Origin of the sequence: Collinsella aerofaciens, assembly GCF_015546965.1 — a bacterium.
GTDB lineage: Bacteria > Actinomycetota > Coriobacteriia > Coriobacteriales > Coriobacteriaceae > Collinsella > Collinsella aerofaciens_X.
The window spans coordinates 62,597-119,727 of record NZ_JADMUF010000006.1; the positions used below are offsets into that span (position 1 = coordinate 62,597).

37 protein-coding genes are annotated in these 57,131 nt (G+C 61.7%); 24 read left to right on the top strand and 13 right to left on the bottom strand.

The window, feature by feature from the left end; genetic code table 11:
- Window positions 1–81: 81 nt before the first annotated feature.
- Window positions 82–1,122 carry an LPXTG cell wall anchor domain-containing protein gene (locus tag I1M21_RS05530; protein WP_195192761.1) on the bottom strand — a complete coding sequence of 347 codons (1,041 nt, stop codon included), beginning with the start codon at window positions 1,120–1,122 and terminating at the stop codon, window positions 82–84.
- Window positions 1,123–1,298: 176 nt separating this feature from the next.
- On the opposite strand from I1M21_RS05530, the gene I1M21_RS05535 reads away from it, so the two are divergent.
- The 5 genes from I1M21_RS05535 to I1M21_RS05555 all read left to right on the top strand — a co-directional run bounded on the left by I1M21_RS05535 (window position 1,299) and on the right by I1M21_RS05555 (window position 12,415).
- The gene (locus I1M21_RS05535; protein ID WP_195192762.1) at window positions 1,299–3,152 is read left to right on the top strand and encodes an ABC transporter ATP-binding protein; all 1,854 of its coding nucleotides are present in this window, start codon (window positions 1,299–1,301) and stop codon (window positions 3,150–3,152) included.
- On the top strand, window positions 3,153–5,012 hold the full coding sequence (locus tag I1M21_RS05540) for an ABC transporter ATP-binding protein (protein WP_195192763.1): 1,860 nt from the start codon (window positions 3,153–3,155) through the stop codon (window positions 5,010–5,012). It abuts the gene before it with no gap.
- Between the two features lie 493 nt (window positions 5,013–5,505).
- Window positions 5,506–6,699: an ATP-binding protein gene (locus I1M21_RS05545; RefSeq protein WP_195192764.1), complete on the top strand. Its 1,194-nt coding sequence runs from the start codon at window positions 5,506–5,508 to the stop codon at window positions 6,697–6,699.
- Window positions 6,700–7,151: 452 nt separating this feature from the next.
- Window positions 7,152–7,703, top strand: a complete 552-nt coding sequence (gene bilS / locus I1M21_RS05550) for a flavodoxin family protein BilS (protein WP_195192765.1) — start codon at window positions 7,152–7,154, stop codon at window positions 7,701–7,703.
- 614 nt (window positions 7,704–8,317) lie between these two features.
- Window positions 8,318–12,415 (top strand): fibronectin type III domain-containing protein, encoded by a 4,098-nt coding sequence (locus I1M21_RS05555; protein WP_195192766.1) that lies wholly within the window; start codon window positions 8,318–8,320, stop codon window positions 12,413–12,415.
- 378 nt (window positions 12,416–12,793) lie between these two features.
- On the opposite strand, the gene I1M21_RS05560 is transcribed toward I1M21_RS05555, so the two are convergent.
- The gene (locus tag I1M21_RS05560) at window positions 12,794–15,094 is read right to left on the bottom strand and encodes an LTA synthase family protein (RefSeq protein WP_195192767.1); all 2,301 of its coding nucleotides are present in this window, start codon (window positions 15,092–15,094) and stop codon (window positions 12,794–12,796) included.
- A gap of 213 nt (window positions 15,095–15,307) precedes the next feature.
- Between I1M21_RS05560 and I1M21_RS05565 the strand changes: the two genes are divergently transcribed.
- The 5 genes from I1M21_RS05565 to I1M21_RS05585 all read left to right on the top strand — a co-directional run bounded on the left by I1M21_RS05565 (window position 15,308) and on the right by I1M21_RS05585 (window position 21,053).
- Window positions 15,308–16,156: a nitroreductase family protein gene (locus tag I1M21_RS05565; protein WP_229025631.1), complete on the top strand. Its 849-nt coding sequence runs from the start codon at window positions 15,308–15,310 to the stop codon at window positions 16,154–16,156.
- Window positions 16,157–16,314: 158 nt separating this feature from the next.
- Window positions 16,315–18,342, top strand: coding sequence for a KUP/HAK/KT family potassium transporter (locus tag I1M21_RS05570; RefSeq protein WP_195192768.1), 2,028 nt, complete (start codon window positions 16,315–16,317; stop codon window positions 18,340–18,342).
- Between the two features lie 61 nt (window positions 18,343–18,403).
- On the top strand, window positions 18,404–18,598 hold the full coding sequence (locus I1M21_RS05575) for a hypothetical protein (protein WP_195192769.1): 195 nt from the start codon (window positions 18,404–18,406) through the stop codon (window positions 18,596–18,598).
- Between the two features lie 111 nt (window positions 18,599–18,709).
- A complete protein-coding gene (locus I1M21_RS05580) occupies window positions 18,710–20,335 on the top strand; it encodes a sensor histidine kinase (RefSeq protein ID WP_195192770.1) in 1,626 nt (541 codons plus the stop codon).
- A gap of 4 nt (window positions 20,336–20,339) precedes the next feature.
- Complete coding sequence (locus tag I1M21_RS05585; RefSeq protein ID WP_195192771.1) at window positions 20,340–21,053, top strand: response regulator; 714 nt, start codon at window positions 20,340–20,342, stop codon at window positions 21,051–21,053.
- A gap of 94 nt (window positions 21,054–21,147) precedes the next feature.
- On the opposite strand, the gene rlmKL is transcribed toward I1M21_RS05585, so the two are convergent.
- The gene (rlmKL, locus tag I1M21_RS05590) at window positions 21,148–23,706 is read right to left on the bottom strand and encodes a bifunctional 23S rRNA (guanine(2069)-N(7))-methyltransferase RlmK/23S rRNA (guanine(2445)-N(2))-methyltransferase RlmL (protein WP_195192772.1); all 2,559 of its coding nucleotides are present in this window, start codon (window positions 23,704–23,706) and stop codon (window positions 21,148–21,150) included.
- A 75-nt stretch (window positions 23,707–23,781) separates the two neighbouring features.
- Between rlmKL and I1M21_RS05595 the strand changes: the two genes are divergently transcribed.
- Together I1M21_RS05595 and I1M21_RS05600 are read left to right on the top strand one after the other, a co-directional pair.
- On the top strand, window positions 23,782–24,609 hold the full coding sequence (locus I1M21_RS05595; protein WP_195192773.1) for an HAD-IIB family hydrolase: 828 nt from the start codon (window positions 23,782–23,784) through the stop codon (window positions 24,607–24,609).
- Between the two features lie 193 nt (window positions 24,610–24,802).
- Window positions 24,803–25,507, top strand: coding sequence for a transaldolase (locus I1M21_RS05600; protein WP_229025632.1), 705 nt, complete (start codon window positions 24,803–24,805; stop codon window positions 25,505–25,507).
- A 224-nt stretch (window positions 25,508–25,731) separates the two neighbouring features.
- Here I1M21_RS05600 and I1M21_RS05605 read toward each other — a convergent pair whose 3' ends face one another.
- A complete protein-coding gene (locus tag I1M21_RS05605; protein ID WP_195192775.1) occupies window positions 25,732–27,879 on the bottom strand; it encodes a Tex family protein in 2,148 nt (715 codons plus the stop codon).
- A gap of 474 nt (window positions 27,880–28,353) precedes the next feature.
- On the opposite strand from I1M21_RS05605, the gene I1M21_RS05610 reads away from it, so the two are divergent.
- Window positions 28,354–29,592, top strand: a complete 1,239-nt coding sequence (locus I1M21_RS05610) for an IS110 family RNA-guided transposase (protein WP_195192776.1) — start codon at window positions 28,354–28,356, stop codon at window positions 29,590–29,592.
- Window positions 29,593–29,850: 258 nt separating this feature from the next.
- Here I1M21_RS05610 and I1M21_RS05615 read toward each other — a convergent pair whose 3' ends face one another.
- From I1M21_RS05615 to I1M21_RS05625, 3 genes are all read right to left on the bottom strand, one after another.
- Window positions 29,851–30,891, bottom strand: coding sequence for a Gfo/Idh/MocA family protein (locus I1M21_RS05615; RefSeq protein WP_195192777.1), 1,041 nt, complete (start codon window positions 30,889–30,891; stop codon window positions 29,851–29,853).
- Window positions 30,892–30,960: 69 nt separating this feature from the next.
- Complete coding sequence (locus I1M21_RS05620; RefSeq protein ID WP_117646283.1) at window positions 30,961–32,217, bottom strand: MFS transporter; 1,257 nt, start codon at window positions 32,215–32,217, stop codon at window positions 30,961–30,963.
- A gap of 66 nt (window positions 32,218–32,283) precedes the next feature.
- Entirely contained in the window at window positions 32,284–33,165 is an 882-nt protein-coding gene (locus I1M21_RS05625) for an SDR family NAD(P)-dependent oxidoreductase (protein WP_195192778.1), read from the bottom strand.
- A 233-nt stretch (window positions 33,166–33,398) separates the two neighbouring features.
- On the opposite strand from I1M21_RS05625, the gene I1M21_RS05630 reads away from it, so the two are divergent.
- Window positions 33,399–34,286, top strand: coding sequence for a LysR family transcriptional regulator (locus tag I1M21_RS05630; protein WP_271762966.1), 888 nt, complete (start codon window positions 33,399–33,401; stop codon window positions 34,284–34,286).
- A 223-nt stretch (window positions 34,287–34,509) separates the two neighbouring features.
- On the opposite strand, the gene I1M21_RS05635 is transcribed toward I1M21_RS05630, so the two are convergent.
- From I1M21_RS05635 to I1M21_RS05645, 3 genes are read right to left on the bottom strand one after another with little or no spacing between them, the layout of a single operon-like run.
- A complete protein-coding gene (locus I1M21_RS05635) occupies window positions 34,510–36,429 on the bottom strand; it encodes an ABC transporter ATP-binding protein (RefSeq protein WP_195192780.1) in 1,920 nt (639 codons plus the stop codon).
- Window positions 36,422–38,245 carry an ABC transporter ATP-binding protein gene (locus I1M21_RS05640; RefSeq protein WP_229025633.1) on the bottom strand — a complete coding sequence of 608 codons (1,824 nt, stop codon included), beginning with the start codon at window positions 38,243–38,245 and terminating at the stop codon, window positions 36,422–36,424. The genes I1M21_RS05635 and I1M21_RS05640 overlap by 8 nt, the downstream gene beginning before the upstream one ends.
- Window positions 38,238–38,744, bottom strand: coding sequence for a MarR family winged helix-turn-helix transcriptional regulator (locus I1M21_RS05645; RefSeq protein ID WP_195192781.1), 507 nt, complete (start codon window positions 38,742–38,744; stop codon window positions 38,238–38,240). Before I1M21_RS05645 ends, I1M21_RS05640 begins: the two co-directional genes overlap by 8 nt.
- 267 nt (window positions 38,745–39,011) lie before the next feature.
- Here I1M21_RS05645 and I1M21_RS05650 point away from each other — a divergent pair, with 267 nt between their 5' ends.
- Both I1M21_RS05650 and I1M21_RS05655 read left to right on the top strand, forming a co-directional pair.
- Window positions 39,012–39,836, top strand: a complete 825-nt coding sequence (locus I1M21_RS05650) for a PfkB family carbohydrate kinase (RefSeq protein WP_195192782.1) — start codon at window positions 39,012–39,014, stop codon at window positions 39,834–39,836.
- The gene (locus tag I1M21_RS05655) at window positions 39,829–40,155 is read left to right on the top strand and encodes a TIGR04076 family protein (protein WP_229025634.1); all 327 of its coding nucleotides are present in this window, start codon (window positions 39,829–39,831) and stop codon (window positions 40,153–40,155) included. Before I1M21_RS05650 ends, I1M21_RS05655 begins: the two co-directional genes overlap by 8 nt.
- Before the next feature lie 140 nt (window positions 40,156–40,295).
- Here I1M21_RS05655 and I1M21_RS05660 read toward each other — a convergent pair whose 3' ends face one another.
- The 3 genes from I1M21_RS05660 to I1M21_RS05670 form a co-directional block, all read right to left on the bottom strand.
- On the bottom strand, window positions 40,296–40,742 hold the full coding sequence (locus tag I1M21_RS05660) for a low molecular weight protein-tyrosine-phosphatase (protein ID WP_195192783.1): 447 nt from the start codon (window positions 40,740–40,742) through the stop codon (window positions 40,296–40,298).
- A 33-nt stretch (window positions 40,743–40,775) separates the two neighbouring features.
- Entirely contained in the window at window positions 40,776–42,146 is a 1,371-nt protein-coding gene (locus tag I1M21_RS05665; RefSeq protein ID WP_195192784.1) for an ATP-binding protein, read from the bottom strand.
- A gap of 194 nt (window positions 42,147–42,340) precedes the next feature.
- Window positions 42,341–43,591, bottom strand: a complete 1,251-nt coding sequence (locus I1M21_RS05670) for an MFS transporter (RefSeq protein ID WP_229025635.1) — start codon at window positions 43,589–43,591, stop codon at window positions 42,341–42,343.
- 161 nt (window positions 43,592–43,752) lie between these two features.
- Here I1M21_RS05670 and I1M21_RS05675 point away from each other — a divergent pair, with 161 nt between their 5' ends.
- From I1M21_RS05675 to I1M21_RS05710, 8 genes are all read left to right on the top strand, one after another.
- Entirely contained in the window at window positions 43,753–44,700 is a 948-nt protein-coding gene (locus I1M21_RS05675; RefSeq protein ID WP_229025636.1) for an isopentenyl-diphosphate Delta-isomerase, read from the top strand.
- A 263-nt stretch (window positions 44,701–44,963) separates the two neighbouring features.
- The gene (locus tag I1M21_RS05680) at window positions 44,964–46,421 is read left to right on the top strand and encodes an SLC13 family permease (RefSeq protein ID WP_229025637.1); all 1,458 of its coding nucleotides are present in this window, start codon (window positions 44,964–44,966) and stop codon (window positions 46,419–46,421) included.
- Window positions 46,422–46,570: 149 nt separating this feature from the next.
- Complete coding sequence (locus tag I1M21_RS05685) at window positions 46,571–48,058, top strand: UbiD family decarboxylase (RefSeq protein WP_195192786.1); 1,488 nt, start codon at window positions 46,571–46,573, stop codon at window positions 48,056–48,058.
- A 33-nt stretch (window positions 48,059–48,091) separates the two neighbouring features.
- Window positions 48,092–48,670 carry a UbiX family flavin prenyltransferase gene (locus I1M21_RS05690; RefSeq protein ID WP_195192787.1) on the top strand — a complete coding sequence of 193 codons (579 nt, stop codon included), beginning with the start codon at window positions 48,092–48,094 and terminating at the stop codon, window positions 48,668–48,670.
- Window positions 48,671–48,750: 80 nt separating this feature from the next.
- The gene (locus tag I1M21_RS05695; RefSeq protein WP_195192788.1) at window positions 48,751–49,620 is read left to right on the top strand and encodes a MerR family transcriptional regulator; all 870 of its coding nucleotides are present in this window, start codon (window positions 48,751–48,753) and stop codon (window positions 49,618–49,620) included.
- Window positions 49,621–49,815: 195 nt separating this feature from the next.
- Window positions 49,816–50,682: a hypothetical protein gene (locus tag I1M21_RS05700; RefSeq protein WP_195192789.1), complete on the top strand. Its 867-nt coding sequence runs from the start codon at window positions 49,816–49,818 to the stop codon at window positions 50,680–50,682.
- 78 nt (window positions 50,683–50,760) lie between these two features.
- On the top strand, window positions 50,761–51,654 hold the full coding sequence (locus tag I1M21_RS05705) for an aldose 1-epimerase family protein (protein WP_195192790.1): 894 nt from the start codon (window positions 50,761–50,763) through the stop codon (window positions 51,652–51,654).
- Window positions 51,655–52,453: 799 nt separating this feature from the next.
- Window positions 52,454–57,131: Spy0128 family protein (locus tag I1M21_RS05710; RefSeq protein WP_195192791.1), on the top strand; the 4,678-nt coding region annotated here is incomplete at its 3' end.

A 57,131-nucleotide genomic window follows, 5' to 3' on the forward strand; every position in this document is an offset into this window, starting at 1 on the left:
AGGGCGATGCCCATGGTTGCTCGTCTTGCTCTTCTTGCGAGAATGTCGTTCATCTCGGCACCTCATTTCAAGGGTCGGCGGCTATTTTGAGTTCTTGATGCGGCGGGTGGCTGCGGCGGTTATTCCGAGGCCTGCGGCGGCGATTCCTGCTAGGGCGATTGCGCTTGGCGTTGTGTCGCCTGTGTTTGCGAGCTTGCCGGCGGTCGTATTCGCTTGTTTGCCGTTGCCCGTGTTCGCCTGCTTGGAGGAGATCGGTGCGGTGTCTTTGCCGGTCGCGGGCGAGCTGGCGGGCTGTGTCGTCTCGGCCGGTTGCGTCGAGCCGGAGGGAGGCGTCGTCTCGGTGGGTTGCGTTATCTCGGGCGAGGTGGCCTTGTCTGCTGCGGCCTTTGCCTCTTCGTATGCCTTGCAGGCGTCGTCATAGGCCGCTTGCGCCTTTTTCAAATTGTCGAGGAGCGCATCTCGCCAGGCTATGAACTGGTCGATGTTGGCTTTATATTTCTCTGCAGAACTTTCACAGTCATTAACTCGTCTTTCCTGACTTTTGAGGCGGCGCTGGAACTCGTCAAGCTCCGTTTCACAATGATCTACATACGCTTTTGCCCCTACGATCTCATTTTGCAACTGCCTTATTTGCTGTTTAACAGTTTTGACAAGCTCCTCGTCGCCGAGTGCTTCGAGTGCCTTAAGCACCTCAAGTTTGTTGTCTAATTTTGCCTGGAGCTCGCTTACCCGGTTGCCAGCCTCGTCGTATTTGGCTTGGGCTGCATCGATGTCCGCTTGCATGGCAGGAAGGGATTCTTTCGATTCGGCGGCTTGCGCCAACATCTCGTCGCGGTACTTTTGAAAACGGGCAATGTCATTATTAAAGCGCGCAATTTTCTCGGAACTCGCGGCCTTTTTTGCGGCTTCGAGGTTTTTGAGCGCTTCCTGCATGGCTGCATACGCTTTTTCTTTTTCGGTGGCCGCGTCTTCCGTCTGCAAGGCAACTGCACCGATGGGGGAGCTGGTTTCTGCCGCGATCGCCGTTACGGGGGCGATTCCCGCGGCAAGTGCCACGGAAAGGGCGATGCCCATAGTTGCTCGTCTTGCTCTTCTTGCTCTTCTTGCGAGAATGTCGTTCATCTCGGCACCTCATTTCAAGGGTTGGCGACTCACTTGGTAGCACTAATGTAAGTATATCAGGCGATTAACCCGCTCTTGAATCTCGCCAGAAATGACGAGTTGTTTACGCTTCTTTTGGGCTCACCGTACTATCATGATTCGAATTGAGTGTGAATGATGATAGGGAGCGCCTATACATGATTGAGCTGCTCAGGCGTTTTGGTGGTAAGTTTCGCCGATATATGGTGATCGGCCCTGCGTGCAAGCTGATCGAAGTGATCTTTGACCTGCTTACGCCGCTGGTGATTGCCCAGATGATCGATAAGGGCATCGGGGCGCACGACGTGAACGCCGTTATCCACTACGGTATGCTGCTTGCCGCCATGGCTGTGATCGGCATCTCGTTTACGCTCGTCTGCCAAAAGATGGCGGCGCTGACCTCGCAGGGCATGGGCACCGACATTCGCGGCGCGCTCTACGAGCACATCAACAAGCTGAGCTATGCCGAACTCGACCGCTTTGGCACGCCGTCGCTTATCACGCGCATCACCAACGATGTCAACCAGGTGCAGCTTGCCGTGGCGCTGGGCGTGCGCATGCTCATCCGCTGGCCCTTCCTGGCGGTGGGCTCCATGTGCGCGGCCCTTGCCATCGACCTTAAGCTCGGCATTATCTTTTTAATCTGCACGCCCGCCATCGGCCTGGTGTTTTGGTTTGTCATGGCGCGCTGCATTCCGTACTACAAGCAGCTGCAGGCAAAGCTCGACCGCATTGCGCTCATTTGCCGCGAGGGGCTTTCGGGCGCTCGTGTGGTCCGCGCGTTTGTGCGCGAGGATCACGAGCGCGAGCGTTTTGCCCAGGCTGCCGATGACCAGGCACATGTCGCCATCGCGGTGGGCAAGCTCTCCTCGATTCTCAACCCCGTCACGTTTTTGGTGATGAACCTGGGCGTGTGCACCATCTTGTGGGTGGGCGGCATCCAGGTCAACGTGGGCGAACTCACGCAGGGCCAGGTTATGGCGTTCGTCAACTACATGACGCAGACCCTCACCTCCATTGTCTATGTCGCCAACCTGGTCGTGGTCTTTACCAAGGCGAGCGCCAGCGCGTCGCGTATCAACGAGGTGCTCAACTGCGTGCCGAGCATTACCGACGAGGGCAACCAGCCGGTCGCGCTGCCCGAGCCGAGCGAACTGGCGGGTGGTGCTGCTCCGGTCCCCGCGCTGAGCTTTGACCATGCGAGCTTTTCGTTTGGCGCGGGCGCGGCAAATGCCGTGAGCGATGTGACCCTGGCGCTCCCGCTGGGCAAGACGCTTGGCATTATCGGCGGCACGGGCAGCGGCAAGTCCACGCTCGTCTCGCTTATTCCGCGCCTATACGATGCGAGTGCCGGCAGCGTGAGCGTGATGGGCGCCGACGTGCGCACCTGGCCGCTCGACCAGTTGCGCCGTGTGGTCGCGACTGTTCCGCAGCGCGCGTCGCTGGTGAGCGGCACCATCCGCAGCAACCTGACCTGGCGCGACGAGTCGGCAACCGATGAAGAGCTGTGGACGGCGCTCGATATGGCGCAGGCCAGCGAGTTCGTGCGCAACAAGCCGCAGGGGCTCGACGCCCCGGTCGAGGCGGGCGGCAAGAACTTCAGCGGCGGTCAGCGCCAGCGCCTGACCATTGCGCGTGCTCTGGTGGGCTCGCCGCAGATCCTGATTATGGATGATTCCGCCTCGGCGCTCGACTTTAAGACCGACACGGCGCTTCGCCACGCCATTCGCGAGCGCAGCGTGCGCGGCGCCGCCGAGGGCGGGTTGCCGCTGACGACTGTCATCGTGAGCCAGCGCGTCTCGACCGTGCGCGATGCCGACATGATCTGTGTGCTCGATCACGGTTCGGTTGCGGGCCTGGGTACGCACGACGAGCTGTACGCAAGCTGCCAGCTCTACCGCGAGATTTGCCAGTCGCAGCTCCGCCGTGAGGAGCTCGAGGGCCAGCAGGGGAGTGCGACGCCCGCTTCGGACTCCGCCCCTGCATCCACCCGCGCAAAGGAGGGCTGCTAAATGAATCCGTATACTTCTTCCGGTTCGGTCGCCACGATGACGGCCAATGTGTCCGGCAACGATAACCTCAACGACCTGGGCGACGGCCCGCGCCAGCCCGGCGATCCCGAGCGCTATCCCGTGGGCGCGGTGACCCGTCGCCTGATGGGCTATGTCCGCCCGCATTGCATTTCGTTTGCGGCGTCGTTTGTGAGCGCCGCCATCTCGGTGATCTTGCAGCTCTACACGCCCATCCTCATCGGCGAGGGCATCGACCTCATCGTTGCCGCCGGACGGGTGGACTTTGACGCGCTGTTGCCGCTCGTCACCAGGCTCGCGATCGTCGTGGTTGGTGCCGCGGCCTTCCAGTGGCTGCAGGGCTATTGCGTCAACCGCCTGTCCTACGAGACGGTGCGCGACATGCGCGTGGAGGCGAGCGACAAGCTCAGTCGCATGCCGCTCAGCTTTATCGACAGTCATGCCCACGGCGACCTTATGAGCCGCGTGGTCAACGACGTCGACCAGGTGGGCGACGGCCTGCTGCAGGGCTTCACCCAGCTCTTTACCGGCGTCATCACTATCGTGGGCACGCTCGCGTTTATGCTCTCCATCAACCTGACCATGACGCTCGTGGTGGTGCTCGTCACGCCGCTTTCCATCTTTGCGGCCGGCGCCATCGCCAAGCTCTCCAACAAGAGCTTTACGGCTCAGCAGCGCATTCAGGGCCAGCTTGGCGGCCATATCGAGGAGTATGTGGGCGAGCAAAAACTCGTGGACGCGTTTGCCTATGGCTCGCGCGCTCAGCAGCGCTTCGATGCCTTCAACGCCGAGCTCTATACGGCGGGCGAGCGTGCGCAGTTTATGGGTTCGCTCTCCAATCCTGGCACACGCTTTATCAACAATATCATCTACGCCGTGGTGGCCGTGATCGGCTGCGTGGGCGTGATCACGGGCGTGCCCGCGGCACTCACGGTGGGCGGCGTGCAGATCTTCCTGTCCTACGCCAACCAGTACACCAAGCCGTTCAACGAGGTCACCAACGTCATTACGCAGATCCAGACGGCCTATGCCTCGGCGCGCCGTATGTTTGCGCTGCTCGATGCGCGCGAGCAAGAGCCCGATGCAGCGGATGCCGTTGAGCTCGCAGCTCCGAAAGGCGAGGTCGCCTTTGAGCATGTGGACTTTAGCTATGTGCCCGACCGCAAACTGCTACAGGACATCTGCATCGATGCTAAGCCCGGCATGCGCTTTGCCCTGGTCGGTCCCACGGGCTGCGGCAAGACGACGCTCATCAACCTGCTGCTGCGCTTTTACGATATCGATGCGGGGCGCATCGTGGTCGACGGGCATTCCTCGCGCGACTACACGCGTGAGAGCCTGCGCCGCGCCTTTGGCATGGTGCTGCAGGACACCTGGCTGTTCGAGGGCACGGTGGCCCAGAACATTGCCTACGGTTGCCCCGATGCCACGCGCGAGCAGATTGTCGAGGCCGCCAAGCGCGCGCACGCGCACAAGTTTATCGTGCAGCTGCCAGGCGGCTACGATACGGTGATCGGCGAGGACGGCGGCACGTTTAGCCAGGGTCAAAAGCAGCTGCTGTGCATCGCGCGCGTCATGCTCACCGATCCGGCGATTCTGCTGCTGGACGAGGCAACGTCGAGCATCGATACACGTACCGAGCTGCAGGTGCAGGCGGCATTCGACGAGCTCATGGCCGGTCGCACGAGCTTTGTCGTGGCGCACCGCCTATCGACGATCCGTAACGCCGATTGCATCCTAGTCATGCGCGACGGGCAGATTATCGAGCGTGGCACGCACGACGAGCTGCTAGCGGCAGGCGGCTTCTACGCCGAGCTCTACCGCAGCCAATTCGCCCAGTGAGCAAGCCCGCGGGACAAATTAATCAGAAGTGTTTGTCCCAAGATTATGCATTCTATCTGCGGCGTGGTGACGATTGACGAAATAATGTGGTGACGATTGATCTCGATTGGGGGCGCTGGGAAACTTAACTGTTTCAAAGCGTATACCTTTTGAGACGTCGTGGCCTTGAATATGAACAATAAGATGCGTATCAGCTCTCGATTTGTCGCGAATCTCCGCGAAAGCTTGCGAACCATCGCGAAATCCTGTGGCCCATTCGCGATGGTTCGATGATGGGACCGGCTATACCGGTTTTTCGATATGGCTATGGCAGTTTTTATATATCGAGTGAGCACGAAGGGCCAGAAACTCGACTCGCGGAGGGGGCGGCGGCAACCCGCTGGTGAAGGGAGTTAAGTTGGCGGGTTCGATCTCCCGGTTCTAAAAATACTCAGTATACTGAGTGATTTTACTCAGTATACTGAGTATTTAAGAAACAAGGAGGTAGATTGACATGTTTGAGCGCCATCAAGTTGCCGTGATAGCCCAGAGGATGCGGGAAACGAATAATCCGTTGATGCAATTTATAATCGGGCCCCGCCAAACGGGAAAGTCGACCATGTTCGTGCAGGCGTTGCACCATGCAGACATGCCCTGTCACGTGGCCAATGCGGACGATGTTGTGAATCCCGATGCCAGCTGGCTGCAAATCGAGTGGCAACAGGCAAGAAACCTCACGTCTGGAGGTAAGGTCCCGGCCGTCTTCGTTGTTGATGAGATTCAAAAGGTGCAGAGTTGGTCCACGGTCGTCAAGGGATTGTACGACCGGGATCGCCGGGAGGGGACGCCGCTCAAGGTCATTTTGACCGGATCGTCGTCGCTGCTGCTGCATAAGGGCTTGGAAGAATCCCTTATGGGCCGTTACGAGCTCATTCGGTCGCCGCATTGGTCCTATCGCGAGTGCAGCGAGGCCTTTGGCTTTTCTTTTGAAGACTATCTCTATCACGGTGGATATCCGGGTGCGGCGCCGCTGGTTTCCGATGACGCCCGTTGGCGAAACTATATCCGAGATGCGATCGTCGAGCCGGCGATCTCGCGCGATGTTCTCTCGTTGGAGAATATCCGCAAACCGGCGCTGATGCGCGCGCTCTTTTGGCTCGCGGCAAGCTATTCGGGGCAGGAGCTTTCGTATTCAAAAATGGTAGGCCAGCTGCAGGATGCCGGTAACACGGTCACGGTCGCCGGGTATTTGGACCTGCTGGGCAAGGCCGGTTTGGTTACGGCGATTCCCAAGTTCAGTGACAAGGAGCTCGCAAAGCGCCGAAGCACCCCGCGGCTCATGGTTTATGACACGGCGTTTATGACGGCGCTCGGCGATAAGGGCCGAGCAGAATGGCTGGAGGATTCGGCGCGGCGGGGTCATTTGGTGGAATCGGCAGTGGGTGCACGACTGCTTGCGCGCGCGCCGGAAGAGGGTTTTGAGGTCATGTGGTGGCGTGAAGGCGTCAAAGAGGTCGACTTTGTGCTGCGAAGGGATGATGCGCTGAGCGCCATCGAGGTCAAAAGCGGTGGAGAGTCCGGCCAGAGTGGCATGTCGACGCTCCTAAAAAAGTATCCGCGAGCCAAGCGGATCGTCGTGGGAGGGGCGGCGGCCGGGGCGTGCGCCGTGGAGGATTTTCTGCTCGATAAGGTGACGCTGTTTAACTAGCCTGAGCAAATTGAGAAAATACTCAGTACACTGAGTGAAATTACTCAGTGTACTGAGTATTTTGACTTGGGCGTTGGATGGGTGCTCGGCCGCCGCGTGCGATGGCGAAAACCGGGCCAGGCCTTACCAGCGGATATGCATGCAGGAGGGGCTCCAATTTTCATGTCCCACTCGTATCGTCTGTCAGAAACCTGACGAATGACCTGTCTCCCTGTCATGCCCTTGTCACAAATCTATTAACGGGACCGTCAAATTTCCTCCTGAATTTTCTGACGGTACCGCGGTTCCCGCATGATTTTAGGGACTTGCGCTTCAGGCGGCTTTATCCATTGATGTCAGCTGTGCCGTCAATCAGCAGAAGTTGGTTTACATCTGTGGTTTTAGTACTAAGATATGCTTCTAATAAATTGCATTAGTGGCTTTAGTTTTGGGGGAAACGAGGCAACGTGACTATGACGTGCTCTTTGGTGGTTAACAGCAAGAGCGGTAATACCAGGATGGTTTCGGGCGCGATCAAGCGCGCTCTGCAGGCTGCGGGCGTTGAGTTTGTCCACGCCGCGGCGTTGAGTGACGATGCGGACGCAGATCAGGTTGCGCGCGAGGCGCAGGGCGCCTGCGCGGCCGACACGGTGCTCGTCGGTTTTTGGTGCGACAAGGGCGCATGCACGCCTTCGGTCGCGGCGTTGCTCTCCGCTCTGCACGGCAAGCGCGTTTTCCTCTTTGGTACCTGCGGCTTTGGCGCTAGCGAGGATTACTTTAGGCAGATTATCGACCGCGTGACGTCCAATTTGGCCGGAGATGCCGAGCTTGTGGGCTGGGCCATGTGCCAGGGCAAGATGGGCCCCGCGGTCAAGCAGCGCTACGAGGCCATGCTCGAGCAAGATCCCGACAATACCCGCTTTAAGATGCTGCTCGACAACTGGGTTGCCGCAAAGGATCACCCCACCAAGGAGGATCTGGACAACATGGCTGCAGCCGCCAAAAAGGCCGTGCTGGGGGAGTAACTCCGGCGCTGACGGCGGTCGGTCCATCTTTCTAAATGTAACGTCCTCCCGGGCGTCGGGGCACGAAGTTCCCTGCTCTGCAGTCCTGCGCAAGACGAAGGCCACATTAAGTGGCCTTCTTTGCGTGCGGAACTCGCGATGAACTTCGTGCCCCGCCGTCCGGGAGGACGCCTCTTTATTGATGGGAGGCCTGATAGGTCGATGGTTCCGTGCCCGGATGCGTCCAAAGTGAGACGGGCTTTCCGGATGGGCAGGCTTTCGGAAAATGCGTCCCGGAATTTGCCTTTGGAATGGGACGCCGTTTCCCAATGAGGCTCAAGCGGAAAATGCGTCCCGGAATTTGCGCTCAAAGTGGGATGCGGTTTCCGGTTGAGGGTCTAAGGGGAAAGTGCGTCCCAGAATCGACGCTTGAAATGGGATGCAGTTTCCCGATGAGGCACTCGACGGAAAATACATCCCAGAAATGGCCTTTGAGCTGGGATAAGATTTCCGCGGCATCTCGGATTCTCAAAAATGAGACACGCCGTTGGCGAAAATGAGACACGTGATATCGGGCGTCGGACGTATCATTTGCAAAAATGAGCAGACTCCACTCGAGTAAAGCGAGGTCCCCCATGCACGTTCCACACCCCCACATTCGCCGGTTGTCGAAAATCCCGCTTGTTGGGACGGCGGCGCTTGCTGCGCTGATCGCCACGAGCGTCGCCTGTTTCACGGCGGCTCCCAACGTCGCCCAGGCGGCAGACACGCCTGAGATCACCGATATGACCGAGCAGGACTATAGCGACCTGGGCCTGGGCACGAGCGAGGACATTCCGGCCGATACCGTTGGCCCCTATTCCACCGATACCCCCACGACGTTTGCCACGCGCAGCGAGGTCTATATGGCAGCTAACGGTAGCCATGGCAATCGCTACACTCTGCGCGACAAGCTCGAGAACGTCGAGCGCGGCGATATTGGCGGCAGCAGCAAACTCACCGATGGCTATGGAAGTGTGTGGGGCGCCGCAAAGTTCTGGCAAAACGTCAACAATTTCGATACGAACAGCGACCTCTACAAGCATAGCGACTACGGTGGCGGCACCTGGTCGTATCTGAGCAACAATGAGTCCTCGACGGTACTTGCCAACGACAACAACGGCTTCTCGGGCATTCACGCCACAAGCGTTGAGTTCTGCGGCGATGCCAGTACAGGCAAAAAGAGCCGCGTTGCCGAGCTTCGTGCCTACGGCGACAGTTCTTCCACGACGATCGACGGCAAGTCGTACGCCGGAAAGGTTGAGCTGGTCCTCTATTCGTTTAGCAACGGGCGCACGCGCAGCCTTGATACGCGCCTGCCGGTGACGGTCAACACCAATATGATGGACGGAGGCCGTTTTAAGTATCTGAACGCCGGCTACCTGCAAGAGCACGACGCCGTCTTTGATGTCGAGGCGGGCGATGTCGATGGTGACGGCGTGGACGAGCTTTTTGTCTATGCGGGCTGCTATGTCGACGAGAGCGGCGTGCGTAAGGCTGTAGTCGATATGTACGACCTGGAGGGCGGCAACTGGAGGCAGAGTGTCGTCAAAATCGACGCCGGTAACGCCGCGGACTACACCACGCACAACGAGGGCGGGAACGACTCTTGGACGCAGCTGCAGTCAGCTCCTGTCGTTTCGCTGGCTGCCGGAGACCTCGACCGCGATTTTTGCGATGACCTCGCCATCGTGGTCTCGGCACCCTACGGCAAAAAGAATATCGCCAAGTCGACGCATTGCGAGCTGTTCTCGTGGGATGCATCCAAGGGTGCACTCGTCCATGTCGATGCTCTGGGTGACGCGGGCGCAATCTCCCTCTCCTCGAACGGCAAGACCATGGTCGCTGCGAATGCGACGTTCGGCACGTTTGCCGCCTACGATGAAGAAGGAAAGAAGACGGGTGAAACCGTCACGGGCCTTATTCTTGCGGGCTATGACTGGCAACGCAGTGCTTTTGATTACGACGCCTATGACGGCAGCAAGGGGCTGTACGGCGCGCTGTACCGCTATGCGTATTTTGACTCGGAGTCTGGCGAGTTCAAACTATCCGATTGCAAGGAATACAGAGACGGGCTCCTTGCCTCCTATGGACTGATGCATGTGCCCAGCAGCGCATGGAAGGATAGTGCTCAGGATAAGCGTTATCCGTGCACCTTGGCGCCTATTGCCCTTGCCACTGCCAACCTTGACGGTCTGTCTGAGCAGCCGGCGGTCGACGAGGTGCTCGTGGGCGGCGATGTGTTCCGCGACTTTGCCTGCAACACGGCGCAGAGCGGGGCCCAGGGCTTGGGTTCCATGGTCGGAACCATGAGCATGAGCGGCCAGCAATACAACAGTAGCAACAAGCATGACCACAAGGGTATCGAGCAGGTGTGGATCAGCGACGTTAAGGCGGGCAGCGTCTCGGGTTCGGACCGCTATAACGAGAGCTTTATCGCCGTGGTGGGCAAGCACCGCGACGAGGACCTGCGCAAGAACGATGACTACTATTGGATGACCGCCTCGCATTTTTCGCTCGACGAGAACGGAAAGGTGCGCCGCGGCGAGGAGCAGGTGATCAGCGAGAGCAACCGTCGCGGCACTACCTACGGCACGTTTATCTCGCTCGCGCTGCCCGATGTCGACAACGACAGCGTCAAGATTACGTACAAGGACCGCTACAAGGTCTATACCAACCCGCGCGTGCTCGCCGTGCTGCAGGATGCTCCCTATGTTGAGGATCTGGAGCAGGCATACGGCTATCTGGTGTTGGGCGGTACGGAATATGGCGAGGGCACGAGCACAGGGCAGATTCACGGCGGCACTATTGGCGCCGAGTTGGGCGTTGCCGTCGAGGTGCAGACCGGTCCGCCCCTGGTCGCGATGAATGCTTCAGTCGATTTTGCCGCCGAGGGATGCTATGACTACCGGAGCGAGCGCACGGTCAGCGCAAGCGTAAGCTATGAGTCGCATGCCGGCGAGGGTGACAAGGCCGTGCTCTACACGATTCCGATGGTCTATTACGAGTATGAGATCGAAAATGAGGAAACTGGTGGCAAGGGCGTGATGGCGGCGCCCGTGTCGCTCGGCGCGCAGACCTCGGTCGTTAATGTCGAGGCCTATGACCGCATTGCCAAACAGCACAATATGACGCCGCTCAGCTACTTTTTGACCAACCGGTCGGGAGAACCCGGAACCTATCAAACGACGCTCAACGGCGAGACTCCCGTTGGGGATTCCTTTGGCCTGGGCAAGCCTGGCGTAACGCGCGCCTACACGCACGATGGGTTTAACGGCGCCGCCGCGCAGTCGGGGGCGAGCATTGAGCAGACCATCGAAGTCGAGGAGGGCAAGGAGCAGGAGCTCGAGCTCGGCTTGACGCTGAACGGCAGCGTTGTCATGGGCGCGAAGCTCGCAAAGCACGAGTTGTTTGGCGGCCTGTGCTTTGGTGCCAACGCCGGCTTTACTACGGGTAACTCCTCGAGTGAATCGACCGAATACGGCGGCACCGTCGACAACCTGCCCGAGGCCGCGCAGGGCAAGTACGGTTTTGTGTGGCGTCTGGGCGTCAACGCGGTGGATGTTGACAAGTTCGAGGCAGACTCGGGCGACAAGCTCGGCACCAAGGATACCGACCAGTTCTGGATCGTGGGCTATGACGTTAAGGACGTCGAGATGCCCGACGCGCCGGCCGTGACGGGCTTTACGGCAAACGCCGTCGATTCGACCAGCGTTACGTTTAGCTGGGACGATGTACTCGCAAACAAGAGTGGCTTTAGCTACGGCGTGGGCATGCTGCAGAGCAATGCGGCGGATGCGGTCGTCAATAGTTGGAAGATTGCCGACAACACGCAGACCTCGCTCAAGTGGGATGGGCTGCAGCCCAATACGGAGTATCGATTCGCCATCGCCGCCGTTAAGAATGGATCCACGACCGAAACAGGTATTCGCTCGGCAATCATCACGGTCAAGACCATGCCCGATGGCATGACGATGACCGTGAGCGGACCTGCGGCGGAGGGGTCGAGCAAAGAATACGATTCCTCGGTCGAGCGCGCGGCGGGAAACCACCTGACGCTCTCGGCGATCGGCCATGTGAAGCAACTCGGTGCCGACGATAGCGAAACAGGGCTGGCACCGACCTATATGTGGTACCGCAAGGGCCGCGGCGAGACAGAGTTTAAGCTCGTGGGTGCCGATGGCAACCTCGCGGCTGGAACGGCCTCAAAGCTCGAGATTGACCTGACCGCAGACGATGACGGTGCGCAGTATTACTGCCACGTGGGATACAACGACGTGGGCCTCGACACCGGCACGACGCTCGTGAATATCGAGGCCGAGGAGACGGCGCCCACAACGGTGAACGCCACCCCGATCCGCACGCGCCGCCTGTTCTCGCAGGCGAGCGAGGGAGCCAAGAAGTTCCTGGACCATACGCTGGTGAACACCGCCGGCCCAACCGATTCCGAAGGCTCAAAGGACCCCGAGACTCCGACGACTCCGGAGACGCCTGAGACCCCGACGAACCAGGACAAGCCCAAGTCCGACAACGGAGCTAAGACCGACACCAAGGTCAAGACTACGACCACAGCGAAGAACCTCGCAAACACCGGCGACCAAACATTCGCCATGGTCGCCACCGCAGCAGCAGCGGGTGTAACGCTCGTAGTAATAGCCCTCATCATGCTGATCAAACGCCGCAAGACCCACTAGTAGCCAGTCGAACATATCGACAACCCAAAAACCCGGGTAGCCAAAAACAGGCCACCCGGGTTTTCTGTTGAGTGGAGACTCCGCAAGCGGAAACTGCATCCCATTCCAGACAAGAATTCCGGGACACACTTTCCGCAAACAAAGAAGGCCACAAGACGTGGCCTTCGACTTATATATGTTCAGCGGATACCCCTATGACAAGCTGCGCTCCAACAACAGGGCGTCTGTCCGGGCGGAGGCATATAAGGTTCATCGCGAGTTCCGCACGCAAAGGGGGCCACTTAATGTGGCCCCCGTCTTGCGCAGGACTGTCCGAGCAGGGAACCTTATATGCTTCCGCCTGGACAGACGTTTCAGTTGTGGCTCAGCAGCGACCCGCTACTTGATCTTGGTCGTACCCGGTGCCAGGTTGGGGTCGGTCTCGTTGGCCTCGGTCTGGAAGTGCTCGGTGTAGACGTTCTTGCCGTCGCGGAACATCTCGTAGTACTGCATCTTGGCGTAATCCTCGCGCGCCTTGGTGGCGGCTGCTGCTGCGGCGTCGTCACCGGTGACGTTGGAGGAGAGCGCCCAGCGCAGGCTGGCGTCCTCGTAGCCGACGGAGTTAATGGCGGGCAGCGACTCGCGCAGCGTCATGTGCGCCTTCTGGTAGTCGGTCAGCGGTGCGCCGATCAGTTGCATCAGCTGGGCCGACAGGTAGTTGGTGGACAGGTCGTCGACCTCGCTCGTCTGGTCGCAGCCGGCAACGTCGTAGTTGGCCCAGATGATGTAGTCGGTCTGCCACAGGCGCTCCTGGTGCGTAGCGTCGTCCTCGTCGGTAAACCACTTGTCGTTGAACTTGGACGGGAAGAACGGCTGGTGGTCGCCCCAGAACACCACGACCACCTTACGGTCGAGCTTACTCAGGGCGTTGAGGAAGTAGCGAAGCGCCTGGTCGGACTGCTCGATGCACGAGACATACTCGTCGACATCGGAGAGCGTGCCGTCCTCGACGGTCTTGGTGTCCAGGTCGGTCGTGTCGATGTTCAGGTGCATCTGCTTGTCGACCGGCAGCAGGCCCGTATCGTAGCCCGAGTGGTTCTGCATGGTCACGTCGAAGATAAACTGCGGATCGGCGTTCTGGTCGAGCAGCTCAAGAATCTTGTCGTAGGTAGCCTGGTCGGTCACCATGCCGCGCAGGGTGTCGGCTCCCTGGAAATCGTTGATGGACAGGAACTGGTCAAAGCCAAAGTCCTTGTAGACGTTCTCGCGGTTCCAGTTGGTGGCGTGGTTGGGGTGCATGGCCGTGGTGGAGTATCCGAGCGACTTGAACTGCTCTGCCAGGTTCCCGGTCGTTTCCATGTTGTAGATGGTGTAGGGGTACACGCCCGAGCCCAGGTTGGCCATGGAGTTGCCGGTCATAAACTCAAACTCGGTATTGGCGGTGCCGCCGCCGTAGGCGCTCACGTAGAGCTTGCCGCGGCTGAGGCAGTTGGACAGGCTCTTAAAGTACTGCGGGCCTTCGTAGCCGGCGCGCATGTTCTGGTAGATCGACAGATCCGAGAACGTCTCGTTCATGATGGCGATGACCGTGGGCTTCTCGCTGTCGAACTGCTCCTTTGCGGCGGCGCGCTCGTCGCTCTTGGCGGCGTCGGACTTGTCGTAGGCCTTGGCGTACTTTTTGAGCGTGGCCTTGGCATCGTCGACGGAGTAGTCGGCGGGTTTGGGCGGCTTGATGGACTGCGCTGCGCTAATGAAAGCGGGCAGGTAGCCCTCGCGCCAGTAGCTCTCGAGCGGGCGCCAGGTGTAGACGGTGATGCCGAGGGTGTTGTAGTAGTCGATGAGCGTGACATGCGCGGTCACACCGCCCAGGCACAGCACGGCGACGAGCAGGTTGGTGAGCAGGATGCGCTTGGCGTTGGCGGCGCTCTTCTGGCGATGCGGCGCGACCAGGCCGGCGTACTCGCACAGCAGCATGGCGATGGCGGTAAAGCCCATGGACAGCACACAGAATAGCGAGATCGAGAAGGTGTAGCCGTTGCCGGCGACCGCGGCGGCGGTGGAGATGGCCGAAAGGTCGCCCGGCTGGATGGGCATGGATTTAAACGTGATGACGAAGAACTCGGCAATGCCCAGGACAAAGAGGGCAAAGGCCAGGACCGCGGGAGCTGCGCCATGGCGCTGGAACAGGAAGAACAGGCCGACCATGAGCGTGGTGATGATGGCCCACTCGAGCAGGATGCACAGGGGGTAGACCCAGGTAAAGTCGTGGTTGGACGAGACCTCCATGCCCAGCAGCGCAAAGACGCCGGCGAGCAGCAGGCACAGGACGGCGGCGACGAGTGGTTTGCCCACAAAGGCGCCGCGCAGGCGGGCGAGCTTGCCGGTGGGGGCGGGGGCGTCGGCCGAGGCGAACGCAAAGACGCGCGGGGCGATGCGGTCGCGGGCGATGCTGGCCCAAGCGCAGCCGGTGAGGATGGCGTTGGTCAGGATGAGCATCACAAAGGCGAGCGGCTCGTTTTGGGCGACGAGGCCAATGGCGCCCCAAATGGTCAAAAAGAGCTGGAACAGGCCGAAGGCGACGCTCCACCCAAGAGCGCTTTTGGCAACGGTGCCCGACTGGGCGCGAACGGCCTTGGCCTCGCGCAAGACAAGGTAGACGGTCGCCGCAAGACCGACGAGCGAGATGGCGGCAGCGAACATGCTGAGACTCCTCACAAACTAAAACCTACGAAAGCGGGGGTTTACCCGATTGTTACCAAGATATGCGCTGCAACTGGTGGCTGCGCACAACAACCAGCCATATTAACGCGCACGTGTGGCGGTGTGGCGCAATGGAGTGGCGACCTGCGCGATAATAGACGGGAATTACACGGAAACGTAAAGGCTTCTTAAAGAATTAGCGAGGATGAGGCGATGAACGAGCAGGTTTGCACCAAGGCTGTGGATGCGTGTGGCTATCCGGTCGAGACGACGGGCAATGCGGTGCTGGACACGTTGGAGCACCGTTCCTCCACGCGTGCCTTCGCGCGTGATGACGACGACCGTCCCGTGGCGGTGACCGACGAGCAGCGTGCGGCGATTTTGCATGCGGCGAGTCGCGCGCCGTCGGCGGGCGCCATGATGATGTATTCCATCGTGAGCATCCGCGAGCAGGCAACGCTCGACCGCCTGGCCGACCTGTGCGACCACCAGCCCATGATCGCCAAGGCGCCCTGGGCACTTATATTTGTGGTCGATTATGCCAAGTGGATCGATCTGTTTGAGCATGCGGGCTGCTTTGAGCCCGAGTTTGTCGAGCGCACGGGCAAGGCGCCCCGCCGCGCGCCAGGTTTGGGCGACTTTGCCATCGCGGCCCAGGACGCCGTGATCGCCGCGCAAAACGCCGTGGTTGCCGCCGAGGCCCTGGGCCTGGGGAGCTGCTACATCGGTGATATCGTCGAGAATGCCGAGGAAGTGGCCGAGCTGCTGGATCTGCCTCCGTATACCATGCCGCTGTCGATGCTCATCATCGGCACGCCCCGTAAGGAGCGCCCGGCAATCGCGCACCCCGTGGTGAACCTGGTGCACGAGGAGCGCTACTGCCGTGCGGATGCCGCGACTATGGATGCGCAGGTGGCCGAGATGGATGCGATGTTTCGCCCACACGCCCGCGAGGTGGGGGAGCGCGTCGTGGATATCTACACCCGCAAGCACACGAGCCCCTTTATGGCCGAGATGAGCCGCTCCATGGAGTGGTGGTTCAAAAACTGGCTCGGAAAATGACGAATGTGACAAGGGGACAGCCCCTTTGTCACATTCCATATCGCCGCGGTGGCCTAAAGACTGTATAAATCTTTATCTAGCTGGGAAAACAGTGCATTCAAACATGGGCCGATTACCTATAATCCCTTCGAACATTAAAGTTGGGAGGAAACCGGCTTATGGAACAAAAGGCCAAGGAGGCAGCCTCGCACGCTGCGATTCCTGTGAGCATCTCGGCGATGCTCGTCACGCTGGGCGTGGTGTACGGCGATATCGGCACCAGCCCTATGTATGTAACCAAGGCGCTCGTTGCCGGCAACGGCGGCATCGGAAGCGTCACGGAGGAGTTCGTACTCGGCGCGCTCTCCCTTGTCGTGTGGACGGTCACGCTGCTGACCACCATCAAGTATGTGCTCATCTCGCTGCGCGCCGATAACCATGGTGAGGGCGGCATCTTTGCCCTGTACAGCCTGGTCAAGCGCTGCGGCAAGTGGCTTATCATCCCCGCCATGCTGGGCGGCGCCGCGCTGCTCGCCGACGGCATCCTGACGCCGGCCGTTACCGTCACCACGGCCATCGAGGGCCTGCGCACCATCCCGGCGGTCCATGCCGTGCTGGGCGATGACCAGGGCCGCGTCGTGGCCATCACGCTCGCCATCATCATCGTGCTCTTCTTGGTACAGCGCATCGGTACGGCCAAGATCGGTCACGCCTTTGGCCCCATCATGACGCTGTGGTTCCTGTTCCTGGGCGGCACGGGTCTGTTCTTTGTCTTTCAGTACCCCGCCGTGCTGCTGTGCCTCAACCCGGTGCGCGGCATCGCCTTTTTGCTGAGCCCCAACAACCACGCGGGCATCATGATTCTGGGCAGCTGCTTCCTCGCCACCACCGGTGCCGAGGCGCTCTACTCCGACATGGGCCACGTCGGCCGCGGCAACATCTACGCCACCTGGCCGTTCGTTAAGTGCTGCCTGCTGCTGTCCTACATGGGCCAGGGCGCTTGGCTTATCAACAACGCTGCCAGCCCCGAGCTCATGGGCATTGCCGACCTCAACCCCTTCTACCAGATGCTCGCCCCGGGCCTGCGTCCCTTTGCCGTCGGCCTTTCCGCCGTCGCGGCCATCATTGCCTCGCAGGCGCTCATCACCGGCGCATTCTCGCTGGTGTCCGAGGCCAGCCGTCTGGACCTCATGCCGCACATGCAGGTCTTCTACCCTGCCGAGACCAAAGGCCAGCTCTACATCCCCATGGTCAACAACGTCATGCTCGTGGGCTGCGTCATCGTGGTGCTGCTGTTCCAGAACTCGGCGCATATGGAAGCCGCCTACGGCCTTGCCATTACGCTGACTATGATGTGCACCACGCTGCTGCTCTTCTTCTACCTGCACGAGGAGCGCAAGCTCAAGGTTGCTCCGTGGATCTTCGCGGCCTTCTTCCTTTTGCTCGAAGGATTCTTCTTCGTGAGCTCGCTCACCAAGTTCTTCCACGGCGGCTATTTCACCATCCTCATGGCTGCACTCATCATGGGTGTTATGGTGTGCTGGTACAACGGTACGGCTGTTGAGCAGCGCCAGTTTACGCTGCTGCCGCTGCGCAGCTACCTGCCGCAGCTCAAGCGCCTGCGCGACGACGACCGTTACGAGCGCATGAGCGACAACGTCGTGTACCTGACCAAGGACACCCATACCGATTACATCGACCGCGACATCGTCTACTCGATTCTGGACAAGCATCCCAAGCGTGCCCGCGCCTGGTGGTTTGTGAACGTCGAGACCATGGACGAGCCGTATACGTTTGCCTATTCGGTCGAGACGTTCGATACCGACTACGTGTTCCGTGTGCACCTGTACCTGGGCTACAAGATCAACCAGCGCGTCAATGCCTACCTGCGTCAGGTTGTTCAGGACCTGGCTGCCACCGGCGAGCTGCCGCCGCAGACGCATGACTACTCGGTCTACAAGGATCCGGGTAACATCGGCACGTTCAAGTTCATCCTGATCCGTAAGCTTCTGGCGCCCGAGAGCGACGTGGAGCCCAGCGAGCGCACGGCCATCACGCTCAAGTACATCATCCGCCGCGCCGCCGGCACGCCCGCGCGTTGGTATGGCCTGGAGAACTCCAACGTGAGCTTTGAGTACGTGCCGCTGTTCACCAAGTTCAAAGCCGTGAACAAGATGCAGCGCCTGGCTCCCAACGAGCGGCCGTAGGCGCCGACGGGTTGCACGGAGTTGGTTTTCGATGGACAAGATTGAGGCCGGGGAGGTAAGCATGGATACAAGGATGCTTGATGGCCGCGAGGTGGTTGCCGAGCTGGTGCGTGAGGCGCGTGTCGACGCCGCCGAAGATCGGTTCTTTACGAATCGTGCCAACATGGACATGGCCGACCGCGTGATCTCGATCGTGGCGCTGGTATTTGGAGCGGTGTGCGTGTGTGCCCTGCTCGCGCACGTGCTGTTTGTCTAGCGACCGCCGGTTGCAAAGGCTATACACTTGGAACCACCACAAGGGAAACCACCACAAAGGTGCCTGTCCCTTTGTGGTGGTTTTTGTTTTTGAGAGAGGGGCGGGGCGCTGATGGACGTCCGTACGGATGGCGATATTGCCGATAGCTTTTGGTGGCGGCGCACAACGCTGACGCGCCGCACTCCTCTGTATGACGCCTGCGTGTCGGTGGGGCTGCTGGTCGCGGCGACGATTGTGGGCGCGCTGCTCGACCATCCGGGTCTCGCGCCGAGCATCATGATCGTCTATGTGTTCGCCGTTCAGCTGTGCGCATTCTTTACCTGGAGTCGCCTGTATTGCTTGCTGAGCTCGGCTGCCGCCGTGGCGCTCTACAACTTCTTGTTTGTCGACCCGCGCTACTCGCTGTCGCTTATCGACCGCGGCTATCCCGGCATGTTCTTCATCATGTTTGTGGTCTCGCTTGTGTCGAGCTCGATTGCGTTGGCCCTGCGCCGCGCCTTGGCACAGGCTGCCGCCAGCGACCGCCGCACGCATATGGTGCTCGAGACCAACCGCATGCTGCAGCGGTGCGCCGATCAGCAGCAGATTGTCCATGCTATGTCAACGCAGCTGGCGCGTCTTTCGGGCTGTCCGGTCGTGTGGTACAGCGCTGACGCCGAGGGCGATGACCTGCTGCCGCGTGCGACATACACGGCCGTGGGCGATGCCGCGCCGGTGCACGAACTGGCGCCTCAGATGCCGCCGCGGCTCTCGGCGTCCGCCTATGTGGGAACGCCGCTCGATGCCACCTATGGTGGCTCGGCGTTTTATGGCATCTACCTGACGGTTCGCACGGGCGACGGCTTCGTGCGCTCGGGCGACCCCGCCTCGGTGGTGGGCGTGCTGGCTATCGTTGCCGAGCCCGACGTGCTGACGCACGAGGAGCGGACACTTGCCGATGCCATCGTGAGCGAAGGCGAGCTGGCACTCGATCGCGCCCGCGCCATGGAGGCCCGCGAGGAGGCGGCGGTGCTCGCCAAAAACGAGCAGCTGCGCGCCAACCTGCTGCGCTCCATCTCGCACGACCTGCGCACGCCGCTCACCAGTATTTCGGGCAATGCCGATGTGCTGCTCGACCAGGGCTCGACCGGCACCGCGGTGCTCGATGCCCAGACGCGCCGCGGCCTGCTCCTGTCCATTCGCTCGGATGCGCAATGGCTCAACGCTACCGTCGAGAACCTACTTGCCATCACCAAGCTCGAGGGCGACGGTATGCATCTGTCGACTACGCTCGAGCTCATGGACGATATCGTCGAGGAGGCGCTGCGCCACGTAAGTCCGGCCGTGCGCGAGCACGACCTTAAGGTGGTGGCGTGCGATGAGCCGGCGCTCGTCAACGTCGATGCGCGCCTGATGGTGCAGCTAGTGGTCAATCTGGTGAACAACGCCATCACCTATACGCCCGCAGGCTCGCATATCATGATTTCGATTAGCGTCGACGATGGACGCGTGGCGTGCTCGGTGGCCGATGATGGTCCGGGCATCGCACCCGAGGATCGCGAGCGCATCTTTGAGTCGTTCTACACCGCCAACCACGGTCTGGCTGACAGTCACCGCAGCGTGGGCCTGGGTCTTTCGCTCTGCCGCTCCATTGCGCTGGCGCATGGCGGTAGCATAGAGGTTGCCGCGGCGGACCCGCACGGCTCGGTCTTTACGATTGAGCTTCCTGCCGCCGACGTTTCGTTTGATAAGGAGTAGCGCTGTGCCGAACTCTGCCGTAAAACCGCTCATCTTGGTCGTTGAGGACGACCCTGCCGTCCGCAATCTTATTGTTGCCGCGCTCGAGGCGCACGGCTTGCGCCATATGGCTGTGGAGACCGCCCATGCCGCCATCGCCGCCGCCTCGTCGCAGACGCCGAGCATTGTGCTGCTCGATCTGGGCCTGCCCGATATGGACGGCGTCAAGGTGGTGGAGTCGGTGCGCGCATGGTCGGGCATGCCGATTATCGTGGTCTCGGCGCGCAGCGAGGATGCGGACAAAATCCGCGCGCTCGATGCCGGTGCCGACGACTATCTGACCAAGCCGTTTTCGGTCGAGGAGCTGCTCGCGCGCATTCGCACGACGCTCAGGCGCCTTTCGTATGCGCAAACGGGCGGCGTTGTCTCCGAGGGCTCGTTCGATACCGGCGAGCTGCATATCGATTTTGATGCCGGCATCGCCACGATGGATGGCGAGGAACTGCATCTGACGCCGATCGAGTATAAGCTCCTGTGCCTGCTGGCACACAACGCCGACAAGGTACTGACGCACCAGTTTATCCTGCACGAGATTTGGGGCACGGCAACTAAGAGCGACCTGGCGAGCCTGCGCGTCTTTATGGGCACGCTGCGCAAGAAGATTGAGTCCGACCCCGCGCATCCGCGCTATATCCAAACGCACGTGGGTATCGGCTATCGCCTGGTCACCCAAGGGTAGGACGGCGTCCGCCATTCCACTATGAGTTGCGGTGAAATACGGTCTAAATTTGCCTAATTCCAGGCAAAACAGTCCGTATTCCACCGCAACTTTGTTATTTGCCTTTGGGCTTGCTGGCGTAGAACTTCTTCTTTTTGGACTTGCCGGCAGGGGAAGGTTTGCCGGCAAAGTTGGACTTGCCGTTGCCGGTCTGCGCGTGCGCGGGCACTGCCGCACGGGGTTTGCGGGCCTCGGGGTTGCGCAGCTCCTCGGTTCGCTCGGCAATCTCCTCGGCGCTAAAGCCTGCCTCGGCCATGGCGTCCTCGATGGGCAGGCGGCGCACGATATAGCAATGGTGCACCTTCTGGTTGCGCGCGAAGTCCTCGGGGATGGTCTGTGCCGTAATGTCCTCCAGCACCACGCCCGCACGCGCGAGCTTGCGCGTCTCGGGACGGAAGCCGCGCAGGTTGCAGCTAAAGATGGTATGTCCGCCCTGTGCGAGCAGGCGCGATACGCCGGCCAAAAGCTCAACATGGTCGCGCTGGACGTCCCAGGTGCGGCGGCCCATCTTGGACGAGTTCGAAAACGTGGGTGGGTCGACAAAGATCAGGTCCCAGCGGTTGCGCGTCTGGCGCTGGTCGCGAATCCAGGCAAGCACGTCGTCGCGCACAAAGTGATGCTGCGGACCCACAAAGCCGTTCTGGCGCATGTTGCGCTCGGCCCAGTCCAGGTAGGTGTTGGAAAGGTCGACCGTCACAGTTTCCTCGACGCCGCCGTCTGCCGCATAGCAGGTGGCGGTACCGGTGTAGGCGAACAGGTTGAGGAAGCGGCGCGCCTGTTTGGCGTGCTCGCGCACCAGGTTGCGGGTGACGCGGTGGTCCAGGAAGATGCCCACATCCAGATAATCGTCAAAGTTGACGGCAAAGGTAAGGCCGCCCTCTTCGATGAGCGGCAGACGACGGCGCGCGATGTTGGCGCGCTCGCCCGATGCGCCCTTGCCGGCGCCCTGTTTGCCGTACTGCGAGCCGCCGCGCGAACGCATGCGGGCCTTGGCGTGCACGTGCTCGGCCGGAACATCAAGAATACGCGGCGCGATGGCCAAGATGTCGAGCATACGGGCCTGAGCCAGCGCGGGGTCGATGGTCTTGGGCGCAGCGTATTCGGCGATGACGAGCCAGCGGCCCGGCGTCTGCGGGCAGCCCTCGTACAGGTCGATGGCAGCGGAGTAATCGGGCAGGTCGGCGTCGTAGACGCGGTAGCAGCTCACACCCTCGCGCTTAGCCCACTTGCGGCGCAGGCGGGCGTTCTTGCGCAGACGGTTGGCGAACTGCTCGGACTCGGGGATGAGCACGGGCAGCGGCTTGCCGTCGCCCAGGTCGAGCGTGGCGGCGGGCTCGGGCATGAGGGTGTCGGCGGCTTCGTCTTCGGCGTCCGCGGTCTGCTCCTCGGTGTTTGCGCTGGTCGCAGCCTCAAACGCTGCGGCGGCGTGGTCGAGCGAGGGCCAGACTTCGACGGTTGCCTCCTCGTTGTTGGGCATGATGGCGATCGAACGCTCGGGCTCGGCGTGGAGCGCGCGGGCCAGCAATCCGTCGCGGGTGAGCGCGGCGACCGGCGCGGCGGTGAGCTCAGGCGCGCGGCGCAGTTCGCCGATCAGCGTCATGGCGTCGTGCATGAGCGAAAGCGGGGTCTCGGTTGTGTCCGCGACCAGGGCGGCACCGGCAACGGCACCTGCGTGGTCCAGCACGGTGGCGGACTTGGCGGCGCAAAAATCGACAAAGCGCTTGTAGCCGGCACACTTAACCATGCGCTCGGCGGTCTTGCGGGCGGCAGGGTCGATGTCCGCGGCCACGATGCGTGCCTGGCGCTCGCGTGCTGCCGCCTCGCGTTCGCGCGCCTCGGCAAGCAGCTGCTCCCACAGAGCGGCGTCGTGCAGCTGCCAGCCCTCAAAGCCCCAGCGCTCGCGTGCGGCGCCCGGGGCGCGGTCGGTCAGAATGTTCACGGCCTCTAGCAGCAGACCGCCGCCGGCGCACGAAGCATCGATCAGCGTGGGAAGGGCTTCATTCTCGTAATCGTCGGCCGTCAACTCGCGCTCGCACAGTGCGGTCCAGCCGACCTGCGCCAGCACCAGGGCGGCGTAGTCGGGGCGCAGCACGTGCGCGCCCTCGCCGGCACGGGTCGCCGCGGGCGGCAGGCGCTTGAACAGCGGGTCGCCCGAAAGGTCCAGGCTTATGCTCGCGCGGCGCTGGCGCAGCGAAAGCAGTAGGTGAATATCGGGGTCGGCGGCATCGACGTCGGCGCGACGGCCCGTGGTCTCGGCCAGACGGTCGCACAGCGCGTCCTTGGCGCGCAGGGCCGAGAAGCGCGTGTTGCGCAGCTGCTCGGTCACGCCGCGGGCGGTGATGGCGATGGTGGCGCCGGGGCGGATGATGGTCTCCCAGGCGATGTCGTAAACGCTATCGTACAGTTCATCGGCATTCTGCGCCTCAAAGCGCCCGAGTACCACGAACACACGGCTCGCCAGGCGTGACCACAGACAGGCGCGGTAGCCTTCTTCGAGCTCGCCCTCAAATGTAGCGCGGCCCTTCAGCCGGCGAACATGCGAAAGTCCGAGGCGTTTAAGCTCATCGGCGAGTGCGGACTCAAAGCCCTCGGGGCAGCTTGCGTAAAATTCCATGGGTGACCTCTCTGGTTGCGTTGCTCCATTATATGATGGATACTTCGTTTACTCTCGCCCCCGAAAGGAACCCATATGATTGATGCGTGCCCCGATTCCGCCGTGCTCTTTTTTGACGTGGACGGCACGCTGACGTCGTTCGATCCCGACAACATGACCGACAAGGACTTTTCGGCGGTTCACCCCTCGCAGGCGGTCGTCGAGGCGTTTCATCGTCTGCGCGACGCGGGACACAAGGCGTTTATCTGCACGGGTCGCCCCCTGTGGCTCATCGCCGATAGCTTGCGTGCGCTCGACCTCGCGGGCGTCGTTGCCATGGCGGGCGCCACGCTCGAGGTCGAGGGCCGCGTGGTGTATGAGGACTGCTTTGACGAAGACATTGTTGAGGAGCTTGCACGCCGTATGGCCGCGGCAGGGATTGAAGCCTTTTTCGAGACCAACGTGGCTACTTTTGCCCTGGAACCCGCGGGTGTTGAGCAGTCATCTCTGATCGGCACTTCTGTGGTGCACAGCACCGAGGAAATGCGCGTCGACGGCCGTCTACGCGTGGGCAAGGTAGGCCTCAGTGTGCCCAGTTTGGCTCGCGTAGCCGGCGATGACGGCTTTATCGAGCGCTATTTTGAGGTCTGCAACACCGGTGGTCAGAATCGCGAGCTGAGCCCCAAGGGCATCGACAAGGGCGTGGGCGTGGCGCGAGCGCTGGAATACCTGGGTCGCACCGGCAACGCGCGCACCTTTGGCTTTGGTGATTCCGGCAACGATCTGGGTATGCTCGCTGCCGTGGAGACGGCCGTTGCTATGGGCAACGCCATGCCCGAGGTCAAGGCGGTCGCCGACTACGTGACCGACGATGTCGCACACGACGGCACCGTCACGGCGATGCAGCATTTCGGCCTCATCTAATGAATCCCGCGTTCTGACGTTTGCTCAAACTGCGACTCTTTGCTTTTGCATGCTCAATCGATTTATCAATCCAAACACTGAGGTGTTCATACCGTTCGCCGAGAAGATAAAAAACCGCAGTTCACGCCTTGATAAACGTAGGTAAAGTGTTTAGCAGTTTATCGGCCGTATGCTAACGAAAGGAATCAGGCAGATGGCAATCAAGGTGTTCGCTGACGGTGCAAACCTCGAGGGCATGCTCGACATGTACGAGAACGGCAACGTTCAGGGTTTCACGACCAACCCGTCCCTTATGAAGAAGGGCGGCGTGACGGATTACCGCGCGTTTGCCAAGGAGGTCCTGGCCCACATCACCGATGTATCCGTCTCGTTTGAGGTCTTTGCCGACGACGTCGAGACCATGGAGGTCGAGGCCCACGAGATCGCTACCTGGGCCGAGAACGTCTACGTCAAGATTCCGTGCGTGACCACCAAGGGCGAGTCCACCGCCGAGCTGGTGCGCAAGCTTTCGGCCGACGGCATCAAGGTCAACGTCACCACCATCTTTACGCCTAAGCAGGTTGACGAGATGGTCGAGGCCGTTGACGCCGAGACGCCGTCCATCATCTCGCTCTTTGCCGGCCGCATCGCCGACACCGGCGTCGATCCCATTCCGTTTATGACGGAGTCGGTCAAGAAGGCCGCCGCAAAGCCCAACTGCGAGGTCCTGTGGGCGTCCACGCGCGAGCTCATCAATATTTACCAGGCCGAGGCCTGCGGTTGCCAGATCATCACGGTGCCCAACAGCATCCTGGCCAAGCGCAAGAACATCGGTCGCGACCCGTACGAGGTCTCGCTCGACACCGTCCGCGGCTTTGCCAAGGATATCGCCTCGCTCGGCTTTCATATTCTGCCGTAAGCAAGGGTACCCCCTGTAGCGACGTGCAAAATCGCGAGTATTCAGCAAGGTAAAGGCTTTTACCAGTTTACCGAAGCATGGAACAGCCCCCGTTTTGGCTCTGACGACGCTAAAACGGGGGCTGTTTTTGTTTTTTCGTCTCTGAGGGGCATCCGGAACGGCGGAATTTGCAGAATACTCGCGATTTTGCACGTCGCTGCAGGGGGTACCCCTGCTTTGGCGGTTTACTTCCCCTGCACCATGGTGAGGGAGATCTTCTTGCGGTCGCGATCGACCTTTTCGACCCACACCTTGACCGTGTCGCCGACGCGCACCACGTCGCTGGGGTGCTTGACGAAGCGGTTGGCCAGCTTGGAGATGTGCACGAGGCCGTCCTGGTGCACGCCCACGTCGACGAAGGCGCCAAAGTCCACAACGTTGCGCACCGTCCCCTTGAGCTCCATGCCGGGCTCCAGGTCGTCGATGGAAAGCGCTGAGCGGCTAAAGACCACCTCGGGCGCGTCGTCGCGCGGGTCGCGACCGGGCTTCTTGAGCTCGTTGACAATGTCGATGAGCGTCAGGGTGCCGCAGTCCAGGTCGCTTGCCAGCGCCGAGATGCTGCCCAGACGGCGCTCGATATCGGGCACGCCGCCACGGCTGAGTTCACTGGCCGCCACACCGGCGCGCTCCAAGACGGATGTGGCCACCTCGTAGCTCTCGGGGTGGACGCTTGTCGCGTCAAGCGGGTTCTTGCCGCCACTGATGCGCAAAAAGCCCGCGGCGTTGAGATATGCCTTGGGTCCCAGCTTGGGGACCTTCTTGAGCTGGCGACGATCGGTAAAGGCGCCGTTTTCCTCGCGGTAGGCCACGATGTTTTTGGCCACGCTTGGCGTGATGCCCGATACGTATCCCAGCAGGCTCGCGCTCGCGGTGTTTACGTCGACGCCTACGCGGTTGACGACGTCCTCCACCACGTGGCCCAGAGTGCGCGAAAGCTCGGCCTGGTCAAGGTCGTGCTGGTACTGGCCCACGCCGATGGACTGGGGCGGAATCTTGACGAGCTCTGCCAGCGGGTCCTGCAGGCGGCGGCCCAGGCTCATGGCGCCACGCACGGTGACGTCCAAGTCGGGATACTCCTGGCTGGCGAGCTCGGAAGCCGAGTACACCGACGCGCCGGCTTCGTTGACGATGGTGTAGCGAAGGCCGGGTGCCTGCTCGGCAATGAACTCCGAGACGACTTCCTCGGTCTCGCGGCTGGCGGTGCCGTTGCCGATGACGATGGTGTTGACGCCGTCCTTCTTGACGAGGCGGGCAAGCTCGCGCTTGGTGCCGGCGACGTCGTGGCGCGGCTTGGTGGGGTAGACCACACCGTGGTCGAGCAGCTTGCCGGTCTCGTCCATGACGGCCACCTTGCAGCCGGTGCGGTAGCCCGGGTCAAGTGCGAGCACGCGGGCGCCGCGCACGGGGCGTGCCGAGAGCAGGCCCTCGAGATTCTTGGCAAAGACGTTGATGGCCTCGGTCTGGGCGCGTACGGTGAGCTTGGCGCGGGCCTCGCGCTCCAGCGAGGGGGCCATCAGGCGCTTGTAGCCGTCGGCGATGGCGGCGTCAAAGACGGGCGCGAAGACGCCCTGGCGACGGGGCCAACGGCTGCCGAGGCGTGCCGTGGCAGCGGCGCCGTCGACGTTCACGCGCACGCGGAGCTTGCCCTCGCGCTCACCGCGGTCGATAGCCAGCACACGGTGGTTGGGGATGCGGCGCAGCGGCTCATCATAGCTGTAGTACGGCTCGTAGGGGGTCTTCTCAGCGGGGTCGGTGGCCTCGACGATGATGTCGGCGGTGCTCTGCGTAAAGGCGCGCAGGTCGGCGACGTTCTCGGGGTCCTCGGCCACCGTCTCGGCCACGATGTCCGCCGCACCGGCGAGCGCCTTCTCGGGTGTGTCGAAGCCAGCCTCCTCGTTGACGTAGGCCGCGGCGGCGTCGAGTGCGCTGCCCTTGGCCGAGGCCTGCATGATGATCATGTTGGCGAGTGGCTCCAGGCCCGCCTCGCGGGCCTTCTGCGCGCGGGTCATGCGCTTTTTACGGTAGGGCTTGTAGAGGTCCTCGACACGCTGGAGCTGCGTGGCCTCGCGAATCTGCTGCTCGAGTTCGGGCGTGAGTTTGCCCTGGGCATCGATGAGCAGGATGACGTCCTCTTTGCGCTGCTCAAGATTGCGCAGGTAAGACAGGCGCTCGTCGAGTGTGCGCAGGGCGACGTCGTCCATGCCGCCCGTGGCTTCCTTGCGGTAGCGCGAGATAAAGGGGATGGTGTTGCCCTCGTCGATGAGTTTGACGGCCGCCTCGATGTTGGCGGCCTTAAGGTTGAGCTCGCGGGCGAGCTGGGCGATAAGATCCATGGAACTCCTTGCGTTTAAGGTGCGTTTGCAGCACAGGGCTACCAAGGATACCACCCGCCCCAAAAGACTGTTTTGGGGCCGCGCCACGAAAACGGCCTATCTACTACGTTTGAACCGCATGGGTCGACCATACCTGGTTTTTCCGAAAATACGCAACCCGTCTACCTGCACTGATAATTGTCCTTGGGGGAAGCGGGCACTGCGGGGGCGCGTCAACGGCGCGCGATTTCCGCGTCGCAGCGCTACCCTGATGCCGAACGCCGGGACGATGACCCACTGACCTGCTGACGCCTCTTCGGCCGTCCTCAAATCCGACCTGTCTCGCCCCGGCTTCCGCGACCCGGAGTCCTGCCATGACCTAATAGGGGCATGAGCGCGGACAATCGGACAAGCCAACTTGATTGTAGCGCTCCCGTCAGTGCAATGTCTGGGAGGCTCGGGCGCGGAGCAGGCGGCAGACCGAGGGGAGCGAAAATGGAAGGCGAAACGGTCATCGCGGGCGTCGACACGCACAAGGACGTGCATGTCCTGTGCCTGCTCGACGGCCTCGGGAGGAAGATCTGGAGCGGGAGCTTCAGGGCCGACCCCGAGGGCTACGACAGGCTGGCGGAGGCGATAGGCGACCCGGGGAGCTGCGCGGTCGTCGGCGTCGAGGGCACGGCGTCGTACGGGGCCGGGCTGACGAGGAGGCTCGTGGAGCTCGGGTACAACGTGGTCGAGGTGCTCAGGCCCAAGAGGGACAAGGCGAGGCCCGGCGAGGGGAAGAGCGACCCGCTGGACGCCGAGCGCGCGGCGCGCAAGGCGGCGTCCGGGAGGGGCTGCTCCGTGCCGAAGTCGCAGGACGGCTGGGTCGAGGCGGTGCGCCAGCTCTACGTCGCGCGCAGGCTGGCCGTCGCGACGTCCACGTCCTGCGTGGCCTGCGCGAAGTCGATGCTCACGACGGCCCCGGGCGCCCTGAGGGAGCGGTTCAGGGGCCGCGAGCGGCCGAAGGACCTCATGCCGCTGCTCGCGCGCAGGAGAAAGGCCGGCGACGCGCTCGAGGAGAGCGTGCTGGCCTCGCTGCGGTCCGTCGCGGCGGTCTGGAAGGAGGCCCGCAGCCAGGTCGAGTCCTGCGACGAGCGCATCCGCGCGCTGCTGGAGGCGAACGCGCCCGCGCTGCTCGGCGTCGAGGGCTGCGGCACGACGACCGCCGCCGCCCTGGTCGTGGCCGCCGGCGACAACCCCGGCAGGCTGAAGGGCGAGGCGGCGTTCTCGATGCTGTGCGGCGTCTCCCCGATTCCCGCGTCGAGCGGGAAGACGGAGCGGCACAGGCTCAACCGCGGCGGCAACCGGCAGGCGAACTGGGCGCTCTACGAGATCGCGATCAAGCGCATGGCATACGACGAGAGGACGAAGAGGTACGTGGCGAGGCGAACCTCCGAGGGGAAGTCCCGGAGGGAGGCGATCCGCTGCCTGAAGCGCTACATAGCGCGGGAGGTGTACCGCGTGCTCATGGACCCGAACCCCGACGGCGCCGCGCCGGAAGGCCCCGAGCTCGCGAAGATGCGCAAGGCGATGCGGGTGACCCAGAGGCAGGCCGCCGAAGGGCTCGGCCTGTCCGCAGCCACACTCGGGCACCTGGAACATGGGAGACGGCGGTCGACGAAACTGGAGAGAAGGTATTACGAGCTCCTGTGCGAATTGAAGGGAGCGCTCCCGCAAACTGCCTCTTGACAACTTATAGGAGCGTCGGTTTTTATTTCGCGAAATTCTGTATGGTTAAGGGTGGTCGGTTAAACGTAGTAGATAGGCCCATTTCGTGGCGAACGAATCAAGCCGAGGTGCAAAATAGCCCCCGCCCCAGAAAAATCATCGGCAAGGTAGCAAAATGCCCCGCGGGCAGGAGGCTGCTCGCGGGGCAAAGAAGAGGGGCTTGTTGGTGGCGGGCCGAGGCGCTCGGCGGGGAGTTTGCCGCGGCCCGCTCTTAAGGCATTACAGCTCGACGAGCTGGCCGGTCTCGGCGGCCTCCTTGATGGCGTTGAGAAGCGTGAGCGTCTTGACGTTGTCGGCGGGGGTCACGACGGGCTCGACCTCGCGGCGGACGACCTTCACAAAGTGTTTGAGCTGCATCTTGTGCGGCAGCGCCGGGTCCACAGCCGGGATCTCCATCTGCAGCGGCTTGTGCCAGTTAGAGGCGCCGTCGTAGGAGAACTGGTGCAGGCGGGGCAGCGACAGGGCGCCCTTAGTGCCGCCGATAAAGTAGGCGTCGGCGTCGAAGGGACGGTACTGCGGATCCTCGCGAGCGGTCGCCTCCCAGTTCCAGGGGCTGGCGGTAGCGTCAGAGATGGTCATGCTCGCGAGCGCGCCGTCGGCAAAACGGACGTTGACCACGGCGGAGTCCTCGGTCTCAAAACCGCGGGCGGCGCTGGACTGCATACCCTGGACGGCAACGGGCTCGCCCAGCAGGTAGCGGAGCAGGTCGACGTCGTGCACCAGGTTGACCAGGATCGGGCCGGCACCCTTCTTGCGGCGCCACTCGACGTCGAAATACTCGTCATTCTTATAGATCATGTAGTGGAAGCTCGACACGGTGAGCTTGCCCAGCTCGCCGGACTCGATGATCTCCTTGGCCTTGTTGACGAAGGGGTTGTGGCGACGGTGCTGACCCACGAGCACGGGCACGCCGGCGGTCTCGGCCTCGGTGGCGAAGGCCTGGGCATCCTCGAGGTCGTTGGAAATCGGCTTTTCGACCAACGGCACGATGTTGCGCTTGATGGCCTCGCGGGCAACGCCCAGGTGCAGGTCGTTGGGGGTGGCGATGATGACGGCCTCGGGCTTGACCTCGTCCATCATCTGGGCGGGATCGGTGTAAAACGGCACGCCGGCGGCCTCGGCCGTGGCGCGGGCGCCCTCAAAGGCGTCGGCGATGGCGACGAGCTCGGCCTCGGGCTCCTCGGTGACAAAGCGGATGTGGTTGCGGCCCATGGCGCCGGCGCCGATAACGGCAATGCGGACGGGGTTGAGCTCAGACATTTCGACTCCTTAATACTGGTGGCCGGTGGAATGCGACAAAGGGGCTGTCCCTTTGTCGCATCGGTAAAACTAGGCGGACTTCTTCTTGCTGTCGGAGACCATCATGTAGACGGTGAGCACGACGGCGATGGCGGCGATCACAATGGCGCCGTAGAAGGACTGCTGGTAGGCGGCGCTGCCAGCCTCGGCGTGATACAGCACGGCGGTGATGGGCTGGCTGATCCAGGTGGAAGCGGCATAGCCCAAAAACATGATGCCGTAGTTGACGCCGATGTTGCTGGTGCCGAAGGCGCCACCGGTGAGCGGCGGGTAGATGACGAGCAGGGCGCCAAAGCTAAAGCCGAGCAGGGCGAGCGCCACAAAGAACATACTCTGCGTAAAGCTCATCGACATGATGACGAGTGCGACGATGGTGACGACAAGGCTGATGAGCAGCGACTTATAGGCGCCGAGCTTGTCGATGATCTGGCCAAAGGACAGACGACCAACCAGGTTGGCGCAGGTGTTGACGGAGACCACTACCCCGCCGAGGGCGACGGCCGCGGCGCTCGTGGGGTCGGCGAAAAGCTGGACGGCGGCGATGGAGGCAACCTTGCCCACGAGCAGGGTGCCCGCGGTGGCGGCAAAGGCGAAGGTGACGATGAGGACCCAGAAGCGCGGGGTCTTGACCATCTCGCCCGGGGTGAGGTCGCCGAAGGTGCCGGCATGCGCGCCGCCCTTGGGGGCCTCGAAGCCCTCGGGCAGCCAGCCGGCCTCGGGGGCCTTCAGGAACAGGGCGGAGGCGGCGATCGTCACAAAGAAGATGACGCCGAGTGCCTTGAGGGCGCCAAAGATGCCCAGGCTCGGGATGAGCAGCGAGGCGAGCACCGGGGACAGCACGGCGGGGCCGGCGGTCGAAGCGGCCAGGGTGATGCCGGAGGCGAGGCCCTTCTTGTCAATGAACCACTTTTGGCCGGTGGTGAGCGCCGGGTTGTAGCCCAGACCGTTGCCAATGGCGGCGACGAGCGAGAACCACAGGTAGAACTGCCACGGCTCGGTGACGGTGCCGGACATGAACCAGCCCAGGCCGTAGCACACGGCGGCAGCGATCACGACGTTGCGCGGACCGATCTTGTCGGAGATGCGGCCGGCGAAGATGCCCGTCACGGCCATGATGGTCTGGAAGACGGGGAAAGCCCAGGTAAGGGCGCTGGACCACTCGGGGTAGACGGCGAGCAGGTTCTTGCTCACGACGGAATACAGCGCGATGGAGCTGATGAAGAACATGGTGACGCACGCGGCGGAAAGCACGACGGCGCGACCCTTGTTGGAGTTGGTGGAAGCCATTGGACTCTTTCTAATCGATACGGGGGAGGAGCGGGCGTGTCCGCGGGACCTCCCTGCCAGGTTGGTTTACTGGTCGGTCGGCTTGGCGACACCGGACTCATCGGACCAAAGCTCGACACCCTTGTTCTTAAGGTAGTTGTCGGCATAGGCGCGACGGCCGCCGGGCTTGGCGGTGAGGTCGCCCATCATGTTGGAGAAGCCGCCGTCGACCTTGATGGCGTCGCCGGTGGTAAAGTCCGAGCGTGTGGACGCCAGGAACATGACGGCGTTGGCGATATCGCTGACCTCGCCGATGCGGCGCGTGGCGATCAGACGGCTGCGGTTCTTTTCGACCTCGGGGTCGGCGTAGAAGTTGGCCGACATCGGGGTCTTAACGAAGCAGGGCTCGACGCAGTTGGAGCGGACGCCGTAGGGGCCCCACTCGGCGGCGAGCATCTTGGACATCATGTTGACGCCGGCCTTGGTGGAGCTGTACACGCCCGAGAACGTCTCGGGGGAGTGGCTGGCGACGGTCGAGATGTGCACCAGGCGACCCTGGCCGGCCTTGATCATCTCGCGACCAAAGCGCTGCGAGGTGATGAAGTAACCGGTGAGGTTGACGTTGAGCACCTGCTCCCAGTCGCTCAGCGGCAGGTCCTCCATGGCGGCGAAGCGCAGGATACCGGCGGTGTTGACGAGGACGTCGACGCGGCCGAAGTTGGCGATGGTTGCGTCGACGGCAGCCTGAACCTCGGCCTCGTCGGTGGCGTTCATCTTGTAGCCCTCGGCGTGGATGCCAAATTCGACAGCGAGGTCGGCGGCAGCGGCCTTGACCTTCTCCTCGTCCAGGTCGAGCATGACGACGTTGGCGCCATTGCGGGCGAACTCGCGGCAGATCTCGGCGCCCATACCGCCGAGCGCGCCGGTCACGGCGCAGACATCGCCCTCGAGCTTAAGCCAATTGCTCATAGGAACTTCCCTTCTTGTGCCTCCCGGTGGGTCGCTCCCATTAACCGACCCACGTGGTTTTCGCTGGTTATCGTATGCTTTGCATTTGCGCAGGTGAATTGCATATTTGTTAGAATGGCGTTAACCGTAGGTTTACACTGTGCGATGCAGCTTATTCTCAATTGAGCGCGTGACCTGCGAAAACAACCCCCTGTGGCACCATGCGGTCACGGGCGCGAAAACGGGAGATTGACGTGTACGATCGACGACTTGAGGCCATATCGGCCGCCGCGGAGCTGGGAAGCTTCTCGCGTGCGGCGGCAAGATTGCGTGTGTCGACTCCGGCGCTCGTCAAGCAGGTGTCGGGATTTGAGGCCGAGTTTGGCATCACGTTGTTCGAGCGCTCGCACTCGGGCGTCAAGGTGACGCCGGCGGGCGCGCTGCTGGTGGACGATGCGCGCTCGATCATGCGGCAGTCCGAGGACGCGCTGCGCCGTGCCCGACGCGCGGCGGGCGATGGCGGGGCCGTGCGTCTGGGCGTGTCGATGATGTGCCCGGGGCGCCAAACGCTGTCGATGTGGACGGGTGTGCACGAGCTGGAGCCATCGCTGCGATTTGAGATCGTGCCGGTAAGCGATCTCTATGACGAGCGCGAATCCGTCATGCGCAGCCTTGGTCGCGAGGTAGATGTGGTGCAGTCGAGTTTTTCGACCCCGCGCTGGGGCGACACTTGCCAAAAGCTCCGCATCGTCAACGTGCCGTTTTATATCGACCTACCGCGCACGAGCCCGCTGGCGCGCAAGACGCGCATCACGGTTGCCGACTTGGAGGGCATGCGTCTGCGCGTGCTGCGTCACGGCAACGATGCCATGGACAGCCTGCGCATCGACCTGTTGGCCGACGGCGGCGTGGACGTGATCGATGTGGATAGCTTTGACTTCGCGCTCTTTAACGAGGCGGAGGAAAAGGGCGACGCGGTGCTCACTTGCGGCGCATGGTCGGGGGTGCACCCGGCCTTTGTAGGCGTGCCGTTCCTATGCGGACGCGAGGTGCCGGTCTTTCTGCACTACCCGCTCGAGCCCACCCTCCAAGTCCAAAAATTCGTCAACGCCATGGCCCAGCTCCTCAACCAGCTCATTTGAGACGGGCTTTTTTGACTCCTTACAAAATGAGGCCCTGGCCAAACGGCCAGGGCCTCACAAACTTTTATTCCGTTCTAAATGACGGGCTGATCGCGCGCAGGAGGGCGCCCCGGGGGCGGGCGGGGTATTTCCTCCGCGCGCAGTTTCGCAGCGAAGCGAGAATGTTTGAGCATGGAGGAATTACCCCGCCCGCCCCCGGGGCGCCCTCCGTCAGTAACCGGTCCTACTCCAGCTCAAACGCTCCGGTGTAGAGCTGGTAGTAGTACCCGCGCTTGGCGATCAACTCGTCGTGGTTGCCGCGCTCGATGATGCGGCCGTGGTCCAGGCAGATGATCGCGTCGGAGTTGCGCACGGTGCTCAGACGGTGTGCGATGACGAATGTCGTGCGACCCTCCATGAGCTTGTCCATGCCTGCCTGCACGATAGCCTCGGTGCGGGTGTCGATGGAGCTCGTGGCCTCGTCCAGAATCATCGCCGGCGGATCGGCGACGGCGGCGCGCGCGATCGAGATCAGCTGGCGCTGGCCCTGCGACAGCTGCGCGCCGTTACCGGTGAGCATGGTGTCGTAGGCGTCGGGCAGGCGGGTGATAAAGTCGTCCGCCCCCGCGAGCTTGGCCGCCTTGATGCACTCCTCGTCGGTGGCGTCCAGGTTGCCGTAGCGGATGTTGTCCATGACGGTGCCGGTGAACAGGTTCACATCCTGCAGCACTACGCCCAGCGAGCGACGCAGATCGGACTTGCGAATCTTGTTGACGTTGATGCCGTCGTAGCGGATCTTGCCGTCGGCAATGTCGTAGAAGCGGTTGATGAGGTTGGTGATGGTCGTCTTGCCGGCACCGGTGGCGCCGACAAACGCGACCTTCTGGCCCGGCTTGGCGTACACAGACACGCCGTGCAGCACCTCGTGGTCGGGCGTATAGCCAAAGTCCACGTTGTCCATGACCAGGTCGCCACGCAGCGGCACGTACTCGATCTCGCCGGTCGCGCGGTGCGGGTGCTTCCAAGCCCACATGCCGGTGTGGTGGTCGGCCTCCTCGAGCTGCCAGGTGTCGGGATTCACCTGTGCGTTGACAAGCGTCACGTAGCCCTCGTCGGCCTCGGGCTCCTCGTCGAGCAGCTCAAAGATGCGCTCGGCGCCGGCAAGGCCCATGACCACGGCGTTGATCTGCTGCGAGATCTGGCCGATCTGGCCGCAGAACTGCTTGGTCATGTTGAGGAACGGCACCACGACGGCGATGGAGAGCGCCATGCCCGAGAGGCTCAGGTTGGGCACGCCCAGCGCCAGGAAGATGCCGCCGGTCAGCGCGACCAGCACGTAGAGCAAGTCGCCCAGGTTCCCGAGGATCGGCATGAGGATGTTGGCGTACATGTTGGCCTTCTGCGAGACCTCGAAGAGCTTCTCGTTGCGCTCGTCAAAATCGGCCTCGGCGGCTGCCTCGTGGCAGAACGCCTTGACGACCTTCTGGCCGTTCATGACCTCCTCGATATGGCCCTCGACCACGCCGAGCTCGGTCTGCTGCGCGATAAAGAAGCGCGCGGAGTTGGAGCCGAGCAGCTTGGTCATAAAGGTCATAAAGGCGACGCCGGCGATGATGACCAGGCACATCCACATGCTGTAGTACAGCATGATGAAGAACACGGTGACGATGACGATGATCGTCATGAGCAGGTTGGGCAGCGACTGGCTGATCATCTGGCGCAGCGTGTCGATGTCGTTGGTGTAGTGGCTCATGATGTCGCCGCGCTGGTGCGTGTCGAAGTAGCGAATCGGCAGGTCCTGCATGCGGTTGAACATCTTTTCGCGCAGCTTCTCGAGCGAGCCCTGCGTGATGACGGCCATGGCGCGGTTCCAGAAGAGCGAGGAGGCGACGCCCACGGCGTAGATGCAGCCGAGGGTGGTCACGAGCTTCAGAATCTTGGGCTGCGCGGCCGTCCAGTCGCCCGACTGCCACGATTCGCTAATGACCTGCAGCGCGCTCTGGAGAAACGTCGCGCCGATGGAGTTGATGATGGCGCAGAGCACAACGCCGGCGACGACGAGGGGCAAAAGCACCGGGTAGAAGCCAAAGAGCATCTTGATCAGGCGCGTCATGGTGCCGCCCTTGCGGTTGCGCGCGCGCTCGGCGGTAGCTGCCTTACTCATGTGCCTCGCCTCCTTCCTGGGTCTGAGCTTGCGGTGCGGATGCCTCGGTGTCGGCTGCGGCGGTCTCGCCCGCGTCCTCGCCTTCGGCACTCATCTTATTTTGCGAGGTAAAGGTCTCGCGGTAGATCTCGCTCGTCTTGAGCAGCTCGTCATGGTTGCCGATGTCCTTGATGCGGCCGCCCTCCATGACGATGATGCGGTCGGCGTCCTGCACGGAGCTGATGCGCTGGGCGATGATGAGCTTGGTCGTGTTGGGCAGGTAGCTCGCCAGGCCCTCGCGGATCTTGGCGTCGGTCTTGGTGTCGACGGCGCTCGTGGAGTCGTCCAGGATCAGAATCTTGGGGCGACGCAGCAGGGCGCGCGCGATACACAGGCGCTGCTTCTGGCCGCCGGAGACGTTGGAGCCGCCCTGCTCAATCCAGGTGTCGTAGCCCTTGGGGAAGCCGTCGACAAACTCGTCGGCGCAGGCCAGATGTGCGGCCTCGCGGACCTCCTCGTCGGTGGCGTTTGGGTCGCCCCAGCGCAGGTTCTCGGCGATGGTGCCGCTAAACAGCACGTTTTTCTGCAGGACCATGGCTACCTGGTGGCGCAGCGTGTCCAGGTCGTAGTCGCGCACGTCCACGCCGCCGACGCGCACGGTGCCCTCCGTGACATCGTACAGGCGGGCGATCAGGTTCACGAGCGTCGACTTGGCCGAGCCGGTGCCGCCGATAATACCGATGGTCTCGCCGCTCTTAATATGCAGGTCGATATCGTCGAGCGCCTGGCGGCGGGCATGCTCGGAATACTTAAAGCTCACGTGATCGAAGTCGATGGAGCCGTCGGCAACCTCGTGCACGGGCTCGGTCGGGTTGGCGATCGTGGGCTCGGCGGCCAGCACCTCGGTAATGCGGTGCGCCGACTCGTCTGCCATGGTTACCATGACAAAGATCATCGACAGCTGCATTAGGCTCATCAGAATCTGGAAGCCGTAGGTAAAGATGGAGGAGAGCTGGCCCACGTCGAACAGGGTGCCCTGGCTCGTGATGATGAGCTTGGAACCCAGGTAGATGATGACGACGAACGCGCCGTTGACGCAGATGTTCATCATGGGGTTGTTGAAGGCGAGCAGCTTCTCGGCGCGGGTGAAGTCCATCTGGACGTCGCGCGCGGCGGTGGCGAACTTCTCCTTCTCGTAGTCCTGGCGCACGTAGCTCTTGACCACGCGCATGCCGGTGACGTTTTCCTCGACCGACTCGTTGAGCGCGTCGTACTTGCGGAACACGCGGGCAAAGATCGGGCGCACCTTATAGATGATAAAGAACAGGCCAAAGCCCAGCAGCGGAATGATGACCAGGTAGACCATGGCGACGCTGCCGCCCATGGCGTATGCCATGGTAAAGGCAAAGACTAGCACCAGCGGCGAGCGCACGGCGATGCGGATGAGCATCATAAAGGCCTGCTGCACGTTGTTGATGTCGGTGGTGAGGCGGGTGACGAGCGAGGAGCTCGAGAACTCGTCGATGTTGGCGAAGCTGAACGTCTGGATCTTGTAGAACAGGTCGCGACGCAGGTTCTTGGCAAAGCCGCAGCTAGCATGGCTGCAGGTGATGCCCGCGGCGGCGCCAAAGGCGAGTGACGTCAGCGCGATGAGTACGAGAAGGCCGGCGGTGGGCAGCATCTCGGTAACGGCGGTGCCGTCCTTGATGGCGTCGATCATGTCGGCGGTGATAAACGGGATCATCATCTGGCAGATTACCTCGCCAAGCACCAGCAGCGGCGTGGCGATCGTGACCTTCTTGTAATCGCGGATGCTGCCCATAAGGGTTTTAATCATCCAATCCCTCCCAGGTTTCGCGGATTTTATCGAGCATATCGGCGAGGTTCTTACGCTCATCGGGCGTGAGTGCACTAAATGCCTGCTCCCTAAAATGGATGCGGGCTGCCTGATCGATGCGGGCCTTTTTCCAGCCGATCTCGGTCAGGTGGATGGTGAGCTGTCGCCGATCCTTGGGATTGCGGCTGCGCTCGATAAGACCGTTGACCTCGAGTTTGGATAGGATTTCGGAAAGCGATCCCGGCTTAAGGTCAAAGTGCATGCCGAGCTCTTGCTGCGACATCTCGCCGCCGGGCTGTTTGGCGAGCAGGCAGATGATGGGTGCCTTGCCGGACACACCTCCACCGTGAAAGTGCAAGTAATGGCCGAAAAAGCCCAGGTTATTGAGGATGTGCTTGGCTAGCCGGTCGTCTTCGTTGAACGCCTCGGGTGCGTCTGCCGGCTCCGCCGGGTCACCGCCGGGCTCGTGCGGGCGAAGGGTGATGGTTTCATCGCACATGGATTCGTGCTGCTCCTTTCTTTAGTTAGGTAGTGGGACTGTTTTGTACCTAACTAATCTATGAGCGCAAGAAATAATTGTCAAGGTACCAAATTAATTAGTTACGGCGTTTTCCCAAACGCCGTAACCGGCCGACGCTGCATTTTCGAAACCTTTCCGCAACAATGCGCTCTTCGCGGCCCTGGCGCCTGCTCGCAACGGTCCCTGCGCTACACTTAGTCGCACTGTGGCGACTTTGCGCCGCTCCCGACCCAAGGGGGGACTCTCATGAAGAACACTCAGCTGCTGCTGATCAACGATATGTGCGGCTACGGCAAGGTCGCGCTCTCGGCCATGCTACCGGTGCTGTCGCACATGGGCTACCGTATTCACAACCTGCCGACGGCCCTCGTGTCCGATACGCTCAACTATCCCAAGTTCTACATCCACGACACCACGGAGTACGTGCGCCAGAGCCTTGCCATCTGGGAGGAGCTCGGCTTTGAATTCGACGCCATCTCCACCGGCTTTATTGTGACCGAGGAAGAGACGCGCATCATTTCGGACTTCTGCCACCGTCGCGCGCAAAAGGGCACCAAAGTGTTTGTCGATCCCATCATGGGTGATAACGGCAAGCTCTACGCCGGCGTGCCCGAGTCCACGATCGGCCTCATGCGCAGCCTGCTCGAGTGCGCCGACTACGCGGTGCCCAACTACACCGAGGCATGCCTGCTCACCGATACGCCCATGGCCGAGCAGATGACGGCCGATGAGGCTCGCATCCTTGTGGACGCCGTGCGCGAGCTGGGTGCCAAGTCTGTGGTCATTACGAGCGCCGTAGTCAATGGCACGAACGCCGTCATCGGTTACGACCACGTGGCGGGGGAGTACTTCACGATTCCCTTCGACCTGATCCCGGTTTACTTCCCGGGTACGGGCGATACGTTCTCGGCGGTGCTCGTCGGTCGCGTGATGGCCGGCTGGAGTCTGCAGCGTGCAACGGCCGATGCCATGCGCGTAGTGGCCGAGCTTATCGAGCGCAATGCCGATCAGGAGGACAAGTCTGCCGGCCTGCCCATCGAGGCCTGCCTGGACGTGATCGACCATGAGTAGCGCCGACGAGGGCGCCAAGCCCGCGGGCGAAGGTAAACCGCTCGGCGCGCCGCGTGGCAAGCGTCCGCGTATCCGCGTGAGCTGCGTGGACCAGCTGGGTGCGTGCCTCTGCCACCATGGTCACAAGCCCGGCGACGTCTTCGACTTCGACCGAGACCGCGGCAAGATGTGCGCCATGGCCTGCCATGTGGGCTTTCCCTATATCGACATCCTGCGCTATGGCGGTACCGTGCCCGGCAACGAGCCAGGCACGGCAAAGTTCTGCTGCCCCGAAGTCGATACGTTGAACGTCTGGCTCGCCGAGATCGTCGACGAGTAATCGAGCGTGGATTTTCTCCCACTTTGAGCGCCGTTTCGCGCTCAAAGTGGGAGATTATCCACGCTCGATTTGTATACGGGAGAAAATCCACGCTCGTTTTATGCCGATGGTATGGCTCGTGAGCCCGCGCGTCCGTGTGGTTACAGCTGCTCGAGCATGGCCGTGCAGCCGGCGAGCACGTCGCGGTACGTGGCATCAAAGTTGCCCGTGTACCAGGGGTCGGCCACGTCGCCGGGGCGGTCGGTCCAATCGAGCAGGCGCGAAATCTTGCCGTCGGGGTCATCGCCAAAAATGCGACAAAGACCGCGCGCGTTCTCGGCATCCATATAGACAATGTGGTCCCAGTCGCCATACTCCGCGCGACGCACCTGGCGCGCGCGGTGGGCAACGACGGGAATCCCGACCTCGCGCAGCTTGGCAACCGTGCCATGATGCGGCGGATTGCCAATCTCCTCGGTCGAGGTCGCGGCGGAATCAATAACGAATTCCGCCTCGCGCCCAGCACGGCGCACCAGCTCGGTAAACACGGACTCAGCCATCGTCGAGCGACAGATATTCCCGTGGCAAATAAACAGAATGCGTTGCATGAGCGGTTTCCTTTCAGGGCGGTTGCGCGGGGCTTACAGACTGGCCTTGAGACAGTTTGCTCCGATAAAGCCCGCTGCGTACAAGGGGAGGTGGCGCAGCTCGCGTCCGTCATCGGTTTCGCTGCGGGCAAAATTGTTCTCGGACAATATGTAGGCGTACGGCGACCGGGCTTTTTCCATAAACGACCCGAGGGTTCTCGCGCGCACGTTGCGTGCGGATTTTACCTCGACGGGAACGATCTCCATACGGTCGGTCTGAAGTAGAAAATCGAGCTCGCCGTTCGTCTTCCAAGACGACGGTGGCATCCAGTAATACGTCTGCAAACCATTGCCCGAAAATGCCTGCATGACCGAGTTCTCCGCCAAGGCACCTCGAAAGTCGGAAGACAGCGCAATGGCGGAATCCTCTTTGAGGTCGAGCCAGAGTCGCGGGTTGATACCGAGTTTGTAGAACATGAGGCCCGTATCGAGAAGATAGACTTTAAAGAAGCTCCCGTCTTCGTCGTCGAAGGGGACGAGGGGAGGTTCGATGCCTTCGGTCAGGTTGTTGACCGATATGATGCCGGCGCCCTCGAGCCAGTCGAGTGGCTCGATGAGCTTTGCGCGTCGGCCTCCGCGTTCGACCTCGGAGTACTTGAATTTCTTGGTTGAGGATCGTAGCAGCTGGGATGGAATGGAGCGCCAGACCTTGCGCGCTGCCACGCCGCTGATCCCGTTTTCGGGGTCGGTCATATCGGCGGTGTAGGTCTCGTCGATTTCGCGCTGCTCGACGCGCGCGTCTTCGATGGATAGTGTCTTGCGATATGCGTTGACGGCGGCGGGCATGCCGCCCACGATCTGGTATCGATGAAACAGGCTGAGCGTGGCTTGATGCGCGACGTAGGCCTCAAGCGTGCCGGCGTGGGCGCGAATGGCATCCGCCATCTGCTCCTCACCGAGCGCCCAGAGAAACTCCTCGAACGACATAGGATGCATGGTCTCTTGACGGACGCCGCTGGGAAAAGGCAACTTGCGCTTGCGCGTGGCGACGCCGAGCTGGCTGCCGGTCGCGCATATGCGCCAGCCCGAACCCGAGAAAAAGCGAAGCGAGTTGAGCGCGCGTTCGCAGAGCTGCACCTCGTCAAACAGGATGAATGCGGTTTCCTTGCGAATGGGGGTGCGCTTATAGTCTGAGATTCGTGCCACGATGGTGTCTACGTCGTCGGTGGGGCAGTCGAACAGTGGGGCAATCAGCTCAAGATCGGTCTGAAAGTCGAGTTTGACAAATGCATCGCCGGCGATTCGTCTGCCGATTTCCTCGGCAGCGTACGTTTTGCCCACGCGTCGCGCACCACGGATGAGGAGGGGGCGCGACGCGTCCTCTGTCGCCCATGATTCGATGACGGATTCGATTGATCTGCGCATGGAGCCGCCTTTCCAATTCCGTGTATTTCAAATACATAGTTTAGTACGATTTCGTGTACTTAAAATACACGAAATTGTGGAAAAGCGTGTATCTGAAGTACACGAAATTGCACTGCTGGAGCTTGCGGGCGGATAAACACCACTTGTATGGGACGGTTTCACCGGTCGCTCGCCACCTTGGGCTATGTTTGCCCCTATGCCTGCATCGAAGATTGTGCTGCCCGCTTGCGCTCCCAGCGGGCGAGCTTGATCGTCACTAGCGTGAGTACCCAGGCCACGAGCGAGAACGCGGCGCCAACGGCGCCCACGTAGGCAATGCCAATTCCGCTTACCACGGCGCCGCCCACCGCGGTGCCAAACGAGATGCCGACGTTAAACGCCATGGGCTCCACCGAGCTCGCGAGCACCATCGATTTGGGGTGACGGCTGCGGGCCACGTCCATAAAGTGCGTGATGCACGAGACCGAGAACAGATACATGAGCATCGCCAGACTAAAGACAAAAACGAGTGCGAGGGGCATGGCGGCGCCCACGGCAAACAGTCCAAACAGTGCCGCTGCCTGCAGCGTAAACGTCACGAGCAGCGCCTTCATGCCAAAACGCGCGTCGATCCATCCGCCCAAGATGTTCGAGATCAGGCAAAACACGCCGTAGGCCATGAGTGTAGTGCTTGCCTGGACGGTGCCCATGCCCAACACCTGCTCCAGATAGGGCGTCACGTAGCCGTAAAACACGTAGACCGACCCCACGCCAAACAAAAAGATGAGCATGCCGGTGATAATGCTCGGCTCGCGCAGAAGCCCCGCCTGCTCGCGGAATGTGGCAGGCTCATCGGTCTGTCCGGCACGCGGCATAAACGCCACGAGCGCAGTACAGATCAGAACGGCGAAGGCGAGCGTACCGTACATGGCAACGTGCCAGTCGAGCGTATCGGCCACAAACTTGCCGATCGAGGTCACAAAGACCATCGCCACGGAGAAAGCGCCGTACACCACCGAGATGGCGAGCGAGGTCTGCTGCGGAGACAGCAGCTCGGGGATATACGTCACGCCTACGGCGAGCAGTGCGCCCGAGACGGAGCCCAAGATGATGCGCGAGGCAAACAGCACTTGGAAGTTGGGCGCCAACGCCATGACAAGATTGCCGAGCACAAAGACAATGCTGTAGCACACGAGCAGCTGGTAGCGGCGGAAGCGTCCCGTGCTGAGCGCAAGCACCGGCGTCGCGATGGCGTAGACGAGCGCGAACACGCTGATGAGCTGGCCTGCGGTGGCAAGTGAGATGCCGAGTTCCGTCGCCAGGTCGCTCTCGATGCCGATAACCACGAACTCCGAGCAGCCGAGCGAAAAGCCCAACAACACGAGCAGCGCCAGGCAAAGGTTGGTGCGCGCGGGTGAAAGCGCGGCAGCGGTTGATGCTGTTGTGGACGAGGTTGCGGTGGTCAAGGCAGTTGCTCCCATGTTGCGTTATATGAGCTAGATTCAGTCTCTGCAACTCTAGCAGAATACGACAAAAAGCAGCGCCTTTGTCACATTCTGCGCTTGCCTGTATAGTCGCAATACAGGCGAAGATGGTCTCGAGTAAACCGCGGGCGACAGGAGATCCCATGGGTATGCACACGACAAAGGTTGCAGTGGGCGAGGGCAAGTTTACGCTCGAGGCCCAGTTGACGGTGACGCCGCGAGGCATGGTGGTGTACGCCTGCTCGCCGGAGTTCGCACATCTGGGCGCCACGGCGCAGGCCATTCCGCGACCCGAGCCCGGACGCACGGCGACCGTGAGCATCTTGGCCGTTCCGTGCCATCGCGACGAGATCCCGGCGCACGACATTGCAGCGGCACTGGCCACGCGTTTTGGCGTGCCGGTGACCGCAAGCACGGGTTTTCATGTTGAGCAGGCGAGCAAGGACGATCTGCAGCGCGTGCTCAACACCACCAAGGAGCTCATCGCCGCGCTCGAAGAAACCGCAGCCCGCATATTGCGTGCCGGCTGGGACGAGGGCGGTGCGGGCGCCGAGGTCGTGGCGGTCGATGCCGCGACCGGCGAGGTGCTCACTCCTGTCGATCGCATCAAAGCCCATACCGGCGAGGGCATTCTGCACCAAGCATTCCTGACGCTTCTGGTCGAGGGCCAGGGCGAAGACACTCGTCTGCTGCTCTGCCGCCGCAGTCCGCTCAAGCGCCTGTGGGGTGGGGTGCTGGCCGATAGCTGCGCCGGCCATCCGCTCCCGGGGGAGGACGTCGCCGCTGCGACGGTGCGTCGCATCAACGAAGAGCTTGGCATCACGCGCGAGCCCGGCGAGCTCAAGCACCTGGGGCACGTGGTGTACCGCGAGGATCACGGCGACGGCCGCTGCGAGTGCGAATGGTGCGAGGTCTATCTGGCTCGCGTCGAGCCGGGCGAGCTACATATCAACCAAGAGGAAATCTCGGAAGTACGCCGCGTGGCGCCCTCCGAGCTCGATGGCTACCTGCAAGGTCATCCCGAGCAGCTAGCCCCCTGGCTCCGCGAGGCTCTCAACGACCCAACCATCCGCACGGCCCTCGCGATGTGACAAAGGGACTGTTCCTTTGTCACATGGCACGGTTGACCGGCTGCCCAAACCGTCCCAACATTCGATGAAAATCTCGAAATCGAGGAAAACCGTCGAATGTTGGGACGGTTTTCTGTCCAGGGAATCGCTTCCCATCCAAAAAATCTCGCTTGACTGTATTGTCACAACACAGCGCAACGTAAGGGGTGTCCAATAACGGGCGCCCCTTTTTAGCGGCAAGGCCGCTGTGAGTCCGGAGCGCCCCCAACAAGAAAGGTGGGGAGATGGAAGCGGAAAAGAAGGCGTTTAAGATCACCAAGCGCGAAATTGGCTTTGTGCTGGGTATCGTTGTCTTTTTGCTGGTGAAGTTTCTTCCTTTGGCGGAGCTGAGCTCGACGGTCGAGCTCACGGTCGGCGGTCAGACCTGTCTGGCGCTGACGCTCGCCACGGTGGTGTTTTGGGCATGTGGCGTGGCACAGCCGGGCTTTGTGGGCCTGCTCTACTGCGCGCTGCTCGTCCTGTTTAAGGTGTGCGTGGACGACACGGGCGCCGCGAGCATTTCGGCGACGGTCGCCTCCACGTTTAGCTCGTGGACCAAGGCCACCATGTGGCTCGTCATCGGCGCCTACCTCATCGCCAGCGCGGTTAAGGAGTCGGGCCTGGGCGAGCGCATCGCCTACGCGTTCATGCTCAAGTTCGTGCGCGACGCCAAGTCGCTCATCATCTCGATCTTCGCGCTCACCTTTGTGCTGTCGCTGCTGATCCCGCACCCGTTCCCCCGCGCCTTCCTCATCCTGGCCGTCGTCTCGGTCATCGCCGAGTCCGCCGGCTACGGTGATGACGACAAGGGCAAGCTCGGCTTCCTCGTGTTTGCCGCTGCCGCCCCGGGTTCCATGTTCTTCCTGACGGGCGACTCCACGCTCAACCCGCTCGTTGCGCAGTACAGCGCCGAGGCCGGCGGCATGAGCCCGTCCTTCGTCGACTGGTTCCTGTACATGAGCGTGCCTATGCTGGTCGCGCTGCTGTGCACCCTGTTCCTGGGCCTCTTCCTCTTTAAGCCCAGCAAGGAGCTCGTCTACGATCGCGAGCAGATCGTGGCCAAGCAGGCCGCGCTCGGCAAGCTCTCCGTCAAGGAGATCCGCACCATCGTGTGGCTTGTCATCGCCATCGCGCTGTGGCTCACCGTCTCGGGCGACTACATCGGCTGGGTTACCCTGGCCATCGGCGTCGCGCTCGCCATGCCCCTCGTCGGTGAGGTCCTCACCCCCGCCAGCTGGAACGCCGTCGACATCAAGTCCCTCATGTTCCTGACGGCTGCCATGGCCGTGGGCTCCGTGGGCGGTGCCACCGGCATGAACGCCTGGATCGCTGACGTCGTGCTCCCCAGCTCCGTGCCCGAGAACATCTTCCTGTTCGCCCTGCTCGTCGCCGCGCTCTCCATGATCATCCACATGTTCATGGGCTCGGTTATGGCTGTGCTCGGCGTGTGCGTACCGGCGTTCATCAGCTTTGCCGCTGGCTCCAGCGTGAGCCCGCTCGCCGTGGCGCTCATCGTCTTCACGTCCATCAACATCCACTACATCCTGCCGTTCCACAACCTGCCGATCCTCATTGGCGAGGGCAAGGACGCCGGTGGCTACACCTCCAAAGAGGCCATGCGCATGGGCATCCCGCTGACCGCGGTCGTCTTTATCGTCGTGCTGGTCGAGGCCGCCTGGTTCCACGTCTTCGGCCTGATGTAAGCAGCCGAGCGCTTTGGCTTGGACCATCACTCGGGCTTAGTTGAATGCTCGATTTGAGCCGGGCGCTCAATCAGTGAGCGCTCCGCCCCCAAACATAAACCAACCCGGCGGCACTCCGTCGCCGGGCTCTCTCCCGAAAGGAGCACGCTATGTCCACTACCGATGCTTCCCAGATCCACGACCTGCGTTCCGCGCTCGACTTCCTGCGCGAGATGCCGGGCCAGCTGCTCGAGACCGACACCCAGGTCGATCCCGATGCCGAGGTCTCGGGCGTCTACCGTCACGTCGGCGCCGGCGGCACCGTCATGCGCCCGACCAAAGAGGGTCCGGCCATGGTCTTCAACAACGTCAAGGGCTTTGACGACGCAAAGGTCTGCATCGGCATGCTTGCCAGCCGCAAGCGCGTTGCCGCCCTGCTCGACCTGGACGAGGAGCACCTGGGCCTCGAGATCGGCAGGCGCTTCGAGAACCTGATCGCCCCCGAGCAGATCGCCGAGGGCAAGCACGTCGACTGCCAGGAGGTCGTGTACAAGGCGACCGACGAGGGCTTCGACCTGCGCAGGATCGTTCCCGCCCCCACCAACACACCCGTCGATGGCGGCCCCTACATCACCATGGGCCTCGCCTACGGCACGAGCCCCGACGGCTCCCAGTCCGACGTGACCATCCACCGCTTCTCCTGCGTCGACAAGGACAAGCTCGCCATGTGGATCACCCCGGGCAGCCGTCACCTGGGTGCGTTCTTTGACGAGTACTGCCAGCGCGGCGAGGATATGCCCATCTCCATCTCCATCGGCTTGGACCCCGCCGTGTACATGTGCTGCGGCTTCGAGGCTCCCACCACGCCGCTCGGCTTTAACGAGCTGCAGATCGCCGGCGCCCTGCGCGGCCATGCCGTCGAGCTCGCCGACTGCGTCACCGTTCCGCAGAAGTGCATCGCCAATGCCGAGTACGTGCTCGAGGGCTACCTCATGCACGACGAGACCATCAACGAGGACGTCAACGGCCACGGCTATGCCATGCCCGAGTTCCCCGGCTACACCGGTGGCGCCAAGGTCTGCCCGGTGATCAAGATCACCGCCGTCACCACGCGCGTCAACCCCATCATGGAGAGCTGCATCGGTCCTTCGCACGAGCACGTGTCCATGGCCGGCATCCCCACCGAGGCTTCCATCTACAAGATGGTCGAGACCGCTATCCCGGGTCGTCTGCTCAACGTTCACGCTGCTCCCTGCGGTGGCGGCAAGTTCGTTGCCATCATGCAGTTCAAGAAGTCGAGCAAGAATGACGAGGGCCGCCAGCGCAACGCCGCCATGCTCGCCTTCTCGGCCTTCTCCGAGCTCAAGCATGTGATCCTGGTCGACGAGGATGTCGACATCTTCGACATGAGCGACGTGATGTGGGCCATGACCACGCGTTTCCAGGCCGACGTCGACCTCATCACCATCCCCGGCTGCCACTGCCACGTGCTCGATCCGTCCAACGACCCCGCGTTCGATCCTTCGATCCGCGAGCACGGCATCGCCTGCAAGGCCATCTTCGACTGCACGGTTCCGTTCAACCTCAAGAAGAACTTCATCCGTTCGCAGTTCATGGAGATCGACATGGACAAGTGGGCCGCCGAGCTTGCTTTCTAGTAAGTAGCCCTGCCAAGTAACAAAGGAGTTGTCATGTCCGAGTCTTCTGCCCGCCCCCGTCGCATTGTCGTTGGAGTTTCTGGTGCCAGTGGTGCCGCGCTGGGCCTCGAGTGCCTCAAGTGCCTGCGCCAGGTCGGCGCCGAGTCGGCGCTTGTCGTCACGCGCGGGGGAGAGATCACCATCGAGCAGGAGCTCGGCATGACGATCGACGAGTTTGCCGCTCACGCCGATGTGGTCTACGACAACAAGAACATCGGCGCCGCCATCGCAAGCGGTACCTATCCGGTCGACGGCATGATTGTGGCGCCTTGCTCCATGAAGACGCTTGCCGGCATCGCGAGCGGCTACAGCGAAAACCTGTTGCTGCGCGCGGCCGACGTGCAGATGAAAGAGCAGCGCCGCCTGGTGCTTATGGTGCGCGAGACGCCCTTTAGCGCCATTCATGTCGACAACATGGCGCGCCTGGCGCGCGTGCCGGGCGTCATGCTCATGCCGCCCATGCTCACGTTTTACAACGGCCCCGCCACGCTCGACGACGCGGTGCATCATATCGCCGCCAAGGCGCTCGAGGCCGTCGGCGTGACGTGCAAAAACTATAAGCGCTGGTCATAGGCGTATTTAGGGTAGGATACGAGTAGTGTTTGAGCCCGCTGCCCTTGTGGGCGGCGGGCTTTGGTGCGTCGGGAGGACCTATGCAGACGGGCATGTATGCGATCAGCGAGATGGCGAGCTTGTTTAACGTTTCTCGCCAAACGCTCATCTATTACGACAAGATCGGCTTGTTTAAGCCCGCCGTGGTCAACGAAAAGGGCTATCGGTTCTATTCGCCTACGCAGATTCCGCTCATGCGTCTCATCTGCATGTTGCGCGACCTGGGGCTGGAGCTCGACGAGATTGACCGCCTGACTTCGACGTTCGACATCGGCGAGATGACCGAGCACCTGCGCTCGCGAGTGCAGGCGCTCGACGAGCAGATTGCCAGCCTTAAGGCCGAGCGCGCTAGCGTTCAGGAGCGTCTGAGCTTTTACGACGAGGCGGTTTACTGGCGCGAGCGCGAGGGCAAGCCGGAGCTCAAGCAGTTCGAGCGTCGCTACGTGGTCTTTGAGGAGTTCCCTGCCGATATCGAGCGCGGCCGCTCGATGCTCCACCCCACGCTCATGCGGGCGATCTTATGCATGCGTGCGCTCACGGGCACACGCCCCATGCGCGGTTGGGGCGCCATGCTGCGTCGCGAGGCACTGCATTCCGATGACCCTATCGCCGGTGCCGGCTCCTTTGCCGTGTTGCCACGCGGTGTCGAGCAGATGCTGCCGAGCGACCCTGACGAGCTGTCGGAAATTGGCGTGGAGGTGCTGCCCGAGTGCACATACCTGTGCATGAGCCGCTGGGGCATGCCGTACGAACCCGAGGGCATCCGCGCCATCGTCGCCTGCATGGACGAGCATGCGCTCCAGCCCATCGGCAACGCCTTCGACTTTTGCTACCTGGACACCACGAGCTACGACGAATCCCATCAAGAGGACTTCTGCTGCATCCAAATCCCCGTCGCCCTCCAAATGTGACAAAGGGACAGTCCCTTTGTCACATTCGCGGTGTGGATGCTGCCCAAACCGTCCCAACATTCGATGAAAATCTCAAAAACGAGAAAAACCGTCGAATGTTGTGATGGTTTTCCTGTCTGTGCCGGCGAGCTCCAGCGCCGTCTGGGGGTATAAGGCTAGCAAGTGTTTATTTGCGAGGCCTAAGGGGCGCCCCGTATGGATATCGATAACTTTGAATGGTGGTATAGCGAGGGCGAAGCTCCGGACGAGGAGTGGGACGAGCCCGCGCCGCCTGACGTGTCGAGCGACGAGGACGAGACCGGCAACGATGCCGTCGAGACGGACGCCGCTTCCGACTCCGCCGAACCCCTGACCTTTGAACAGGCCTGGGCCCAGGCCGAGGCCGACGAGGCTAAGGCCGATGCCACGGCCACACTGGGCGAGCCGGCGGACATGTCCATCTCGCCGGCCAAGACCCCGCAGCCGCGCCATAACATCGACCCCGGCAGCACGGCATCCTTCAGCATACTCGACGTGCCCGCGCAGGGTGCTCAGGCGCCTGCGCCCACGCATCGCCCCGACCTAGCTCGCGAGGAAGACGCGGGCCGCCGCTCCCCGCTCGGCCCCATCCTCATCGCCTTCATGGCCGGCGTCATCGCTTGCTCGGCGATCGGAAATGTCTGGAGCCATGTGGAACAACAGCGCGAAGATGCCGCCAAGGTCGAGATGTCTGTCGAGCAATCGCTCAGCCGCACGCGCTCGGTGCATGTGTCGGTCGAGGTTAAGGACGGTGCGACATGGGATACCGCCCGCGGCGACAGCCAGATGCTCATCCACATCGTGGGCCGCACGCTCAAGGGGCAGGCGGTCGACGAGTATCAGTACGTCAACTCCGACGGCGATGGCATCGAGCTCAAGCCCGGCGACTATGAGCTCACCGTCGATGAGCCTCCCGTCGCCACCGATGGCACGCGCTTCCGTGCCTCAAAGCGCATGGTGCCCGTGAGCTTTAACTCCCAAGCGCCCAATACGGTCGATTCCACGCCACAGGGTGGGTTCGATCTCTATGTGATCGCCCAATAGCTGCGCCGCCGCCCCGCACTGCTCCCAAGAGTGGGACAATGGCCCTCGGTATTATTGTTTACTTTTGGAGGAAGTAGCATGTCCACCGTCACCACCATCAAGCGCGGCGGCCTCACCGCGGCCATCGATTCCATGGGTGCCCAGCTCACGAGCCTTGCCCTCAACGGCAACGAGTATCTGTGGCAGGGCGATCCCGCCTTTTGGGGCAAGCATGCGCCCATCCTGTTCCCCATCGTGGGCTCGCTGCGCAACAACACGGCGACATCTGCCGCCGGCACCTGCGAGATGGCGCGCCATGGCATCGCGCGCATCGTTGAGCACAAGCTGGTCGAGGTTTCGGAGGACGGCTCCTCGGTAACGTACGAGATCACCGATACGCCTGAGTCGCTCAAGGCTTTCCCCTACCACTTTAAGCTCAACATGACCTATGCCCTGACCGGCGACGCCACGCTCACGCAGACCTTTGCCGTCACCAACACCGGCGACGTGGACCTGCCGTTCTCGGTGGGCGGCCACCCTGCATTTAACGTGCCCGCCCCCGGTGCCGAGGACGAGGCATTCGAGGATTACGAGCTGGCATTTACCGAGGCATGGACCAACGAGGCGCCCGTCATTACGCCCGATGGCCTCATGACGTTCGAGGGCAGCTACAAGGCTCCCGACAACTCGGACGTGCTGCCTATCACGCACCGCAGCTTCGATAACGACGCCATCATGTTCACCGACGTTCCCGGCTCCACGCTCACCCTGCGCGGACGCAAGTCGGGTCACGGCGTCAAGATCGACTTTGAGGGCTTTAAGTACATCGGCGTGTGGTCTGCCGCCAACGACGCCCCGTTTGTGGCGCTCGAGCCCTGGACCGGCCACACCACCATGGACACCGAGGACGACGTCTTTGAGCACAAGGTCAACACCATTACTTTGGCACCGGGTGCCACCGATAAACGCAGCTTTAGCGTCACCCTGCTGTAGGGGTTCCGCGCCGCCCAGGGTGACATTTGTCATTCTGGGCGGCACCCGCTGACGGGGGGAGCTAATTTGGGACGGGGCTTTTTTGACTAGCATAAAAAGTAGTCAAAAAAGCCCCGTCCCAAATTAGCTACTCTGCACCCCATTGGCGCAAAGGGAACAGGGTAGTTCTGCTGCATCCAGATTCCCGTAGAGCTGCAGTCGCCTTTCATGATTTGTGGTGCTAGGAAAAAAATACCTGATTCGTACGAGAAGATTCTGATTGTCGGGGATGGTGACCATCCAACGGCCGTCTATGACATCAAAATCGTAGGGGCTGTCGATTTCATGTTGGGAAACAAGATTGCCAGCGGCTAAACGCAAGGCTTTCCGTTGAGGTCAGGTGATATTGGAAGGCCAATCGTCTGGCTTTTCAATATCACCTGACTCCAAACGGGAGATTTTATCGTCGCACCCCCTGTTTTCGAGTGAGCGGTAAAACCTATTCAAATTTGGAATGGGCGAGCGGTCGAAAAAAGTCGGCGAACGGTAGTCGGTAACCATAAAATTAAAATGCTACATAAAAAGGCTAAGATATCCTGAGAGACATATGCGGGGGTTGGTATTTCTTGAACGACTGCGGGCATGTGCCAGACTGCCTCGGCCCCCGGGGAGCACCCGGGCAGGTCGCCGTGTGACTGGGGAGGAAATAATGCAGGAGCTCAGAGAGACGACGTCTCTACTCATGAATATTGTTACCGGGGGGGGGTGTCCCAGCAGGGAACTTCTTGGTGGGCACCGGCCGCGCGAGCGGTGGTCCGTCATGTCTTATGGCCGCCGTCGTGGGCTGCGCCCGGTCTCGCCATATGTGATTGTTCTGGCCCTCGCCGTCGCGCTGACAGCGAGTTTCTTCCTTCCGACCCGTGCGGAAGCGGCGGTTTCGGACCACACGGTTCCGACGATTTCGCCTTCGGGGACAACAATCAACCTGTTTGATTACTGGGTGAATCCCGATAACCATCTGTCGGTTTCCGGCAGCGGCGGCGTCAACGCAGGCCACAAGTTCCAGTTTAACGACGGCCAGGGTGATGGGCCGCTCAACCATTGGACGGGCGGCACGAGACCAGAGCAAAACATTGTCAACAACACGCTTTTCGGCGGCTACCCGAAGCTTTCCGAAACCTGGGACGGCGAGTCCCTCCGCTACCTGTTCGATTCCTCTGCCCAGACCGGCAAGACGTCCTATTTTGGCGTGACGGGCCTCCTCAAGGTTCAGGACGGCTACTACGTCTATGACAGCTCCAAAAACTACGCAGCCTACAATGCTGACAAGAATGCCTTCGACGTCTATGACACCTGGGGCATTGACAAAGTGGGCGATTCGTCCCACCAGGGTCAGTTCTTCCCGTTCGACGCGGCAGACAAGGTGTTCAAAGAGGAAAACGGCCAGCTCGTCCAAAACGGCATCAAGGCAGACAACACCGGTGATTCGCGCTACAACGGCGGCAAACCCGTCAACCACCACTTCGGTCTCTCAATGTCCACGCGATTCGTGCAGCCCAACGACGGCCTGACGAACAATAATAATGAGATGAATAATAATGAGATGACCTTCGAGTTCGCCGGCGATGATGACGTCTGGGTGTTCATCGATGATGTCCTCGTGGGTGATATCGGCGGTATTCACAACCGCGCGAGTCTGAGCATCAACTTTCATACGGGCGACATTAAGGTAAACGACAATTACAACGACACGCTGAAGGGCAAGTACCAGAAGGCGGGCAAGGCCGGCGACACGAGCTGGAACGGCAGCACCTTCGCCAAAGACACCAAACACACCCTCAAGTTCTTCTACCTGGAGCGCGGCGCCACCGACTCCAACATGGAGCTCAAGTTCAACCTCGTGACGGTGCCCGAGTCCGACATCATCAAGTTCGACCAGGACGGCAAGTTCGTACAGGGTGCCGAGTTCAAGCTCTATAAGACCGACAAGGACTTTCAGACAAAGGGCGAGCCCCTCGGCTCCGGCACCACGGACGAGGCCGGCCGTCTAACGCTCACGAATGACGTGGACAACGGCGTCATCAACTTCGACGATCTCTACGGGAAGGATCACGGCAACAGGTACTACCTCCTGAAGGAGACGGGCGTGCCCAAGGGATACCGCTCGTGTCTCACGGCGACGGGCGGTAGCATGCAGCTCGAGTACGTGCCCACGAGCGACAAGGACGGCGCGGGCGGCGTCATCATCAACCGCGGCGGTATGGACGCGGACAGCTCCGTTTGGCAGAGCGGTGCGTTCGCCGGCTCGAAGGAGACCATCACCGCGCCGTCGACCGTGTACAAGGCGAATGATGACCTGACGAAGTCCAACGAGACCGTTAGCCCGGGCTCCGGCATACTGTTCGCTGTGGTGCTCAAGCGCGATAAAAGCGCGAGCACGGGTATCGAAGATCAGGGCAATTGGTATGCCGTGTCGGGCGATCCATCGACGGGAGGGGGATACACCCTCGCCAAGGAGCCGAGCATGGCCGGCGCCATCGAGGCGGCGAAGAAGGACCTGCATGCCTTCACGCTCAACACAAGCGGCCAATATCAGGTGGAGATTCCATACCTGCCCGGTGACATCTCCAAGTACTACTACCTGCTGAGCGGTGATGCCCGCAAGGATGCCGAGTACACGGTGGCCATCTACCACACAACGGCGAGCTCGATCGGCGACGCGACGCCTGAGAACACCGTCCACGTGTACAGCGACGACATCGCAGACGGCACGAACTTCAAGCGGCAGTTCGCCACGCGCCTGCTCGTCACGAACATCCAGAATCGCCTGTTCGTGCAGAAAACCGATACCGAGGGCAACCCCGTAGACGGCGCGACGTTCGGCTTGTACGAGGCGACAACGGACGCGAACGGCAAGGTTGTGCCCAAGGACGACCAGGGCCCCTATGACACCCTGACGACGGGGTCGGTCGACAACCCGGTCCGGCTCGAAGGGGCGGGCATATTCCCGTGTACGAGCGACGGCAACAAGCCGCTCAAGAATGGCACCTACTTCCTAAAGGAGGTCTCGGCGCCCGAGGGCTTCCTGCTTAACGACACGCTCACCAAGGTGATTGTGGACGATTACGGCGTCCATGCCGATGCTGGTACGGCCGATGACGACGTCTCGACGTTCGTGGGGCCGGGCACGCTCATGAAGAGCCTGGGCCAGTTTGGCGCAGAGGGCGACATCGACAACACGCTCACGTGGATCAAGGGCCAGCGCCAGACGTCCGACGGGACGCTCGACGGCAACGGCAACCTTTCCTGGAACAATGACGCCAAGGGCGGCGAGGATGAGGTACATCTCAAGTACGGCGCCAATGGACGTGTCTACCAGTATGGGCCCACCAAAGAGGGCGAACCCTACCGCCTGGAGACCGAGACGGGCTGGATACGTATGGGCATCACGCAGGATAAGCCTGGTGTCACTAATGCGAAGGGCGCCCGCACCGACCTGGGCGACATGAATCTGAACGCCCTGTTCACCGGCGCCACCTGCGTGCGCGTGGCGAACGAACGCGAGGCGAGCCTCGAGGTGACGAAGAAGGTTGACGTGTCCGGTGGCCTGACGGGCAATAAGGACGCGGGGTTCACCTTCAAGTTCACCGTGCCCGAGGGGCAGACCTACAAGGCTGCAGTGTTCAAGAACGCTGGGGCCGGAAAGCAAGCCGGCGACGTGTTCGATTTGAAGAACGGCGACACCCATGCTATCAAGGCCGACGAGACGATTCGCGTGTACGGCCTTGCCAAGGGTGACAATTACACGGTGCAGGAGCTGACCGGCAAGGACGAGATGCCCGCGGGCTATAAGCTGACCGGCCGCAAGCAGGGTGACAAGAATCTGACTGAAGAAGGCGATAGCATCTCGGGCAAGATTGCCCCGCAGAATTCCAACGGCACGCTGGCCGAAGACAACAAGCTGGTGTTCACCAACACTTACACGGCGGAAGCCAGCGACAAACTGACCCCACAGGTAACGAAGAAGATCTCCGGCACCGAGAGCACGGACAAGGAGTTCTCGTTCACGCTGGCTGCCACGTCGGACATGCAGGCGAAGATCGCTGCCGGCGACCTGACGGTGTCGGATGACCTGGCGGGCGACGCGCATGCGGAGTCCCGGGCCACGAAGGACGCGATCACAGGTAAGGACGGCCAGACGGTCGACTTCTCCGGCATGAAGTTCAACAAGGCCGGTACATACACGTTCACGCTTTCCGAGGCGCACGACGCCGATGACGACGCGGTGGTGGACGGCGTGCAGAACGCCGGCTGGACGATGGACGCCTCCGCTTACACCGCCACGGTGACGGTGGAGGACGTGGACGCCAAGCTGACCGTCACGGGCGTGACGGTGAAGAAGGATGGTGACGCTGAGGCCAAGCCCATCAAGGCTGAGGTCAAGGATGGCAAGGTGAACCTCGCCACCTTTACCAACAGCTATGCTGCGAAGGGTTCCGTGACCCTGGCGGCGAAGAAGCACTTCACGGGCGGTGAGCTCGCAGGGGGCGACTTCTCGTTCGCTCTGTACAAGGGTGACAAGGCGGAAGGCACGCCCATTGAGACCGTCACGAATGACAAGGACGGCAACATTACCTTCCAGGCAATCGGCTACGACACTCCGGGCGATCACGACTACACCATCAAGGAGGTTGCCGGCAACGACTCGACCGTCGTGTACGACGGCAAGACGGTGAACGTGCACGTTAGGGTCACTGATAACAAGAACGGCACGCTAAAGGCGGTCGCCACCTACGGCGGCGATAAGGCCGTGCCGACCTTCACCAACGCGAAGCCGACGGCCGGTGCAACCGTCGAGGCGACGAAGACCCTCACGGGCAAGGCGCTGACGGGCGGCGCGTTCGCCTTCGGCCTGTACCAAGGCGACACGTCCACGAGTAATCCCGTCCAGACCGTCCAGAACGACAAGGAGGGCAAGATCAATCTTGCCCTCACCGGTCTGACCATCGGCGAGTACGACTACATGCTCAAGGAGGAGAACGTCGGTGCCGATCCGACTATCACTTACGACACCAAGGTGGTGAAGGTTCACGTCTCGGTGAAGGCGGAGGGCGACAAGGCGAAGGCGACCGTCACCTATGACGGCAAGAACGATATCCCGACCTTCACGAACGCGTACCACCCGAAGGGGACCTCGGTAACGCTCAAGGCGAAGAAGCACTTCACGGGCGGTGAGCTCGCAGGGGGCGACTTCTCGTTCGCTCTGTACAAGGGTGACAAGGCGGAAGGCACGCCCATTGAGACCGTCACGAATGACAAGGACGGCAACATTACCTTCCAGGCAATCGGCTACGACACTCCGGGCGACCATGACTACACCATCAAGGAGGTTGCCGGCAACGACTCGACCGTCGTGTACGACGGCAAGACGGTGAACGTGCACGTTAGGGTCACTGATAACAAGAACGGCACGCTAAAGGCGGTCGCCACCTACGACG

Coding starts and splice junctions, on each gene's coding strand:
- I1M21_RS05620 (WP_117646283.1), bottom strand. CDS start 32,217: ATGGCTTCCACCAACTCCAACAAGGGTCGCGCCGTCGTGCTTTCCGCC.
- I1M21_RS05645 (WP_195192781.1), bottom strand. CDS start 38,744: ATGTGCGATGAAACCATCACCCTTCGCCCGCACGAGCCCGGCGGTGAC.
- I1M21_RS05570 (WP_195192768.1), top strand. CDS start 16,315: ATGGAACAAAAGGCCAAGGAGGCAGCCTCGCACGCTGCGATTCCTGTG.
- I1M21_RS05575 (WP_195192769.1), top strand. CDS start 18,404: ATGGATACAAGGATGCTTGATGGCCGCGAGGTGGTTGCCGAGCTGGTG.
- I1M21_RS05540 (WP_195192763.1), top strand. CDS start 3,153: ATGAATCCGTATACTTCTTCCGGTTCGGTCGCCACGATGACGGCCAAT.
- I1M21_RS05625 (WP_195192778.1), bottom strand. CDS start 33,165: ATGAGCAATTGGCTTAAGCTCGAGGGCGATGTCTGCGCCGTGACCGGC.
- I1M21_RS05530 (WP_195192761.1), bottom strand. CDS start 1,122: ATGAACGACATTCTCGCAAGAAGAGCAAGAAGAGCAAGACGAGCAACT.
- I1M21_RS05560 (WP_195192767.1), bottom strand. CDS start 15,094: ATGTTCGCTGCCGCCATCTCGCTCGTCGGTCTTGCGGCGACCGTCTAC.
- bilS (WP_195192765.1), top strand. CDS start 7,152: ATGACGTGCTCTTTGGTGGTTAACAGCAAGAGCGGTAATACCAGGATG.
- I1M21_RS05555 (WP_195192766.1), top strand. CDS start 8,318: ATGCACGTTCCACACCCCCACATTCGCCGGTTGTCGAAAATCCCGCTT.
- I1M21_RS05660 (WP_195192783.1), bottom strand. CDS start 40,742: ATGCAACGCATTCTGTTTATTTGCCACGGGAATATCTGTCGCTCGACG.
- I1M21_RS05680 (WP_229025637.1), top strand. CDS start 44,964: ATGGAAGCGGAAAAGAAGGCGTTTAAGATCACCAAGCGCGAAATTGGC.
- I1M21_RS05600 (WP_229025632.1), top strand. CDS start 24,803: ATGGCAATCAAGGTGTTCGCTGACGGTGCAAACCTCGAGGGCATGCTC.
- I1M21_RS05705 (WP_195192790.1), top strand. CDS start 50,761: ATGTCCACCGTCACCACCATCAAGCGCGGCGGCCTCACCGCGGCCATC.
- I1M21_RS05595 (WP_195192773.1), top strand. CDS start 23,782: ATGATTGATGCGTGCCCCGATTCCGCCGTGCTCTTTTTTGACGTGGAC.
- I1M21_RS05685 (WP_195192786.1), top strand. CDS start 46,571: ATGTCCACTACCGATGCTTCCCAGATCCACGACCTGCGTTCCGCGCTC.
- I1M21_RS05565 (WP_229025631.1), top strand. CDS start 15,308: ATGAACGAGCAGGTTTGCACCAAGGCTGTGGATGCGTGTGGCTATCCG.
- I1M21_RS05610 (WP_195192776.1), top strand. CDS start 28,354: ATGGAAGGCGAAACGGTCATCGCGGGCGTCGACACGCACAAGGACGTG.
- I1M21_RS05535 (WP_195192762.1), top strand. CDS start 1,299: ATGATTGAGCTGCTCAGGCGTTTTGGTGGTAAGTTTCGCCGATATATG.
- I1M21_RS05615 (WP_195192777.1), bottom strand. CDS start 30,891: ATGTCTGAGCTCAACCCCGTCCGCATTGCCGTTATCGGCGCCGGCGCC.
- I1M21_RS05605 (WP_195192775.1), bottom strand. CDS start 27,879: ATGGATCTTATCGCCCAGCTCGCCCGCGAGCTCAACCTTAAGGCCGCC.
- I1M21_RS05665 (WP_195192784.1), bottom strand. CDS start 42,146: ATGCGCAGATCAATCGAATCCGTCATCGAATCATGGGCGACAGAGGAC.
- I1M21_RS05695 (WP_195192788.1), top strand. CDS start 48,751: ATGCAGACGGGCATGTATGCGATCAGCGAGATGGCGAGCTTGTTTAAC.
- I1M21_RS05580 (WP_195192770.1), top strand. CDS start 18,710: ATGGACGTCCGTACGGATGGCGATATTGCCGATAGCTTTTGGTGGCGG.
- I1M21_RS05635 (WP_195192780.1), bottom strand. CDS start 36,429: ATGAGTAAGGCAGCTACCGCCGAGCGCGCGCGCAACCGCAAGGGCGGC.
- I1M21_RS05545 (WP_195192764.1), top strand. CDS start 5,506: ATGTTTGAGCGCCATCAAGTTGCCGTGATAGCCCAGAGGATGCGGGAA.
- I1M21_RS05640 (WP_229025633.1), bottom strand. CDS start 38,245: ATGATTAAAACCCTTATGGGCAGCATCCGCGATTACAAGAAGGTCACG.
- I1M21_RS05655 (WP_229025634.1), top strand. CDS start 39,829: ATGAGTAGCGCCGACGAGGGCGCCAAGCCCGCGGGCGAAGGTAAACCG.
- I1M21_RS05675 (WP_229025636.1), top strand. CDS start 43,753: ATGGGTATGCACACGACAAAGGTTGCAGTGGGCGAGGGCAAGTTTACG.
- I1M21_RS05700 (WP_195192789.1), top strand. CDS start 49,816: ATGGATATCGATAACTTTGAATGGTGGTATAGCGAGGGCGAAGCTCCG.
- rlmKL (WP_195192772.1), bottom strand. CDS start 23,706: ATGGAATTTTACGCAAGCTGCCCCGAGGGCTTTGAGTCCGCACTCGCC.
- I1M21_RS05650 (WP_195192782.1), top strand. CDS start 39,012: ATGAAGAACACTCAGCTGCTGCTGATCAACGATATGTGCGGCTACGGC.
- I1M21_RS05690 (WP_195192787.1), top strand. CDS start 48,092: ATGTCCGAGTCTTCTGCCCGCCCCCGTCGCATTGTCGTTGGAGTTTCT.